Genomic DNA, 57671 nt, shown 5'->3' with positions numbered 1-57671 from the left:
GAACTTTTAAAGGTTCGACGTTTTTACGAGCCAAAGCCAATTTCGTTGCATCATCCTCTTCCGCTTTCAAATCTTGAACCGGAGCAATTCGCAACACATTTCCTTGGCGAGTGTAACCCAATTTTTTTGCTCTCATGATCATCACCAGTGCTTGGTCCCAAGGCACCTGGCGAAGTTTCAAACTGATATTACCGCGCACTTCTTCAGCGATAACCATGTTCACGCCGCTCTCTTCAGTGATGAAGTTCAAAGCATCGCGAATATCCATGTTGTTCGTTTCGATCGAGATTTTTTTACCGTAGAACTTGGTGTTTCCAACAAGGAACTCTGTCAAAGTTGAACTTGGTAAAATACGGTCTGTCACAACATCAGAACCTCCGGCTGCTTCTTCAGGCGCCGCGGCCTCAGCAACCGTCTCTGAAGATGAGCTTCCAGTGCCACCAGCAACGATTAGCAAGCTGTTGCCTTCCTGCTGAACTGCTGGCTCACCGACTCCGTCACGCATTTGAATCACAAAGCGCGCTGTTGTAGAGCCTGGATTTTGGTACGCATCAATAGCGCCGACTGCGCCTTTGATATCGCGTGTGTTCAAAGAACGTTTCAACTTATCTGGCAAGATGGCATTGTCTACTTCGATAATGAATTGATGCAAGTCAGGGTTCGAGCGAGTTGAGTACGTCAAAGGCTGAGTGGCTTGCACGATAATCGTGCCACCGTTGTCGTTCGCTTTAAACTTAAGATCTGTGATACGCACTGGTGCTGCAGCTGGTGCTACAGGTTCCGGTGCTGGTGGAGCTGGCTCTGGCTCTGTTTCAACAGCAACTGGTGGCACAGGCTCTTGCACTTCTGGTGCAGGAACTGGCTCTGGCTCCGGAGCTGGGGCTTCGGCCACTGGCGTTTCTGCAAACGGATCTTCAGTAATTTCTTCAGCCACCGGTGGAGGTGGTGGCGTTGCGGCCTGCTCTTGTTTTGCAGCTGGTGCGCCGTCGTTAGCTTCATTGAATTCGTCTTCCAAAGCTAAATCTTGATCACCATGAACAGCTTCTTGAGCTTGTTGCTGCTGTTGATTTTCACTCTCGAAGTCAGCAAATTCATCTGCAGGAGCTGAATCTTGAGCCGCACCCGCATTGTCGGTTGCCGCTTCTTCAAGCGCGCTTGTATCGGTATAAGTCTCGCCGTTTCCATCCAATGACAAATCGTCATCCACGGGCTGGCTGGTGCAGGAAAGTAAAGAGGCTATCATAGCACTCACGATTGCGTATCTAATGAATCCGTTCATTAGTTCCTCCTCGGAAAGAGAATCTTATTTTTTAAACTCAACTACACGGGGTGTTTTAATCGGTTTTCCATCTTCGTAGATCGTTTCAACGACCACAATCTCACCCTCGCGGATCACCGCTACGTATCCTTCGTTACGGCCGATCTTTGAATTTTTAATTATAGTATGTACCGCCCCGTCTGGATCTTTAATCATCGCTCGTGGTGTTTTGACTTCCCACAAGATACCTACGATTTGCAAACGCTCCAGTTCCCATTTTTGCAGAGGCTCTAGGACGACTTCTTTTTTATCGCTACGAATAACAACAGCACGGAACGGTTTGAAAGGGTCCCGTTTACCCGTTGGATCGTAGAAGTAGTCATCTCCGTTATCATATTGTTGTACAGGTGCAGGCTGTTGCGCTGTCGCCCCGTCGCCTACGGGTTGATCCATCGGAGGCGGTTGCATTTGGGGCTCTGTCGGCGGAGGCGGCACGGCAGTTGGCGGTGGTGGGACTTGTCCCTGCGGAGGTTGTTGTCCTGGTGGAGGCGGAACCTGAGTTGACTCCACTTCTTTCATAAATTCAGGTGGCAAATCTCCGTTGGACGGAGCTCCTTGAGAATGAGCTGGCGTCATGAAACGAACGCTGACCGCAAAGGCCAAGCCCAATCCAACTACTGCCACTAAAATGTAAGACACCATCCATCTTACAGATTTCACTTCTTCTCCAAATTCTCTTTTTCAGGAGCAAGTTTGTAACCTACAACCTGACCTTCGAAACGCAAAATTTTACTTCCAGGTGCGGGTTCTGAAATGACCACGTTTTTCACGCGGGACATTCTTTCCGCAGTCGAAACAACATACACAAACTGAGCGAGCTGCGCATAAGTTCCCTCGAGAGAGACGTCTACCGGAACTTCTTCGACGACTTCTTTTTTAATATTCTCACCAGGCTTTTTTGCCTTCAAATCAACGCCCGCAGTTTTAACGAAACCGTCAATCGCTTTATTGATATCAATTGAAAAAAGGTCCGCGGGAAGACGACGTGAAATCTCTTGATACTTCGCCGTCAGTTGTCCTACTTTTTCTTGCATCTCACGCACTTGCTTAAGCGTTGCATCCGTATCTTTTTTCTTCGTTTCTTCTTCGGTCAGTTGCTGACTGACGGCGATGATTTGTGCGTCTAACGCTGATCCATCGTCGTACAGAGCGTACCAATAAAGGCCTGAGACTGCTGCGGCAATCAGCATGACTTTATTGTAGGGATAACCTGCGAGTGTTTCGAAAAACTTATTCATTCAGGTCTCTCCAAAACGCAGCTAATCTCAAACTTTTTCAAGTTCATTCCATCAATGATGGCTTCACTGGAACTAACGAGATTGACGTCCATCAAGAACACGCTTTTTGTTAAGGATTCCAGGAACGTCGACACTTCAAAATCGCTCAACGCAAAACCTTGAATGGTGACTTTGTCTGGATTGATTTGCAGACGAGTCAACCAAGCTTTTTCTGGAATCAGCTGTTGCACCAAATCCATCACACGAATTTCGCGATGACGATCTTTCGAGATTTTTTCAAGCGCCGTGATTCGAGTTTCGATCAACGCTTCGTCTTCTTTAAATTTCTTAATTTCCGCAACGGAAGCCGCTTGCTTTGAGTTGTAGTTCACAAGCTCTTGCAAGACCTGGTTTTTAGATGCCAGTTCAGCTCTCTTTGTCGGGATGTTTTGCATTTCATATAGATAAAATGCCAATGGCCCCAAACAAATGATCAGAATTCTTTTCAGTGCTTCTTTGCGCGTCTCATCCGGAGCTGTATATCCGTCTCCGGCAAGACCCATTGAAGAGCTGATTGAAGACAACGGACCGATCTTGGAGGTGGCAAGGTTGATACGAATCATTCCGAATCTCCTTGCTCACGAATACCGAGGCCCGTGACCACACCTGCAAAATTGCTGATCTGATCGAGATACTCACGCGAAAACTTCTTCGCATTGGCCTTAATTTTAATAAACGGATTAAACGGCTCCATGCGCAGACCTGTCGCACGTGAGACCGTATCGACAAGGCCTGAAGTTGCGGAACTTCCGCCCGTATAGAAACATCTTGTCAGAACCAATCCATTTGTAGTCGCACTTAGGAAATCCAAACTACTGCGAATCTCTTCGCCGACAGCTTCATTTGTGGCGCTGATAATGCTGTGAACTTCATCGGGAACTTCACGGCGTGAAACTGCGCTTAATTTCAATGCCTCAGCTTCACCAACAGTGATCCCCATGGCTTTGTGGATTTCATTTGTGTAGTTCGCCCCACCCACTGGAATATCACGGCAGAAAATAACTTCGCCATTATGGACCACAACGAAGTTCGTAATCGAAGCTCCGAAATTCAAAATGCCAACCACTTCGCCCGGCATTTTTCCATAGTTGAGCTCAAAGGAGTTTGCCAAAGCAAAACCACTTACATCTAAAACACTGCAACTGTAACCGCTCACTTCAATAACTTGAGTATATTGCGTGACGAGTTCGTTTTGGGCCGCAATCAAAAGGATGTCCATCGTATCTGGAGATGCACTTGTCGAAAGAATATGATGGGCCAAGCTGATATTGTTGATATCAAATGGAATGTATTGCTCAGCTTCGAAGCGAATTTGATCTTTAACGAGCTTTCTATCCATGCGAGGAATCGTAATTTTTTTCACGATAACCGCTGTTCCCCACATGGCTGTGGCGATTTGTTTTCGCTTGGTTTTTACCTCTGAAATCAGAGACTGAATGGCCATTCCCACAGAAGCAATGTCGACAATCTCCCCACCCGAAACTGAATTGGGAGGCGTTGGTGCAAAGCCAAAAGAAAGCAACTGAGCTCCGGATCTTCCGAAGTCCATTTCAGCAAGCTTGATAGAACTCGTACCGATATCGAGTCCGATAACTTTTTTCGATTTAAAAAACATGCTTCTGCTGCTTCCCCAGTTGTACCAACATCGATGTCATTATAAAGACTTACGTCTTTAGACGCAGGTCTAAATACTAAAATTATTTCTGGTCCAAGGGTGAATGTCAAACAAGGGGTCTAGCTTAAGCCTGGAAGAAAAAGGTCCAGGTACCAAAGTGCGATCGTTTCTCCTCCGAAAAGATAGCAAATAGCTCCCAATGCGAGATAAGGTCCAAACGGAATAACAGTCTTTAGTCCAGCTTTTTGTTTTCTTGCGAGAATAAGTCCAACAACACTTCCTACAATGGCAGAGGACATAATCACGAAGGGAATTGCTTTCCATCCAAGAACGGCACCGATCCATGCAAGAAGTTTAATATCTCCCCCACCCATGCCTTCTTGTTTTGTGAAAAGATAATAAATGTAAGCCATCGCCCACAAAAATCCACCGCCCATCAAAACGCCAAAGAAAGCATCCAGGAATTCGCGCTGCGGATTCAAAGCAGCTCCAACCAAACCAATGACAATCCCCGATAAAGTAAATTCATCAGGCAAAATCATGTGATCGATATCAATAAATGTACAGATCACAAGACCAAAACAGAAAAGAAGATATTCAGGAAGTGACCAAGTCCAGCCTGCATAGTGATAGCACAACACAAAAAGGACGCCGGTAATAAACTCAACCAACGGATAACGGAAGGAAAACTTCGCACCACAATGACGACATTTCCCACGCAAGATAAACCAACTGAAAATAGGAATATTGTCGTACCATTTCACAGGCTTTTTGCAGCTATAACAGTGGCTGCCAGGTTTGACGATGCTTTCTTCTTTGGGCAGACGATAGATCACAACATTGGCAAAACTTCCAAAAATGGCGCCAAAGATAAAAAAACAGACATAAAAATAAAGGTCTAAATCAAACAATGTCTTTTCTCCTGAACAAGAAGCTTGTCACCACAAGTGCCAAAAGCACCCAGCCCACCGTATGCCCCAACATCCACAACACGTCTCCACCGGGTATTCCTTTTTCAAGAAAATAAGTGGATTTCCAATTCATACGATAAAGATTTGGAGTGACCCAATGTAAGCCCTCGACAATTTGTACCAAAGATTCTTGCTGACTTTTTTGTGCAAAAAACGCCAAGTCACCGAGCCAATGTCCTAATAAGAAGACCACGGCTCCCGCGGCAAGTGACAAAACAGGACGGACAATTAAACTAAAACAAATCACAAGCGAGAGAATCACCACGCTCTCAAGCCATAGACTCATGCAGATTTCGATAAATGAAAGCCACAGTTTTGAATCTTTCCACAACCCCAACAATAAAAAGAGAACAAATCCCAAGGCAAACATCAAAAGCGTATTCAACGCAATCAAACCGAATGTTTTTCCTAAAATAAACTGATCTCGAGAAATGGGACGTGAAAGAATCAGCAAGCAGGTTTGCTTTTCAATTTCTTTGGCTAAAAGATACGCACCTGAAAAAAGAGATACGCCCAGTGCAGAAATATGGATCGCAAGAAAACCAAAGTCTGTGAGAATCTTTCTTTGCTCTGCAAATGAAAGAGCCCCCATCAAAAAGCTGAGGGCAAAAAGGCCCACCGCCATGACGACAACGACCCAAAAGATTCTTTCGCGCAACATTTCACGCAAGGTTGTATGAGCTAACGTGAGAACCTTAAACATTGGCTCCCCCTTTAGCGCGCACATGGCGGAATGCTTTTTCAAGATTATTGTATTCAGCCACGAAAGATGTCAGGGCTCCTTCGTAGAAAATCTGACCATTATTAATTACAACCAAGTTCGAGCAAAGCTCTTCCATATCCTGAAGAAGATGACTGCTAAAGAAGAGCGTCACTCCTCGTTTTTGCTCTTCACGCAAAATGTCCTTTACCATCAAACGGCCATCCGGATCCAAGCCTGACATCGGCTCATCGAGAATCAACAGGTCAGGTTTGGTGAGAATGGCTTGAGCAATACCCACTCTTTGCAGCATGCCTTTTGAGTATGTGCGCAGACGGCGATCTTTGGCTTCTAATAAATCGACCTTTGCCAACGCCTCACGTGCGCGGTCATAGAAGTCTTTTTGCGTGTGACCATAACAAAGATGCCAGTGAAGTTTTAAAAACTCCATTCCGGTCAAGAATTCATATAGATAAGGACGTTCTGGCAGATATCCAATACGAGTTTTGATGTCATTACTGAGAGGTTGATTAAAGAAACGAATTTCACCACTGTCGGGACGAATAAAATTAAACAGACATTTTATCGTGGTGGTTTTTCCGTGACCGTTTCCACCGACAAAACCTATCGTTTGCCCCATAGGCAAAGAAAAACTAACGTCTTTAAGTACGTGACGGTCTTTCTCAAAAAGACCGCCTTTAAAGCTTTTATTAAGCTTGCGAACTTCTACTGCCGGTGTGGATGTTTCGTTCATTCTTATTCAGGTTTAAGCTCAATATTGAGTTCCTTAACCATCTCCCTCACAGGATCATACTGCTTAGAAGTGGCAGGCATCAAGTCATGAGAACCTAAAATTTCGGAATACTTGCTGCGATCTTTTTCGGATTGCGAAAGTTCGATCAAACTGAACATCAACGTGTGCGTGATCTTAGGATATTTGTCGTAAAATTCCTGGCTCACACAAAACGGATCGTTGGGAATAGGCTGACTGATCCACACAATTTGATATTTCATTTTTTTATCGGTCGCAAACTTGACCCAAGCGCCATGAGTCCCTTTCTCGTCATCACTAAAGACCGCAGCGGCGTCGACTTTTTTATTTTCAAGAAGCTGAATAGAAGCTTGGTGATTTCCAGAGAAAACGACTTCTTTTAAATCTGAATCTTTGATGCCTTTCTTCTTAAAGGCGACTTTTGGATAAAGATAACCGGAAGAAGATTTTTCATCGACAAAAGCGAGTCGTTTGCCTTTCAAATCCTCGATCTTTTTAATTTTTGATCCTTTGGGAGCGATAATCGTCGAATAGTAAAAAGGCTGGTTCCATACATTCTTGAGAAGTACTTTTGCGCCTGCTTGTTTTTCTGCAAATACATATGTCAAAGAAGAGAAAAAGGCGAAATCCACCTTCTTTTGCTTCATGGCCTCAACAAGGCCCGCGTAATTTTTGGAAATATAAACGTTAACTGGGATATTCAATTCGGTTTGCAAAGCCTTGGCTAGATTCAGTGCTTGCTCTCGTAAGTTTTCTGGATTTCCGCCGGGAATCACGCCGATCGTGATTCCTTCAGGGGTTGCCTCTGTTTGGCTTGAATCCGCCGCCCACACCTGGAGCGCTAACAACATACTGAGAGTGAAGAACAAAATCCGTTTCAAAAGGCCTCCATCGATTGCAATGCCTCCACTGATGATGTCCCATTTCTGGTATTTTTCAAAGCAAGAACGAACGCCTCGGCCGCATCACTCTCTGTCAGGCACGGAATATTGTAGTCCGTACAAGCTCGACGAATGTCGAAGCTGGCCTCAATCGCCCTTTTTCCCGAAGTCGTGTTAATAACAAATGCCACCTCGCCCGAACGGATCTTATCCACACAGTGAGGACGCCCCTCATCCACTTTTCTTAAGGACAGGCAGTTAATACCTTTTTCATTAAAGAACGCAGCCGTTCCCGTCGTAGCTGAAACACCATATCCCATGCGTTGAAGTTCACGAGCGAGAGTCAGCATAGACTCTTTGTCTTTATCACGAAGAGAGAAAAACACTTGGCCCATTTTTGGAAGACGCACATTGCTTGAAAGGAACGCTTTTGCCAAAGCTTCGGAATAATCTTTTCCGCGCCCCATGCTTTCACCCGTTGATTTCATTTCGGGTCCAAGGATGGAATCGGCTTCCGGAAATTTCTTAAATGGAAAGACAACGCCTTTAACAGAAACCGAAGGCGTATTTCTCCAATTCAATTTATCTAGTGATAACTCCTGGCGAGTTTTGCCAAGCATCGCCGCCACCCCCAGATCAATCAACGGAATGCCGGTTGCTTTTGCAACAAACGGAACAGAGCGTGAGCTACGTGGGTTGGCTTCAAGCATGTAAACGACGTCTTTAAGAACAGCTAGTTGGAGATTCAGGTGACCAATCACACCAATTCTTTCTGCCAACTTTTTGCTAAGATCTTCAATACGTTCACAGGTTTCCGGTTTCAAACGTTGCGGAGGAAGAACTCCCATCGAATCACCGGAATGAACACCGGCTGCTTCGATATGCTCAACGACTCCACCGATCACAGTCCAATCTTTACCACGCACAAGGTCCACGTCGACCTCGAGAGCACCTGCTAAGAACTGATCCATCAAGCATGGTTTATCGGCAGAGATATAAGCTTTATGTCTTTGGAAGTAAGAAACCAACTCATCGTTATTTTCAATTACTTCCATACGACGTCCACCCAAAACATAGCTTGGGCGACAGATCATTGGATAACCAACTTTGCTTTCAAGACGAAGTGCTTCTTCAAGTGACCCCGCCATTCCAGAATTGGGAATTGCAAAGTTCAACTCACGACAAATTTTTGAGAACAAACCACGGTCTTCCGCAAGATCAATTGTTTCCAGAGAAGAACCAAGAAGATTGAAGCCCGCTTGCACAAGAGCTGGAGCGATGTTGATTGGAGTTTGACCACCTAATTGCGCAACAAAACCGCGTGGCTTCATAAAACGCATAATCTCGATCAAACTTTCAGTGGTCAGAGGTTCAAAGAACAACACATCAGACGTATCGTAATCCGTTGAAACAGTTTCCGGATTTGAATTTACCATGATCACTTTAGCGCCAGCTTTCTGAAAACCCTTAACGCCGCGAACACAGCTATAATCGAACTCAATACCTTGACCAATTCTATTGGGGCCTGAACCAATGACCACAACAGCATTTGGTGCATTTACCGCAGCTGAAACTTGTGGCCAGTAAGAAGAGTAGAAATAAGGTGTTGAAGATTCAAACTCTCCCGCACATGTATCAACTTGTTGATAGCGTGGGAAGATTTGAGATTTTTCACGGACCGCGCGAATATCTTTCTCGGTCTTACCGAGCAGAACAGCAAGGCGCGCGTCTGTGAAGCCTTTACGCTTGGCTTGCAAAAGAGCTTTTTCCGGCTCATCGGCGAATGCAGCTTTGAAGTTCTTTTCAAAACGAATGATTGTCTCAATGTGCTCTAGGAAGTATGGATTAATGCCTGTTAAATCCTGAATTTCGGCAACTGTCTTGCCTTCACGGAAGGCTTGGAAGAGATGATAGATGCGCTGGCTGTTCGGATAAGAGATTTTATCTGTTTGCAATTCCACTTCAGGAATAGCTTCTGGATTTTTCTCAAGACTTGCCATCGCCTTCATTAGCGATTCTTGCAAAGTACGCCCAATCCCCATGACTTCGCCCACACTCTTCATTTGTGTTGTGAGAGAGTCTTTCGAGCCTTGAAATTTTTCAAATGCAAAGCGTGGAATTTTAGTCACGACGTAATCGAGAGCGGGCTCGTAGCAAGACGGTGTTACTTTCGTGATATCATTTTTAAGCTCATCAAGACTGTAACCGATTGCCAACAAAGCTGCGATTTTCGCAATTGGGAAACCGGTTGCTTTACTTGCAAGTGCAGACGAACGAGATACGCGTGGATTCATTTCAATTACGACGCGCTCGCGAGTCGTTGGGTGAACTGCAAACTGAATATTCGCGCCACCTGTTTGAATTCCGACTTCATTAATAATCTTGCACCCCTCATCGCGCATCGCTTGGTATTCACGGTCGCTGAGAGTTTGCTGAGGAGCAATGGTGATACTGTCACCCGTGTGAACGCCGCATGGATCTAGATTTTCAATACTACAAACAACAACGAAGGTTCCTTTGTAGTCGCGCATAACTTCAAGTTCGAACTCTTTCCAACCCAAGATACTTTCTTCGACAAGAACTTCGCTTGTCGGGCTTTCATGCAAAGCTGTGACAAGCATGTTTTGATATTCTTCAGGAGAATACGCGATTCCTCCCCCGCCACCACCAAGAGTGTAGTTCGGACGAAGGATCAATGGATAACCGAGTTCCTCGGCAACTTGCAAACCATGCTCAAAAGTACGAACCAAATGGCTCTTTGGGGCGCGCGCGCCGATTTTATCCAGGATGCCACGGAAGATCTCGCGATCTTCACCGGCTTTGATCACTTGCGGGGTTGCACCCAAGAGTTGAACTTTGTGTTTTTGAAGAATGCCTTTAGCGTGAAGATCAAGAGCGAGATTCAGAGCCGTTTGACCACCGAGAGTCGGAATCACGGCATCTGGCTTTTCTTTTTCGATAATTTTATCAAGATATTCGACCTTTAGAGGTTCGACGTAAACCCGTGTCGCAATCTCGGGGTCCGTCATGATGGTCGCAGGATTGGAGTTCACTAAGATAACTTCCAATCCTTCTTTCATGAGCGCCTTACATGCCTGGGTGCCGGAATAATCAAACTCACAGGCTTGTCCAATAACGATAGGTCCAGATCCAATAATTAAAACCTTCTTGATATTGGACTTACGCGGCACTCATTCCCCCTTTAGATCCCTAATTTGCCCTCATTGGAGTAAATCATCTCGGGACTCACATGTTTATACTGCTCAAACTTGTATCTCATCTTGATCAGTCGAAGCATCATCACGTCTGGATCCAAATCCGGATCCTTGCGATGACGTTTCACCTCACTCAAGATGAATTTCTTAGCGCTTTCTGGATGAAAGCAAAACCCACGAGTGAAAACCCAAGAGTCTCCATTCGGGATCAAGCGCACTTCAAAAATTTCATCTTCATCAAAACCAAAAACAAAGGACGACTGCTTCACGATAAGTTTTTTATTCGCCAAGAGGTCTTTGATATAAATGTCGCTGCCTTTGATTTTGATAAATTCAAAAAGCGAATGACGATTTTGTTTTAAAATATCCAGTGTACGAAGTTCCTCGTCAGAGAAACGCAACTCACGAACTAACAAGCACGCATCAAGTGGTGTTTGGCCGTAGCCTTTAAGTTCGCGGGTAAAGAAATACCAATCATAGAACTGCGCCATGCGCGATTCATAATGTTCAGAGTTCTCGTCCAAAGCTCCTGCTTTTTCGAAGAATTCTTTTTTTGCCATCGCGAGTTCATCTTTAAAAGACTCGCCGACAAAATGGTTCAAAATTTTCTCAATCAGTTTTTCATATTCGTTCATATCATCCGCTCAATAAAGTAGCTAAATAGCCCTTGCGCCTCATGCGGTCCCGGGCAACTTTCAGGATGATATTGTATTCCCAAACATTTTCTTTTTTCACTATAAAAACCTGCCACAGTGCCATCATTAAGGTTGATATGGGTGATTTTCACATCAGCTGGCAAGCTCTGTGCTTCCACACCGTATCCATGGTTCTGGCTGGTCACGTAAATTTGATTCAAAAGGCGGTCATCGATCGGGTGATTGCTGCCGCGATGGCCAAATCGGAGTTTGTAAGTCTTCGCGCCTAAAGCGAGAGCCAAAACCTGATGACCCATGCAAATACCAAAAATTGGTTTTTGACCAAGAAGTTCGCGCACTGTTCCGATAGCCACTTGCACGTCGGCCGGATCGCCGGGCCCGTTGGTCAGCATGATTCCGTCTGGATTATAGGACATAATCTCGCCCACACTCGCTCGGCTATTAAAAATTTTGATTTCAGAGCAACGAGATTGAAGCTCGCGAAGAATGTTTTCTTTGCTACCGAAATCAAGAACTGCGATACGCGGACCAACCATGTTTTGGCCTTTGCGAACTTCAGAATCCTTGCGCGATGCCATGTAAACCCAGTCTTTGTCCATGCTCTTTTTTGGAGCAATCAAAGCTTGAGCTTTTTTCTGAGCTTCAGCTTCCGAATTCGCCTGCACCAATGCTCCCCAAGGAGTACCCCCCTGACGAAGTCTTAACGTCAGTTGGCGAGTGTCGATTTCAGTCAAAAGAGGAATTTTATTTTCTAGAAGACGTTTTTTCCAAGCTTGATCGCGCTCCGTATCTTGGACTTCAAGGCAAATAAAGCCTTCAATCCACATGCGACGCGACTCCCAAACTTCATTTTCAACTCCGTAGTTCCCTTGCATCGGAGCCGTCATCACGACAATTTGTGATAAATAAGACGGATCAGTTGCGATTTCTTCGTAGCCCGAGTGTGAAGTATTAAATACAACTTCGCCGGCACGCTCTTCACCACCGTGCCATTGCCCTTGATAAGTCTCTCCGGACTCTAATACGAGATATGCGTTCATAGGGTCTCCTCGAGACAGTTAAGCTGAATAAGTGCTTGGCGAATTAACACACCACTTGTGACTTGCGGTAAAACTTTGCAACGCGGATCTTGCAAAACTTCAGAGTCCATTTCTGTTCCCTGATTGATCGGACCTGGATGCATGATCAAAGCTTTCGCCGATAGTTTCTTAAGATTCTCAACCGTAAAGCCGTAAGCCGCACGATAATCTTTAAGTGAGTAGGAAGTTTCATGTCTTTCCAACTGCACTCGCAAAGCCATTGCCACTGTCGCCCAAGAAAGTCCTTCCTGCAGAGAAGAAAAAACCGGCACAGATGGCTTTTCAGGCAGGAACTCAGCAGGTCCACACAGAGCCACTTCATATCCTAAAACTTTTGCGAGTTCGAAGTGAGAAGCGGCCACACGACTGTGACGGACATCACCGACAATCAGGATTTTTTGTTTTTCACAAGTTCCCAAGTATTTACGAACAGTGTAAGCATCAAGCAGAGCCTGCGTTGGGTGGCCTTTTTTGCCCCAGCCTGCATTCAAAATCGGCATCGAAACTTGCGAGCTCAAAGCCGCGAGATCCAGATCATCTCCACAACGAATCACGAGAAAATCCGGATTCATTGCTGCCACATTGAGCACAGTGTCTTCGAGTGTTTCGCCCTTTTCAAGACTAGTTCCGGCTTTCCCGTCAAGTCTCAATGGATGCACACCTAATCTCGCACAAGCTGTTTCAAAACTGAGCCGAGTGCGTGTGCTGGCCTCAAAAAACAAAAGGGCTCCGGTTTTACCGCAGCCCTTTGTCGCCAAACGAGAAACATCGCTTCCCGCATATCCATCAGCGATAGAGAAAATTCGCCCAACTTGCTCACGCGTGAGGCTTTGAAGATCTAAAACTGAGTGTGAATTTCTAGAAGACATCTAGAACTAAAGACTAGAAGCCGGAGGAAAACTTGTCAACGGAGCGAAGAAAAAACTCTTTCCCAACGCACCGAAGGATAACGATCCGAGCCCCATTTGTTTTGCCAATCTAAGGACAACCAAACAATAACGACTTTTCCAGCGACTTCTGCCAAAGGAACAGTCCCCCAATAGCGCGAGTCGTCACTTGCGTCGCGATTGTCACCTAAGAGGAAAACCTCCCCAGGAGGGACAACCAAAGGACCGAAGTTTCGACCTTCACTTTGTTTATCCATAATCACGCGCCACTCAAGTCCTTCTGATTTTTCCGAGAAAATATCAAACATCTCGGCATTTGGATTATCCCGAGAAGAGTTTTCTGCTTTCTCATAGGTGAGAGGCTGATCGTTTAAAACAAGTCGCCCATTTTGAATTTGCACGCGATCACCTGGCAAGCCTACAACTCTCTTCACATAGCTCGTCCCTGGCTGATTGGGATACGAAAATACAACGAGATCGCCTCGTTCTGGTAAAGTGATATCAAATTTCGTGCGAGAAAAAGGAAGAGACACTCCATACGACAAGCGAGAGGCGAAAATAAAATCACCTGGCTTGAGCGTGGGCTGCATAGATCCCGTTGGAACCTTGTATGCCGTGGCGACATAGTTGCGCACAAAAAGCGCACACGCCACTGCTAAAACTAAAGTCGTCACATACTCACGCCAACGAGTCATTGAAAAATTCTAGCGAACTTCAGGTAACAAAAAAACCAAAAATGAGAAAAATGAGGCTTCATCCAAGCAGGAAGCTGGACTACGGACTAATTCACCTTATGAAACAAACGATTCCAACGGATTTGAGTCGGGTCACAAACAAACGTCATTGTCGGCAAAGTCGAGTCACAAGAAAGCCAGACCATCCACGCGCGACCTACCAAATAGTCTTCTTTAACAAATCCCCAGTAGCGAGAGTCACTGGATTGATCACGGTTATCACCCATGAAGAAGTAATGACCTGCAGGAACTTTGAAGGTTTCAGGAGTAGAGCCATCCTCTTGCGACAAAAAGCGAACCGTGTGAGCTTCTGATTTATTCTTTTCCTCAAAATAAACAAAACCCGGCTCTTGCTCAGGCTTTTGCTCAGGTGTTAGTTCCCACTTCTCTCCGTTTACAGAAATACGGCCATTCTGAACTTGTACTTCATCACCCGGAAGGCCGATCAAACGCTTGATATAATAGACGTCGGGATTTTCGGGATATTTAAAAACGACGACCTGCCCACGCTCTGGTTGATTCCACTTCACCAACCATTTATCCGAAAAAGGCACATGCAAGCCGTAAGAAAATTTTCGAACCAGGATATGATCATGAACCAGTAAGTTTGGGATCATACTCCCCGAGGGAATGACGAAAGGCTCAATAAGTGCCCAGCGTAAACCCATCACCAGCAAAATGGGAAAAAGGAACGTTAGAATCGCCTGATTCCACGTTCCTTTTAAATTTTCGCTGGGTTGATTTTCTGTCATTTAGTTTACTGGATGGAAGAAGCGTCCCCAACGAAGCGTCAGAGGATTACACAAGAATGGAAGAGCCGGAATCGTCTCTTCACACGAAAGCCATACGAACATCGCACGACCCAAAATGTTTTGTTTTGGTAGGAATCCCCACACACGGCTGTCCGAAGAGTTCATGCGGTTATCTCCCATCACGAACAGCATTCCTTCAGGCACTGTCACCGGACCATAAGTTTCAAAGACTTCGCCTTTTCTTAACAAGATGGCGTGGTCTTTACCTTCGCCGCCTTGATTTGACGGAGGAAGTGCTTCGGTGAACTCTGTGTAGTTATCTTTGCCATCATTGATATTGCCGTCGCGTTGAAAATCCGCGTCGCGCAACCAATTGAAATCGTCCATGTTAGCCGGAACTTTCTTTTCAACCGGTTTATCGTTCACGAACAAAGTTCCGTTTTCGTAGTAAATCTTGTCGCCCGATTCACCAACGATACGTTTGATAAAGAACGTCGACATATCTTTGGGATATTTGAAGACGATCACTTCACCGCGTTTTGGTTCGCTAAATTTCACCATCCAGTTTTCGCTGAAGGGAACACGCAAACCGTAAGTCAATTTATTGACGAAGATATGATCGTAGATCAAGAGCGAAGGAAGCATTGAGCCTGACGGAATCACGTAAGCTTCAACAAAGCCCCAACGGATGAACAAAGCAATAAACACAGCAAGGAAAAGAGATCCCCAACCTTCGCTCCAGAAATGCTTCGTACGGAAGTCCCAACTTTTGATGTTTTTATCTTTGTTGTCTGCCATGTTGTTACCTCTTCTCGTTCTCTAGTCTTCAACTTTCAAGATTGCCAAGAAGGCTTCCTGAGGCACATCGACTGTTCCGATTTGCTTCATGCGCTTCTTACCTTCTTTTTGACGCTCTAGAAGTTTACGCTTACGTGAAATATCACCACCATAACACTTCGCGGTCACGTCTTTTTTCAGAGCGCCTTGAGTCTCACGAGCGATGATCTTAGATCCGATAGCGGCTTGGATCGCGATCTGGAATTGCTGACGAGGAATGAGTTCTTTCATCTTTTCCGTCAAAGCACGGCCGCGCGTTTGCGCTTTCGATCTATGAATAATCAAAGACAAAGCATCCACCGGCTCACCATTGATCAAAATATCTAGTTTTACTAGATCTGACTCTTCAAAATCCAAGAATTCGTATTCCAAAGAAGCATAACCTTTGGAAATCGATTTCAAACGGTCATAGAAATCCATCACCATTTCATTCATCGGAAGTTTGTATTCGATGATGACTTTTTTCTCCGTCACGTAATCCATCTTTTGCTGGATACCGCGCTTGTCTTCACAAAGCTTCAGGATACTGCCGATATATTCAGTCGGCGTATGCACTGTTACTTTTACGAATGGCTCTTCGTATTTTTCAATCTCAGTTTCTTTCGGCATCATGGATGGGTTTTCTAGGAACATCTGAGTGCCGTCAGTTTTTGTAATACGATAAACAACCGTTGGCGCTGTCGTGATCAAATCAAGATTGAACTCACGCTCCAAACGTTCTTGTACGATTTCCATGTGCAAAAGACCCAAGAAACCGCAACGGTAACCAAAGCCCAAGGCCGCTGACTTTTCGATCTCAAAAGTCAAAGAGGAGTCATTCAAACAAAGCTTGTCGAGAGCGTCTTTTAAGTTCTCGTATTCAGAAGCCACAACCGGGAAGATGCCGGCGAAAACCATCGGCTTGATTTTTTGGAAACCTGCAAGAGGTTCGGCCGCTGGCTTTTTCGCCGACGTCACAGTGTCACCCACTTGAACGTCACGGATGTCTTTAATACCGCAGATGATAAAGCCCACTTCTCCCGCTTCAAGAGCGTCGACCATCAATGGGAATGGCTTGTATTTACCCATGCGCAGAACTTCGTATTCACGATCTGTCGCCATGAATTTGATTTTGTCGCCTTTTTTAATCACACCATCAACAGCACGAACCAAAACGACAACACCTTGGTAAGCATCAAACCAAGAGTCGAAAATAAGAGCTCTTGGAGTTAGAGAGCGATCCGCCTTTGGTGGTGGAACTTTTTGAACGATGGCTTCCAGAATATCAGTGATACCGATTTTTTCTTTCGCTGATGCATGGATAATGTCCGTGCAATCAAGGCCCACAGTTTCTTCGATTTGTTTTGCAACACCTTCTGGATCTGCAGAAGGAAGGTCGATTTTATTGAGAACAGGAATGATCTCAAGGTTGTTTTCAAGAGCCAAGTAAACGTTGGCAAGAGTTTGTGCTTCCACCCCTTGAGCCGCATCAACAACCAAGATCGCGCCTTCACAGGCAGCAAGAGAACGAGATACTTCGTAAGAGAAATCCACGTGCCCCGGTGTATCGATCAAATTGATTTGATACATGTTGCCGTCTTTGGATTTGAAATCAAGACACACAGTTTGTGCTTTGATCGTGATCCCACGTTCACGCTCAAGTTCCATGTTATCAAGGAATTGATCTTTCTTTTCACGATCGGAAAGAGCTCCAGTTGCAGTTAGCAATCCATCGGCCAAAGTTGATTTACCGTGGTCGATATGCGCGATGATCGAGAAATTTCTTATAAACTTGGGATCCATGATTTCCTTCCGATAACGGCGTATTTTCCTAAAAAAAACGCCGAGTTGCTAGAGACAACTCGGCGTGTAGTATTGATATGAAATCGCTCTTAAGACAAGGATTTTACAGCGTCTTTGAGTTGTTCCACTTTATTGAGTTTTTCCCATGTGAAAGACTCTTCAGTGCGACCGAAGTGGCCGTATGCCGAAGTTGGGCTGTAGATTGGTCTCAATAGGTCGAAATCCTTCGTAATGCGAGCTGGGCGCAGGTCCCAAACCTTACGAACTGCTTTTTCCATGATTTCAGAGTCTACTTTACCTGTGCCGTAGTCGTTTACAGTGATAGAAACCGGCTCAGCAACACCAATTGCGTATGCAACTTGGATCAAGCACTTGTCAGCAAGGCCTGCACCCACGATGTTCTTCGCAATATGACGAGCTGCGTAAGCTGCAGAACGGTCCACTTTAGAAGGATCTTTACCAGAGAATGCGCCACCGCCGTGAGCACCGTGACCACCATAAGTGTCCACGATAATTTTGCGGCCCGTCAAACCAGCATCACCCATTGGACCACCTGTTACGAAACGGCCTGTTGGATTGATATAGAATTTTGTTTTGCTGTCGATCCATTGAGCTGGGATTGATTTTTTGATCAATTCTTCAGTGATAAAACCAACGATTTCAGAGTTCGATACGTTGTCAGCATGTTGAGTGGAAATAACGATCGCGTCGATACGCTTAGCAACACCATTTTCATACTGAACAGTGACTTGAGATTTAGCATCTGGGCGCAACCAGTTTACTTTGTTTGCTTTGCGAAGAGTTGCGAGGTCTTTCACCAGTTTGTGAGACATAGAGATAGAAAGAGGCATCAACTCTGGAGTTTCGTTAACTGCATAACCGAACATCAAACCTTGGTCACCAGCGCCTTGGTCGTCAGAAAGAGTTTCTTTCACACCTTGAGCGATATCTGGAGATTGTTGACCAACTGCTACCATCACGGCGCAAGTTTTGTAGTCAAAACCCTTGTCAGAGTGGTCGTAACCAATGCGTTTGACAACGTCACGAGCGATTTCAGAGATGTTTACTTTCGCAGAAGTTGTGATCTCGCCACCAACAACAACAAGACCTGTCGTTAGCATAGTTTCACAGGCAACGCGGCCCTTTGGGTCTTGAGCTAAGATAGCATCCAAAACACCGTCAGAGATTTGGTCCGCCATTTTATCCGGATGGCCTTCAGAAACAGACTCACTAGTAAAAAGAAAGTTTTTCACTTCAAGTTCCTTGTATGGAAATGGTTATTTGCAATATGTGCTGAGGGGACCCTATCAAATGTGAAATTGAGGGTCAATGCTGATGCAGAGGGGCAGCGGTAGGCGGACGTTCGGAAAAGCAAAAGGGTGGTCCTCACCACCCTTTTGATCTTAATTAACTCTGGTATGAATACTCCTATGCGGCTTTTCTGAAGCGTGTCGCGTATTCTAGGCGACCTTCTTTGGTGAGCTCTGGCCTCTTGTGGTTCTTAAGCTGCTTGGAAACCTTTAAGAATTGCTTCTCAAGCTTATCCACCACTGAATCCACCGCCGTATAGATGTCGTTGTTATAGGCCGTCGCCTTGAAATACTTTTCTCGGGTGTTCACCGAGATCTCAACGCAGAATTCATTCTTTTGTTTACTGAAGTACACGTTGCCGTACCCTTCCTTTAAAAGAAATTGCCCCACCTCTTGCATACGCTGTTCTGTGTAATCGACAAGCGAGTCTGAGTGGTCAAGATGTTTAAAGGTGCAGTTGAGTTTCATGGGTTTCTCCTTGTTTCAGGACCCCTTTCTCGGGTCCAGTGTTTTTCTTATCGGCCCACCCCGACCAAAGATGAGCTCTATTTTGAGACCCACGGAGAAATAGTTTCGGTTAATATTTGAGTGAAAAAAATTTGGACAGCCGTTCTCAATATAGAACGGCTATTTTACGAGTATCTTGCGGTAGTATTCGATTAGCTTATGGGCACCAGAAATTAAATTTGCTTCCCAATCCTTATGAGCATCGGAATTGGCCCCGTCGGTGATGTATTTCAGAGAGATAAACTGCACTCCTAAACGACGACAGACCTTGGCAATCGCGTACCCTTCCATATCAACAAGGTCACAAGGCACAGCGGTCTTGCCCGTTTCAAAGTTGTCCCCAGTTCCACACACTCCTTTGGGAAGTTCGGGGAAATAAGGGATCAATTCGATGGCGCCCGGAAGTGGATCAAAAGGAGTTTCCCCACGCGCAAAACCCAGTGGCGTTATATCCATATCTCGCTGAACAAAACTTGAAACTTCGACCAACTCATGAGTTTTAAATTTCGAACTGCCAGCAGTTCCCAGGTTCAAGATCACTTTGCATTTAGTTTTATGAATAATATCAGTCGCAACCATCGCCGCATTCACTTTGCCGATCCCAGTATAGTGAACAGTGAAGTTTTCTTTTTCAAAAAGCCCTTGGGACTCGCCCGGTAAGGCCATTAGCAAAGCAAGGTCATTCGTATTAAACATACGCGCAGTCTAATCATGAAATTGAAAGCAGGTAAAATAAAAAAAGCCTCCGAGTGGAGGCTTTTGAGTTTAGAAATACTTCTTACGCTGAGAGCTTGGAAGAATTTTAAGCATATCGCGGTATTTTGCCACTGTACGACGTGCGATTTGGATGCCGTCGACCTTCAACATATCCACGATTTTTTGGTCGGAAAGAGGATTTTTTGGATCTTCTTTTGCAACCAAATCTTTGATTTTTAGCTTCACCGACTCACTCGCCAGTGCATCACCGTCTGACGAACTGATGCCTGAGTTGAAGAAGTATTTAAGCTCGTAAATACCTTGCGGTGTATGCATGTACTTCGCAGTCGTCACACGGCTGACCGTGGATTCATGCATACCGATATCATTCGCCACATCTCTGAGAACCATCGGTTTTAAGTGCTCCGGTCCTTTTTCAAAAAACTCGCGCTGATGTTTCACGATTGATTCAGAAACTTTGTAGATCGTTCTTTGTCTTTGGTGGATGGATTTAATCAACCAAACAGCCGAACGAAGTTTCTCTTGAATATAATCTTGGGTTTTATCGCCAGTGGTTTTGCCACCTTTGAGCATGTTTTTATAGAAATTCGAAATCTTCAAACGCGGAAGACCATCTTCATTCAATGAAACAACATAGTCCTCACCGACTTTGTAGACATAAACGTCTGGAGTCACATAGTGAGTGTCGCTGCTAACAAAAGCACGACCCGGATAGGGGGCCATTGCGTAAATGATTTTACAAATCTCGATGATATCTTCAACGTCACGACCCAAAGCTTTAGCGATTGCTTCGTAGTTTTTCTTTTCAAGATCTTTCAAATGATTGTTAATCAAATTCACAAGGTCATGCGTATCTTCTTCCAAGTGTTTAGCTTGGATCAATAGACATTCTTTGAGATTTCTTGCACCCACACCTGGCGGGTCGAATTCGTGAATCAATGTCAGCGTGTCTTCAAGAAGACCGAGGTCAATTTTTTCTTCTTCGGCGATTTGCTCAAGAGGAACTTTGATATAACCATCGTCATCGATATAACCGATCAATGCATCAGCCGCTTGTTCCTCTTCCCCGGAGAAACCTGTCATTTTCACTTGCCAGTAAAGGTGATCATGCAAAGTTTGAGACGCCGTGATGACGTTCTCATAGTTCATGATCTCTTCAGAACCCGCCATTCCTGATTGAGGAGGCTTTTGATTGGCTTCGATATAGGATTCCCACTCAAACTCATCTTGCTTTTGTGGATCTTGAGAAACTTGGTCTTGGCCGCCTTCGCCACCTTCAACCTCAGATGCAGCTTCTTTGGTACGCTGAAGGTCGTCTTCTTTAAGAACTTCTGCTTCTTCGAGGATAGGATTTTCTTCAAGCTCCGAACGAACCGCAGACTCCAATTCCATACGAGACATTTGCAGCAATTTGATTGCTTGCTGTAGTTGCGGTGTGATGACCAGAGACTGACTCAGGTTCATCGTCTGTCGAAGAGCCATGAAAGTCCTTTCTTAAAGCTTGAAGTGCTCGCCCAAATAAAACTTACGCGCCAACTCGGAATTCGCGATTTCGTCTGAACTTCCGCTGACCTGGATTTTCCCATCCTTCAGAATATAAGCATAATCGCAAATACCTAAAGTCTCACGCACGTTATGATCGGTGATCAGAACTCCTATACCTTTGGCCTTAAGGTCACGGATGATATTTTGAATATCCGCGACCGCAATCGGGTCAATCCCCGCAAAAGGCTCATCCAGAAGAAGAAATTTAGGTTCACCTGCTAAAGCGCGAGCGATTTCAACCCTTCGTCTCTCACCACCCGATAGAGCATATCCATAGCTGTCGCGGATATGGTCCACGTGGAAATCTGCTATCAACTGCTCCAAACGCTCCGCGCGTTGTGCTCCCGAATAACCGTGGGCTTCAAGTGCAACGGTGATATTTTCAGCCACCGTGAGCTTGCGGAAAATACTTGGTTCCTGCGCGAGATAACTTAACCCAACACGTGCTCGACGGTACATCGGCAAGGACGTGATATTTGTTTCATCAATATTGATGACGCCTGCATCGGGCTGGACCAGGCCAACCACCATGTAAAACGAAGTCGTTTTACCAGCTCCGTTGGGACCCAAAAGACCCACAACTTGACCTGATTCCACAGAGAATGAAGCTCCATCAACGACTTTGCGTTTTTTAAAGCTTTTAGAAATGTCTTTGATGGTGAGCATGCTCATTCGTCTTTTTTCTCCATCTTGGCTCGGACTTTTTCTACCTTAACCTTTTTTCCGCCTTCGAGAAAGATGATTTCCTCGCCGCTGAGTTCGTCATTATTTTGAATGACCTTAGGTTTGCCCTTGAAAGTATATTTATCGGCAAGAAGGTCTAGGTTCACACTCTCGGAGGTGGCATATTTATCCATGTCGCTGACTTTTACGCCGCCCCTAACGTTGACCGCCTTTAACATTTCGCCTGCGCCGTAAAGGAAAGAGGCTTCCGGCCCTTCCAATTTCATCCCGTCATAGCTCATACGAACTGCCCCCAGAAATTTAGCTTCGCGATTTTTTCCGCTAAACTCTGCTCCGTCAGATGAAACTTCGACCACTTTGCCTTCTTGCATCGGTTTTTGCGCTGTAACTGTTCCTTCGATCACCATTTTGGATTGATCGACATGAACAACCATGCGGCTGCCTTTAAGGAACATGCCTGCCCCCGCTTTGTCGCGAGGACCCGCCATCACAACTTGTTCGGGACTGCGGATTTGACGATTTTTTGAAGAGTAATAAATCGAAGGCGTTTTAAATGAGTACCCGTTTTCAGAACGAGTCACCACGTTGCCAACGATATTGATGTCTTTTAATTTTTGATCAATCGTGCCCGTATCACCCGTCACCGTGAATTCAACTTTTTCTTTATTGTAGAAAAGCACCTTTACGGTTTTTAGACGCCAAGTGCCCTCAGCCTGACTTCCGGTTGCAGAGTTCGCAAATAGCTCCCAGTCACGCTGTCCTGATTGGCTTTCCACCAAATGCACGCCTTGCATAGACTGACTGCCTTGGGGCGCTTGCTCACCGGTTTGTGCCGCGTTTTGCGCAGCTTCTTTTTCTTGTTCTTCTTGGTGCTCGAGCTTATTGGGGAAAATAATAAGAATCTCTACAAATAGAAATACCAGCAGGCCAATAAATAAAAGATTCTTAAGTTTCGTCATAAATTACAAAGGCTCCTGGGTTAAATACAGGAGCCTTTGTATAGTTGTAATAGATTTTTAGTTTGAAGTCGACTCTTGAGGTGATTTAGTCACTGCAAAATTAATTTCGCCAGCGCCAGCCTCAGTCACGGTGTAAAGAACTTTCTTTACAGTCAGGAAATCCACGTCTTTATCGGACTGGATGGTAACTTTACTCCATGCATTTTGTTCTTCAGTGGACTCACCTTTTGTTGTTTCCACAGCGTCACGGATCTTGTTTTGCAACTTGCTTTCCGCTTCAGCTTTGGATTTCAAAAGAGCTGCAGACAACTCTTCCTTCAACTTCGTGATTTCCCACTCTTCTGTCCCTTTTACGTCCTCAAACGTTGCCACAACGTCTTTATCAAGAAGGATTTCCTTACTTGAGATCGTCACCACGTGAGAAGGTTTTAGCTCCTTAACACTGCTGGCTTTTGGCAAAACGACTTCTTTAGGAATATAAAGAATTTCGCCCGTCGTATTGTAGTTCTGCAAAAGGAAGATCACAAGAACCGTGAACATGTCGACCATCGCCGTCAATGAAAGCAATGCCGTTACGTCACGTTTCCCTTTTCTTTTACTTAAAATATTATGATAACGATGGCGCTCGCCAGGTCTTTGAATAGCCATTATTGCGGTGCTCCTGTTGCGACGGAAATCGCAGAGAATCCCGTCGTCAATAAATTATCCATCGCTTTGATCAATTGCTCGTATGGAATCACGTCTGCAACCGTCACAACTGCATCCACTTTTTCTGGGTACAACTGTTTTACACGTTGAAGTTGTGCAACCAAACCCGCTTCGTCAAAGGCCTCATTCTGACGAGGAAGACTGATAACTTGTCTTCCTACCGTCAAAACATAGCCGGCTTCCTTCACGTCAACCTTCAAAACCACGTCCGCATTCGGAGGAGGAGTCGGACTTGGCTGACTTTCGTTCTTTTTACCGTAAAGGGAACTACCAATCTGGATCATAGAAACCTGTGTCCAGACCGCAGTAATCAAAAGAAACGTAATGAGAACCGACATCAAGTCGATGAACGGAACGAGATTTAACTCGATATTTCTCTTTCGTCCCTTGGATTCGCCTTCTATATGAGCCATTTGAAAACCTCAATGATTCAACAATTACTAGTGATGAAAAAATTAATCTTTAAGTTTATCTCTGTTTGAAACTACAAGATTCAAAAGTGACATGCTTGTCTCAACCATTTCGTTCTCTGTTTTTTGGATACGATGTTGGAACAAACCGTAAGCAACGATTGAAATGATCGCCACCAAAAGACCGAATGCCGTACAGTTCAGGGCATGCGAGATACCTTTTGAAAGTTCCAAAGCTTTTGTTGCAGGGTCAGCTGCAGCAACCGCACGGAAGGAACCGATCATACCGATGATAGTACCAAGAAGACCCGCAAGGACGGCAACGTTACCGAACACTGCTAGGAATGAAGTCCAACCTTCTACTTTTGGCATCTCTCTCATCACAGCTGCATCCATCGCAACTTGGATTTCTTCATCTGGACGTTTATTCATCGCCAACATCAAACCTTCTTTAACAGTGTTTGTGAGTGGCGCTGGGTGATTGTCACAATAAGAGATAGCTTGGCGAAGATCACCACCAACAACCATACGGAAGATTTGGTCAGTGAAGCTTTTCTTATCTACAGAAAGTGATTTCATTTTCACCAGACGGTCTACGATTACCCCTATAGCAAGAATCGCGATAAATGCGATAATGTACATGACGAATCCGCCCTCTGCGAAAGCTCTTTGCAAGAAATTCATGTTGTCTACTGCTGCTACTGCAGCCTCAGGTGCTGTTACTGTTGGGTTCACGGGATCTCCTCCTTAAAAAATTAAATAACTTAAAAACCTTAATTAGATTGATTCAAAACGAACGGATAAGCTTGTACTTCAGCCACGAGCCCTGGTGGAGGCTCTGGGAATGTCCAGCTTGCCAAACGATCACGGATACAGTTTTCAACTTGGCGGTTGCCCAGAGTTGAAGATTTGATCTTCACGTTTCTCGCTTGCCCACGTTCGATAATTTCCCACGACAAAACAATTTTACCTTCAAGCTTGCGTCCCTTTTCCAAGGTATTCAGAGCTCTCTCGTAACAGCTTTGAAGTTCGAATTTTTTTGCACGGATCACACGGCGGATCGCTTCTTTGTCGATAGTTCCGTCGAAAGATTCTTCGAAACCACCACCCTCGATCGCAACCGAGTTCTTAGAACCGTATCCATCGGAAGCACCGTATGCAGATTGTCCTGATCCACGACCTTTGGTTCCGACTCCCGCGATACCTTGAGTAGCAGTTCCTTTACCGCCAGCTCCGGAGTCTTTGAACTTCGATCCTAAATCGTCACCCGCACGGTCTTCATTGAAACCAGATGTTCCGGTCGCTTTATCAGCCATACCCAAAACTTCTCCGGCTCCCGTGTAAGCTTTGTCGATATTTTTACGACTTCCACCGCCACCGAAGGCACTGAACAGTCCCACTTTCGACAAGTCTTTGTTCGAAGACTGAGCATTCGCACCCGCAGTTTGGCCGGTCTTAATCGCGCCACCCTGACGAGTCGAAGTGAATTTCTTCGTACGATCTTTAGCATTTGGTTTCGGCGCCACTTCAGCTGCACGAGCTGCCGTTTCCGCTTTCTGAGAAGGCTGAGGTTTTTGACCTTTCTTCTGAGCATCCTTCGTTTGATCCGACACAACGACCTTTTTAGGAGGTGGTGGTGGCGGAGTCGCAGCGACAGGCGGCGGAGTTGGTTTCGGTGGTTCCGGTTCTGGCGGAGGAGGTGTCGGCTTTTTTGGTTCAGGTGGTTTATTGAAGATCACCTGAGCAATACGCTGAACTTCCTCTTGCTTGTTTTGATCCCAATCTTTTGGAATCGTCGCAGAGATATAAAGAGCAAGGAGTGCCACGATAATGATCGAAGCTACAACACCTGTCATCTCTGAGCTTGAAAGCATCAACGGAATCACTGGAACCACTGGAGCTGCAGGACCGAAACGGATGTAAAGAGTCATGTTTCCCTGCGGAAGAGTGACACACACCATTTCAGCTTGATCAACGCGCACATTGTATCCGGTGCCCGCTTTGACTGCTTTTCCGTTTCTCGCCAAATCATCAACGCTTTGGATACCAACAGAAGACACCATTTCAACGGCCATATCAGAAGTGGTATTGACACGCAAACCACCGCCGAGATCCATCAAGGAGTATCCCTTTGGCAAAAGTCCATCTGGCAATGCGATAGAATTTTCGTCACCCGTGTTTACACGGATGTTTTTATTACCTTTGAAATGATATGTCGTTAGAATGCGTTCTTTCCATGCGACGATCACTTCAACAACAGGTCCGTTGCCCGGCTTCAAATAAGATTTTAAATCTTTGATCTCACTTGCCGGAGCAAAAGTTTTGCTGGATTTCTTTTTCTTTGATTCAGATTTTCCAACTTTGATTTCCGGGCGTGATTTCGCAGCAGGTGCTGCTGGAGTCACGGGACGCTCTTCTACTCTTGGAGCTTCCACAGGAATAACCGGAGCCACTTTAACTTCTTCGCGCGCTTCTTCAACTGGAGGCGGGTTGAAAGTTGCAGGTGGTTCTGGCGGTAAACTTGGAATTGCCGGTGGAGCTTGTGTCACGGTTTCTTCAACAGGTGTCGCAACCATTTCCGCAGCAGGAACTGACGGTGGAGTTGTGATAACTGTTGCTCCTGGAACACCTTTCGCTTTCGGCACACCGACAAAGAACGAAAGTTTGAAAGGGCCAACGCCGATTTCATCTCCCGAACTCAAAGCTTCATCCAAAACAGCTTGGCCGTTTTTGAATGTTCCCGATTGGGAACCGAGATCACAGACATAGTGTCCGCCATCACGCAGCTCAACCATACAGTGAATTGGAGAAACTCCATCACCGCTCAGGTCTAAGTGAACCTCGCCTTCGCGACCAATTACGATCTGATCTTGATCGAATTGCTTCACGCCTACGAGCTGATTATCTTTAAATACTCTGAATATGATCGGCGATCTCAATTACCACCCCGAACTCGCTGAATATCTTCTGTTGATCGTCTCATCTCGGGCAAAAAATTTTCCCTCAACTTAATCAATCTTTTATAATTAAAATTCTTCTTTTGAAAAAGATAGAAGAGCTCTGGCTTCTGCGTACCACCTTCTACCAACTCGTCTTCGAAGTTCAATTGCGCTTTACGCTCTTTCTTCGTCGACGTTGTAGTCGTGGTCGTCGTGGTCTCTGATGACTGAGCAAATGCAGTCCCGCATGCGCTCATCACTACGAGGAGAATTGTGATTTTTCGAAGCAATCTTATCATAGACCGATCCTTTGCTCTATTTTAAACCAGCTTTTGCTTTATTTTCCAAAGCAATTATTCTATTGCGGGTGTCAGCAGGTCCCCCTACAAACTTTAGTCTGTTAATGACTTCCAATCCCTGCTGATACTTCTGACTGTGTTCCACAAGTAGGACTGCATAGTTGAACAGAACTTCTTTGTTGCTGTTCGAAGCTTTCAAAGCATCTTGATAAACTCTCTCTGCTTGGTCGTACTTGCCTGTCGCTGTTAAAGCGACTGCGTAGTTATTCAAAACACGTGGATCGCGAACACCACGACGGTATGCTGTTTCAAGAACCATCGCGCCTTTATTGTAGTCTTTTTCAGAGACATAGATCGCACCTAGGTTCGCTGCGGCTACACCATCAGATGAATTCATCTCAAGTGCCTTGCGGAACGACTTCACCGCTTCACGTCGTTCGTTTTGAGCGAGTTGAACAATACCTAAGTTAGAGTAAATCTCAGAAGTCTTACCTTGGCCGCCTAATGCTTTGGAAAGCAGATAGCGAGACAAATCAAAACGACCTTTTTTATAGTGGTACATTGCCAAAGCATTCAAAGCGCGCGGATCATTCGGCGCCTGGACCAGAATCTGTGTCGCTGCTTTATAGATAGCCTCATCGTTATCCGCCTTAACAGCGTCATTCAACTGTGAATAGTGTGACGAGCTTGGTGGTGGACGTGGAGCTTCAGGCTCTTCTGCAACAGCTTGATTGCTCGCTTTTTCTTCTCCTTCATATGAAGGCGCGTCGCTGTAGGATTGTGAGCTATCACCGCCACCACTGCCACTACCAATATCACCATATTGTGAATCTTGTGACGGCGTCGTCGAGCACGCTGTCAAACCCATCAAAATTGAAATCAGAATAAACTTTTTCATTATTGAATCCAATTCACAAGGCGAACATCAGAACCCACTTCGCCTCCGTCATAATAAGTTTTCGGATCTTGCTGATTCATGAATTCATAAGCAGAGCGGTAGGCGCTGTTATAAACTTCAAGCTCCCAACCACGATCAACAGCTGCCTTGAACGATTCTTTGGCTTTCGTGTTGAATGGTTCAGCAAATTTCGCAACACCTTCTTTGTACTGCTTGGTTTCTTCAGCATTCAAACCAGAAGGAAGCGGAGCATTTGTAATCGCATTTGCCATATTGAGGTTGGCTTCACCCAAGATACTCAAAGCACTTACGATCTCTTCTGCGCTGTCGAATTTGATCACGTCTACAAGCTGAGTCGTGAGCTTCGTCAACAATGCCACTTTTTTATCAGCTGCTTCCTTTTGTCTTTCTGGATTGCGTGGGAAGTTAATGGACTTCATCTCTTTGAAAGTCTCATTAGCTTCTTCAAGCTTGATTTTCGCAGCGTAAGTCGCACCTGGTCCTTTTTTGTTTGGAGCCAGACGTCGTTGAATAGAAACCACTTTTTGCTTCCACTCTTTTGAACGAGTGATCGCACGGACTTTTTCAGAAAGCTCTGCCACCCAATAAGCACTCTCAACAACTTTTTCTGGATCACGACCGCCAGACTCGACGTATTCCATGTAGCGGTTGATCGCAGCACCTGTTTGACCTGCTTTGCGGTGAATCGTCGCCATGCTGTAAACAACCTCGATATTGTCGCGTTGTTTTTTGTTCATTTTCGTAAACTCAGTGTAACAACGAATGGCTTCTTCGTTTCGACCCAAAGCTTCGTAAAGAATCGCCGCATTGAACATCAAGTTCGCAGAAAGAGGATCTTTTGGATTCTCTTGTGCTGTTTGTTTGTACAACTTAGCTGCTTCTTCGAACTGAGCGGAGTCTTGGTAAAGTTTTGCAACCAAACGTTTTACTTTTGGTTTCATTTTCTCGGCTTGCGGATCTTTGGAAGCAAGAACTGCTTGGTAAGAAGCAATGGCTGGTCCATTCATACCTGCGCGCTCATAGTTAACTGCGGCATTGAATGTCGCCGTAATCGCAAGTTCAGAGCGAGGATTTTGTTTCGCAAACGCTTCAAATGACTGCGCACTCTCAAGATACTTCTTCTCACCTTCAAGGTCTTGACCACGTTTGAAGGATGCTTTTTCCATCACGCCACGGATGTCCGCGCCGGCTTTGGAAGATGCGATCGAAGAAACTGCAAGAAGCTCAGCACCGACTTTTTCAAGCCCAGCGTAGTCTTTCTTCAAGTTATAGATATCAAGCAACAAGTTGGCAGAGTATTCTGCCTGTTTAGAGCTTGGGTATTTTTGCACGATATCGCGGAAGATCTTTGCGGCTTCATCAAAGTGATTGCTTTGATAGTACAAGCGACCGACACGGAATTTGATTTCCGATGCACGTTCCGTCTTAGGGAATTTCTCAACATACCATAGACCCACTTTGATAAAGCGGTCTACGCGAGGGTCCAACGGAATTGGATCCAAAGAATCACCCACAGCTTTTTGCATGTCTTTGTCTGTTGGAACGCTTCTCTCAACTGCCAAGATCAAGTTCTGAGCCGATTTATCGTAGAACTTGCTTTGCTGACCATTATCCACAACCCATTTGTATTGAAGGGCTGCATCGTCGTACTTACGCATATCGAAGAGCAACTCACCATAGTAGAAGTGCATGTCTGCTACGTTTGGAGAATTCGGGAACTCTTGCAAGTATAGGTTATAACCATCGTTCGCCAGGCTTTGAGAATGTGGCGCACGAGAATTCTGAGCCGTTTGATGTTGTTGTAAGATATAGTTACGCAATGTTGTTTCACGAAGCTTGAAGGAGTTATCCATCAACTCTTTGTTCGTGTTGTTTTGCGCATACCAAGCACCATTCGTTCCGTAATCACGAATCCAAGTGTAAAGCTCTGCCTTGAAACTGCTGGTGTTCTTGGCATAGTAATAGTTTTGAACGATTTGGTATTGATACTCGAAAGCTTTTGCAGCAGTTGGGTTCTTTTCGATCAAAACTTTAAATACGTCACGTGAAGATTCTTTATTCCCACGCGCCGAGTATTGATAAGCCAATCTTTCAAGATAAGGGCTTGTGTCACCTTCGATCAAAGAATCAAAGTACGACGCCGCTTTCGCTGGATCGCCTGCTTCTGCGTAGAAGATGACGATGTCGCGAAGTGCTTCACTTTCCAGCTTCATACGGTTGACCTTACGGCCCCCCACTGCTTCCTCAGCGGCTTCTGCACGACCTTGCTTAATGATGTACTCAAGATAGTTCATAGCTTGCTGCATTTTTCCTGTACGGAACAAGCACCATGCACCTTTGTAAAGTGCGAAGGTATGCAAACGATGTTTTTTAGTTTTGATCAAGAATGAGTATTCTTTGTAAGCGTCAGCCCACTTCTCGTTTTCGAAGTAGTACTCACCCAGAGCAAAGTGTGCTTCACCCACAAATTGAGAATTCGGGAACTGTTTCGTCAGTTGCTCGTAATACTGAGCACCCTTTTTCACATCTCCCAATTCAAAGTAGTTGTATCCCAAGAAGAAAAGGGCCTGAGCCATTTTCGGGTCACGCGGGAAATCTCTTTGGAACCATTCATACAATTGAACAGCTTTTTTGTTGTACTCACGAGCTTCGGCTACATCGAGTTTTGGTTTTACTTTCGTTTTACCGCTTTGGAAGGCGCGAAGCTTCGCATCGTACTCATCCTGGCGACGAGCATCGACCAATCCCGCTTTTTCCACGTAAACTTCCGCAAGACGGAGCCAAAGCTCGCCGCGGTTCGGGCTTGATTTAAATTGTTGTGTCAGTTTGAAAAGCTCACGGATTTGTTGGTCCAAAACCTTTTCGTATTCGAGCTGTTCTTTCGAACTTCCACCCTTTTGCATAATTTCAGAAGACGGAGGTGGTTTCACGTTATCAAGATTGACGTTCGCCACTTCAGTTTTGAATGAATAAGCTGCCGTCGGAAGACTCGTGTCTGTTTTTGACATTTGCAAACGAGCGCCACCACCACGACTCACATCGTTGGCTTGCGCAAGCAATTCACCCACGGTTTTCTTCTTCGCAGAAGTCGTTGTCGTGGTTGTTGTCGTTTTTGTCGTCTTCGTGGTCGTTTTAGCTTTCTTCGTAGCAGGACGAGCGTGGGCGATAGGACCCACACTGATCAGACTCAAAGCCAAAATACCTGAAATAAAAGGATGGTTTCTTTTCATGATCTACTCGCAGCTCTGTTTGCCAAGGTAGTGATAGTTTCCGATTTCATCGAGCCAATATTCACCTTGGAATGGATAGTATTCATAACCATTTTGGATGTAGAACTTACGGTCAACATTGTCGTCGATTTGTTCTTCACCCAAATCTTTCCCAGCGATCTTTTTCTTCAAGCTTTCTTTACGTCCGTTGATCATCTCGTAACGGATAAATCCGGCTTGTTCGTAAAGATCACGAAGCTCCACACGCATATTCATCAAGTGGGCTTTAACCATGTCGCCCACCGCATATCTTGTATTGCGGCTGCGATTTGCAACGATCTTCAATGAGTACTGACCCAGTGCTGAAGCGCGGAAAGACGCATTCGCTTCCACTCTTTCTTTCTCGCGATTCAACTTCGCAAGATAAGTCATCGAACGACGGACATCACCCTGCTCAAGGATATTACGAAGAACGATATATGGAAGACGAAGGTTCGCCTGTTTGTCGCTCTTTCTCATGTTATATGCTTTTTCAACTTCCGCAAAGTACAGGCCTGAATCGTTCGTCGACTTCATGAAGTCACCGATGTTCGCACGAACTGGACCATAAGTTTTCTCAAACAAGCTGAGGACCTTTTCCATTTCGTCGTACTTACAGATGTAAAGGTAAACGATCGCACGGAGCAAAAGACCTTCTGGCATATAGAAATCTTTGTAGTACTCAGAGTGCAAGGATTGGAAGTTACTCAAAGCGGAACGGAAGCGAGCTGCACGAAGCATCGCCCAAGACTGTTCAAACATCGCATCATGCCACATACGCGTGTCACGAGGGATTTGCGCGTAAGCCTCAATTGCTGGTTCCCACTCTTGTTTTTGATAAAGCGCGCGGGCTAGACCCATTTGTGCTGATACTTTATTGGTATCTGTCACCGGAGCCGTGCTGCGAGCATCAATCATACGTTGGAAAGTCTGGATCGCCATAGCCGGTTGATTGGCTTCAAGTTCAGACAAACCTCTGCTGTATTGAGCTTGGAAATAATAAGAACTGTTCGAACCGACTTTATCAAACAGCGCTGCTGCTTTACTAAAGTCGCGTTGGCGCAGAGTGATCTCTCCCAGACGATAGTAAATCATATCGCGAAGTTTTGGTGGGAACTCCGTTAAGTTCACGCGGGAAACAGCGTAATTCAAGATCGTATCATCGCCCAATGCATCGGCCACAATCGAAAGTCTTTCGATTGCAAGCTTGGAATATTTAGGGTGACGCATACGAATGACATCCACAAATTGAAAGGCCGCTGTTTGATAGAGTTTCAAATCCATCAACATCGTACCCAACACGTATTTAATCTGTGGACGCTCCGACGCCAATTCAGGGCGACGGCTGAGAGTGAACAAAGCATTTGCTGCCGCATCAGTTTGCCCTGCTTGCGCCATTCGAAGTGCTTTACTCAATTGAACTTTAAATGAATTTTGTGGTGGCGCAGCTTTGCGCGTAGGCGCCGCTCTTTTTACTGGCTGCTTACGTTGAGCACCGCCAATCGCCGGAACCATCAAACTTGTTGCAATAAGAAGTAGAAGTGCTTTTTTCATCGGTAAGTTGCCTCCGGGAAGAACCAGCTCATGCCAACTGTAAGGAACAAGTTGTTAAATGTACTGTTAGATCCTTCGATGTCTCGTGCGCTAAAGAAGTTCCAGCTAAAGTCCCAGCGGAATGCTGTGGCTTTCGTGAGGGCAAAGATTTGACCTGTTGCCAAGTGAAGGGTTCCGGCACTCTCGCCTGCTTGCGTTTGTGTGGAGCCGTAACCACCTGAGAAATACAAATCAAACGGGATGATACGTTGGTTGAACCAAGAAATCTTTCCGTAGATCGGGACCCACATCAAATCCAAACCGTAAAACGACTCGGGATAGACAAGGTTTTCTGTCGTGATGTTCAAATCACCGATCTCTTTTGTTGATTGACGTTCGCTTGTCGTCAAAGCGAAGTAGTTAAACTCAACACCCAAAGTTTCACTAAAGAAGTAGCTGGCTTTCAAAGCCGCACCAACTGTCATGAAGAAAGGGTCATTCGTTACTGTCGTCAAACCACCAAAGAACTGAAAGCGCTCTGTTTTTGGTAAGAAACGTTTTTGGATAACTGAGATTTCTTTAAAAGGAGCCAAAGATCCAAGACCCGAGAACTCTGACAAGGCATTGTCACGTTCAGCTGCGTCTTGATAAATCGTAGGTGCTGGTGCTGCCGCCTTAGGTACGGAACGCTCCAGCTCCATCTCGATAACTTGAAGGTCATCGGATCCAGCAGGAGTTTCCACGTCCTCTTGAGCGAACGCCCATGGCGTCGTCATCAAAATTGCGATCAGGGAGATCCATGTTGCTTTGTTCATTCTTTTGCTCCCTCTTAGAACAAGTAAGTCAAACCGACATCAAGTGTTGTTGTGTAAGTCATACGATCATCATATGTGGTAGCAGATGGAGCTACGAATGGGATCGGAGCTTCATTGGCATACAATCTAAGATCGAAACGAAGGGCCCAGTGAGGGTTGAAGTAAAACTTCTGCCCCAAACCGACTGCCAAAGCAGGATAAGTTTTATTATCGTATTGAACAGCTCCGACACCGATCGAACCTAATAGAGTCGTGTTCACAACTAGGGACTTCGACAAACTCATTTTTCCGTAGAAAGCTTTTGCATTGTAATCAACAAGGATCGTGCTCTTAGGCATTGGAGCGTTCGCAAAGCTCTTCACTTGACCAGGGAATTTACTTTCCAATTGGTTCGCATAGCTTGAAAGACCAGTTGAGTTCACGAAAAACAAAACACCCAGTGCATTGTTCTCATCCCAGTTATAATAACCAGAAACACCGAACTTGCTGACGTTTGCAACTGGCTCCGTCAGTGCCAAACCATAAAGAAGATTGATGTCAATCTTCTTAGCTGTCACGACCGTGCGGCTTTTCACGCTCTCCGATTTATCGAAAAGAGGAAGAACCGATTCTTTTGCCAACTCTTCAACAGGGAGTTCCACTGTTTCTTGAGCAAAAGCCGTTCTGTGCAGGAGAAAAGCTGCAAGCAGAATCATCAAAGCTGTAAAACCGTTTTTCATCATGCACTACCCACCCGACGAGGCAAGAGCCCCGTATTTAAAAATATAATCACAAACTTCGCGAACTGCGCCGCAACCACCTGGTCTGCGAGTCACGTAGTCTGCAACTTCTAAAACTTCATCAACGGCTTCAGGGACAGTGGCACCGAAGGCCACGGACTGGATTAAGGGAATGTCAAAAATATCATCGCCGACGTAGGCCATTTCACTTGGCTTCACTCCAGAGTCAGACTGAAGTTTCGCGAAGGCAGGTTCCTTATCAAGAGCGCCTTCATAGAGATATTGAATGCCAAGAGTTTTCACACGGCTGCGAATATCTTCCGCTTTACTGCCGGTGATAATAGCGACTTGATAACCCGATTCGATAAGGCGTTTGATCCCTACGCCATCGCGTATGGAAAAAAATCGTCGCCACTCAGTTCCGTCAAACCACATCTTTGTGTCTGTCAAAACTCCGTCGACATCGAGCACCAACATCTTGATATTTTTCAGTTTTGATATTTCCAATCCCACCGCATCATTCTGAGAAATTATATGCTTTGTAGCAAGAAGACCTTGGTGCGTACCAGACCTTGGTAGGAAGAAAGATGCAGTTGCACGCGGACCTAAACCAGACCGCGGTGGTAATTAACAAGACTCTGAAAACATAATAATGTTTTCAGGTCTAGGAAATCGGATGGTAGATCAACGAGATGTTATCGCTGCGAACGAAGTTGCAAGTGATAGTAATTCGACAAAGGCGAAACAGATTTGAAGAGCTTTTCGTAGTTGACGCTGATCTCTCTGAATCTCTCACCCGCGGATGTCCGTGTTGGGTGGATGTCTGCCGCCTCTTCTGTGATTGTACGAATTCTTTGTTCTAATTCTTTATGATCAGCCGTCATAAATTGATTGATCACGCCTCGTTGCTGACGTTTGAAAGTGTCGTCACAGTAAGATTGCAAAGCACGAAGTCCCTCGACGATTTTGCGTGGGTCTGCACCAATATTCATCGCCATTTCGAGTCCCAACAAATCTGCTTCCTCTTCGTCAGAGCGGGTATGACTTGTTAACAGAGCTTCTGTGCTGAGCTTCAGACTTTCCATTGAAATCGATTGAACACCCAAGTTGCGAGTGAGTTCCGCGATATCCCCGGCAGATCCCCAGGTGGCAACGCTGGAAAGAATAGACATTGTCGTATAGAAACTCGCCATCATGTCTTCGCGTTTCATTTTCTTCGAAGTATGACGAGCGATTACATGAGAGTATTCATGCGCCAAAAAGAACGCCAATGTATCCACATTCGGTATAACACCCAAAAGTCCCGCCGTTACAAAGATGTCGCCGCCAGGGTAAGCAAAAGCATTTGGGGTTAAGCTAGCAAAGACGGAACACTGCGCACTCAAAGCGACGGGGACACCATGCGAACGAGCCAACAAGTCACAAAGACTTTGCACAATCTTTTGTGAAAGAGGCTCTTTCCAAACTGGAGCCAAATCGTTGATGGGTCTAAGGGTCTGAATCCAAATTTGTTCGTCAGCGCCGTTCTTACGCGTGTCTACAATAGTTTTTTCAAGACGACGAGACATGGTAACAGGCACCGGATTTTCTGAAGTTCTTAGAACAAAATTCGAGCGTGGTGTTTCGGCGAGAACCTGAAACTTAGCACGAGGCCAGTCGAGCGAGTTCGCATCGCGGTTTAAAGCTTTTAAACGGAAATTTCCGTAGCGAGCTGTTTGCAAAGCAATGTCTCGTGCAGAATCAGACGTCGCAAGCGAAGTTCCCTCCTGCAAAATTTTTGAAAGAGGATCTGGAATCCAAAAGCCACCTTTTTCGCGCAAATCGTTTGAAGACAAACCCGCGAAATCCATTTTCAATCCATAAGTAATATCTTTACCAACCACAAGCGTGTTGCTATCGCCACTCCCCCAATTGATTGTCAGACCAATTGTCGTGCCTGAGGAATAGACCAGATTCGTATATTGCTTCACAGTCCCCAGAACCCCACCCGCTCCGCGCTCAAGCGTCCCAGAAGTAAAGTTGAGAATTCCGTCTAGCGCGGGATAGGTCGTAAGCCCGAGTGACCGGAGCTGCGTATGTGCCAGCAAAAGATCATCTTGTCCTTTGATCGCTTCATAAGGGATCTTCACTCCCAAAAACTTTTTGCTGAAAGTCGATTCTTTATAGACTGGAATCATCGGCAACACTCGCTGTGCCCACGCGGTACTTACAAAGATCAAACTAAGAACAAAAAGAAGTGTTTTCATAACTAGTCGATCCAAAATCCAGTTGGAAGAATGTAGTCTTCATTACCGAAACCACCACCACGCGTTCCAGTTGAAGAGTCGTATTGCTGATCTCTTTGCTTGAGGTCGGCACCGAGGTGTTCTTGGGCTTTATAGAACTGCAGTTGATTCGTTTTTTTAAGCATCACACCCAAAGAACGATTGGCCTTTTCGATTTTTTGCAATTTGTTCCAGGTTTGCGGTTGGATTTCAGTAACTTGAATCGCCCTATCACTCAGAAGAGTTTGCATTTTAAGAATATCCAAATCAGCTGAGACCTCCGCATTGATTTGCATTTCTTGCATGCGCGCGAGCGTTTTATAGCTAATTTGACAGAAGTCGCTATCAACAGCCGTCGCAGGCTCATTGCAATCAATGCTCTGTGCGTTCGCAACTGAAGCAAAAAGACTTAAAAGCACAATCCACTTTTTCATGACGGACTCCCGTTGGACTTACGTTTCAATGAAAAGAAATTCACCTGCAAATGATAGGGCAACGTCTTGGCCGTTCCTTTGTTTAGAACTCGCACCAGTTGATCCAGGCAGGTATTAATAATAGTTTTTGCTTCAGGTAAAACGCGAGGATCAATCATCAAAGTCTCAGACCCCGTGTAACGATCTTGTGGAGTTTGATCATAAAGAGCACGCTGGGCTTTTTCGAGCATTTGAGAGTGAAATTCTTTAAGAGCCTTGTGATGATTTTCAGATGCAATCATCAAGTGCGTTGATGTCTTAGTAAATCCTGTTTCGGTGGCTTCGATCAGTTTTAAGTCGATAAGAATTTGCAAAGCTTCGGTCAACTGCGCTGGAGAAATTCCCAAATCCATTGCGACATGCTCAACACGACCATCATAATGGGCTTGTGTCGCCATTTCTAAAACGGGAATATAAAACCAAGTCGAAATCATTTTGAATTGCAATAAATCCATCTCATGACGTTCTAATGGGCGTGCATGATTACGAAGCTCTTGAAGAGCGCGTGAACGAACCGCGGGATCTTTTGCAAGTTCACATTCTACAAGCTTCAGAAAATAATCCCGCTCATCAGCACTCAGCCCCAGCTCGGAACAAAGCTGATAGGCCCGCTCGACGCTGATATTTTTTTTGCCGCTTAGAATTTCAGATAAAAACGAGGCAGGAATATGGAGCTTTTGCGCATAAGCACGTAGAGAGAACGCTTTATTACGGCGTTGCGCTTCGCTTAGATAATCACGCAGAAATGCACGGTAAGATTCGTAATCGAAGACGTTGACTGCTGCCATTGGAGCCTCCACAGAAGGATCTAATGCGAGTTCAATGCCATCCTAACCCCTTGAAAAGACGAAGGTTCAGTGTCTAAAATTTAGACGCTGAACCTTCTACGGTAAACACTGTTGAATTAAAAATATTACGTTCCGCGACTGACTTCTACAAAACGCGAGTCAAGACCGATCACATTCAGACCTTGAGAACCTTGCTCGATCTTCACGCGGTACATGAGGTTTGTTTCGCCCATCTCATGGCTGATCATCAAATCACACTTCAAGTTTGTGTCTGTCTCAATCGCGCAAGTGTTCGTGATAGTAAGACCTGAAACCAAAGCTTTCGCCAAAACATCATAAACTTTTTCGCTGCCGTCATCGCGAGTGTCACCAGTCAACTTCACCACGCGTGAGTTTTTGATCAAAATTCCCAACGCTTTCTGACTGACATCTCTGGATGTAGAAACCGCCAAAGCAGTTGTAGACAATGTTAAAGAAATAGACAGTAAGCCCAAAAGTGCGACTACTTTTTTCATGAGTTCTCTCCTCTTGCAGTTAAAGCAATTTAAAATTTCAAGAAGAGAGATCTGCAAAAATGGGACTTAGACTTTAAGAGATTTTCGGACGAAGGTTCACATACTCTTCCATCGCATTGACGATGTGATAGAGCGAACTCGCTTTAGAAGTATTTCCGTTGAATTCATCTTGCGCAGACAACATGTCATGCCAAAGACCCTTCTTCGGAGTTGCAAAGAACTTGAATAAAGTCTCAAGAGCCTCGTCAGCACCTTGTGCGTAAGAAGCACTCTCTGAGCTTGGAACTTCCGTTCCTAAGCGAACCGCCGCTTTAATACGTTCACACTGAGGCCAGAAACGAGAGCTTACAGTTTTAGGTGTGTAGTCGCTCCACATTTCATCATAAACCACTTTGCGAGTTTGGGATGTTCCGTGTTTTTCCGCGAGCAAGAACAACTGATGACGAACAGATTTCAAATCTCTCCCCGTCAGTTCTTCATAAAGAGACAACAACCAAGCCCACTCGTACTGATGGCCCGGTTCATAGATAAACTTTCCATTTTCAAGCAAGTGATTCCAGTTAGAGTCAAAGTACTCACCCAGAACTTGGCTTTTTGGATCAATAAATTTATTAAGAGCAAGTTCGACAAGCTCATGCCCAAGATCTTTCCAATCTTGATCCTGACGATCCACTTGCATCCATGCAACAGCTGATTCGAACATATGCATGTGCGGGTTGGATTTATAGGAAACCGTCCCTTTTTCATCAAGCTCAGTAAAGCCGCCACCTTTTACGGCACGTTCCGTGCGTAAGTACTTCAGCAATTGCTTTGCGCGCGTTTTGAATTCAGGGCGGGACTCTAAAGAATAAGCTTGGGCCAATCCGAACAACGCAAAAGCTTGCGTGTACAAATCAGGATTTGTGCTTTTCGGAGTTCCGTCTGGATTGATGGAATAAATAAATCCACCAGAAGGAGCCGAAAACTTATCGACCATATATTGCGTTCCCTGCAGAACCGCTTTATGCGCGACTTCTTTCGGGCAGCAACCCATGCGTGAACCCGTTAGAAAAGAATAAATCTGACGAGACTGCACCATCGCGCGACGAGGAACATCCATCGGTTGACCGTCAAACGTCAAACTCTCAACGAATCCGCCATTGCGAGGATCAATCCCCTGCTGACTCCAAAGAGGGTACACGTCCTGCGACAACCAGTTCTTAGATTTATCAATATTCATTTGCGCACGAGATGCCATATAAATTCCTTAACGGACCTTGCCGCGAAGTAGATCTTGAATATGCAAGATGCCTACCGGTTTTCTAGGTTGAGCGGCTTCTTTGTCCAAAACAAAGACCATCTGAATTTTAAATTGCTCCATAACGAACAAAGCCTTCTCCGCCAACTCATTGGCATCAATTGTACGAGGATTTGTTGTCATCAAATCTTTTGCAACACCAGTAAGTGGATCATCACTTTTCTCCAGACGACGACGGATATCACCGTCGGTGATAACACCCACCAAATCACCTTTTTCATCCACAATACCAGCAGCACCGCGAACATCTTTATGAGTCATCACAGATAGAACCTGACGAATTGGAGTATCAAGTCCCACCGTCGGCAAAGCATCTCCACCATGCATAACATCGCGAACACGAGTCAACAGGCGGTAGCCAAGGCTTCCACCGGGATGAAATTCGGCAAAGTCAGAAGAGCTAAAACCTTTTTCAGCCATTACAACCATCGCGACAGCGTCGCCCATCGCAAGCGTAGCCGTACTACTTGCTGTCGGCGCAAGACCCAATGGACAAGCCTCTTCAGAAACTTGCACGTCCAATGTCACTTGCGCTGCTTTTGCTAAAGAAGAATTCGCAGAACCCGTTAAAGCAATCAAAGGAATACCTTTACGAGCCACGAATTTTAAAATCGATGAGAACTCCGGAGATTCCCCGCCATAAGAAAGAGCCATGACCACGTCGTCAGGTTCAATCAAACCCATATCGCCGTGAGAACTTTCTGCTGGATGCAAAAACACCGAAGGAGTTCCCGTCGAAGAAAAAGTACTAGCAAGCTTACGCGCAATTTGACCTGATTTCCCCATACCAGTCAGAACCAATTTTCCCTTGCAGGAAGCAATGATCTGAACGGCTTTTTCAAAATCAGCACCAATACGCTCTCGCAAAGCTAAGATAGCTTGCGATTCAACTTCGAGAACACGAACTGCTTGTTGAACAATTTTTGACATAGCTAATTACTTTCTCTTTAAACTCGCCTTAACAAAATGAACAAAAAGAGGATGAGGTGCCAAGGGTTTTGATTTAAATTCCGGATGGAACTGCACTCCGACAAACCACGGATGATCTGGAAGTTCCACGATCTCAACGAGATCGCGCTCTTTACAAATTCCTGATGCCACCATGCCGTTCTTCTCAAACAGCGCTTTGTACTTATTATTAAATTCAAAACGATGACGGTGACGTTCCATGATATTCGAAGCTTTGTAAACATCATGAGCCGTCGTTCCCGACTGCAAATGACATGGGAATGCACCCAAGCGCATTGTGCCGCCCTTATTGACTAAACCACGCTGCTCCACCATGGAGTCGATAACAAAATTGCCTGAACGTTTTGTTTCGCCATGGAATTCGCGGCTGGTTGCATCTTTAATACCGCAAACATTGCGCGCAAACTCAATTGCTGAAAGCTGCATACCAAAACAAATTCCAAAGAATGGAACACGTTTTTCACGGGCATACTTGATCGCCGTGATCTTACCTTCAACACCGCGGGTACCGAAGCCACCTGGGACAAGAATGCCGTCAACTTTACCCAAAAGGCTGTGCACAGTTTTATCTGTAACCTTTTCGGAATCGACATAAATGATTTCAACACGTGCGTGGTTCGCAATACCGCCGTGAACCAAAGCTTCATGCAAAGACTTGTAAGATTCTTTCAAATCGACATACTTACCAACCACACCGATTTTCACCGTGTGATCTGGATTGCTCAAAACCTTTACGAGATTTTGCCAGCCTTTCAAATCAACTTTACCAGCTGCAAGTCCCAAGCGAGCCAAAAGCAACTCATCGAGTTTTTCACGATGAAGTGCCAACGGAACTTCATAAATAAAGCGGCTGTCTTGAGCAGCAACGACATTTTCGGTCTTCACCGAACAGAACAAACCGATTTTTGCCTTCAAATTTTCATCAATGACTTTTTCACTACGGCAAACCAAGAAGTCGGGCTGCAAACCGATTTCACGAAGTTCCTTCACCGAGTGCTGAGTTGGTTTCGATTTCAACTCTCCTGCCGCCGCTATATACGGAACATAAGTGACGTGCACTAAAACAGAATTGTCATAACCGACATCAATACGCATTTGGCGAATCGCCTCAAGGAACGGCTGGCTTTCGATATCACCAACGGTGCCGCCGATTTCGACCAAGATAATTTCACTGCCTTGAGCCGCTTCATAAATACGCGCTTTGATTTCTTCCGTGATATGCGGAATGACCTGCACAGTTCCGCCGAGGTAATCGCCACGTCTTTCACGCGCGATCACCGTGTCGTAAATCTGACCCGTCGAAACCGAATTCGCACGATTCATCAGTGCATTTGTAAAACGCTCATAATGTCCCAAGTCCAAATCTGTTTCCGCACCGTCTTCAGTGACATAAACTTCACCGTGCTGAAACGGCGACATCGTACCTGGGTCCACGTTCAAATAAGGATCAAACTTCATGATAGTCACGCGATGTCCGCGAGCTTCTAAAAGAGCTCCCAAACTCGCCGCCGTCAGTCCCTTCCCGATGGAAGAAACGACTCCGCCTGTAACAAAAATAAATTTTTGCTTCAGAGCTTTTGTTGTCGATTTAGCAGTCGACACTTTGACCGATTTTGCGGTCGTGGTTTTTTTGGTTGTTGTCTTTGCCGTTGTTGCGGTCTTGCTCTTTGCCATTATTTCCCCTGACTTAAGAGTTTTTCGAGTTTGGCCAAATCTTCGGGAGTATCCACCCCTAAACTTGCTTCCTTCACTCGGACTACTTTGATTTTTGCACCTAAATACAAAGCTCGGAGTTGCTCCAGACTTTCTGCTTTTTCAATGAAAGACGGAGGCGCCTCACAGAACTTTTTTAAAAACTTTTTGGTATAAGCATACATTCCGATATGTTTTAAACATCCCTCATAGGAACCCATCTCTTGAGCTTTCATACGAGAATACGGAATCGCATAGCGACTGAAATACAAAGCTTCATCTTTGTGATTCAAAACCACCTTCACCGCATTTGGTGATTGCAGTTCCTCTTCACTGATCGGATGCGCCAGGGTCGCCATATCTAAATTGGGATCCTCAATAAAAACTTGCGCCAAGCGATCAATCAACTCGCCTGTCACCAAAGGTTCATCACCTTGGATATTGACGACGATATCGCAATCCAGATCTTTGATTGCGGCATGAATGCGATCACTTCCCGTGGGCAAATCACTCGCTGTCATGGCAACTTTAACGCCAACAGCTTCAGCAGCCTTTTTGATTCTCTCGTCATCTGTCGCGACGATAAGATCACTGAGTAATTTTGATTTCTTCGAACCTTCAATCGTCCACTGAATCAGAGGACGGCCGAGAAGGTCGACGAGAGGCTTTCCAGGAAAACGAGTTGAACCATAGCGAGCTGGAATAACCCCCACTATCTTCATGATTTGATCCAATTCTCAAAAACATGGGTTTCAACTTCGTCGTAACCTGTTTTTTGCAAAGTTGATGAAGCAAACACAGCACTCAGACCCGTTTGCTTTTTAATTTTTGCCACCGCTTGCAACATTTGGCTGCGAGACATTTTGTCAGCTTTCGTTAAGACCACAGCAATCGGTAAACCGTTACGCTCTGTGAACTCTTTTAAAAGCTCTTCTTCATCTGTCCAAGCACGACGGATGTCCATCACCAATATCAAACCTTTTAAGCACTCACGAGATGACAAAAAGGTTTCCACCATTTTTTCCCATTCGTTCATCTCTTTACCCGAACGAGCCGCAAAGCCATAACCTGGCATATCGACAAGGACGTAAGAGTTTTCCATATTAAAGAAGTTTAAAAGACGCGTCTTACCTGGCGTCGAACTCACTTTGGCAATTTTATTACTGGCAAGACCATTGATGAATGAAGACTTCCCGGCATTAGAGCGACCTGCGATCGCCACTTCATACATTTTATGTTCAGGATAGTCGGTTGGGAACACCGCGCTTTTGATAAATTGAATCTTCTTTGGCATGACTTAGGCTATCAAAGGTTGTCCTAATTCTCAAATCTCAGAAGTAAGTCCTGCCCTCAATAATCTGCCGAGTCGAAGCTTACCAAACCCCGTTTTATTTGAGCTGACCGCGGCGTAGAGCTTGAATAAGCCGATTTCGACTTTAAACCGGAGGAATTATTATGAAGTCGGCTTTCTTAAAAATACTGGGGGAAAATATGAGAATCGTTTCCCTTGAAGACATGATGACAATCGGAAAAGACGACCATTGTCAGCTACAACTCAACGGCGAGGATATCGCTGATCGTCATGCCCGCTTAGAACTACGCGATCAGAACTTTTTAGTACGTGATCTGCGAACATCCCAAGGCACTTACCTGAACGAGGCCCGCGTCATGGAGGCCTTCCTGCAAGAGGGCGACACCCTCCGTATTGGAAGCTATGAAATGATTTTTACAAAGGAGCTTCCGTCCACCAGTGAGTTTCCACTTAAAAGCCGTAACGGCGTGTGGAACTCGGAACTTCAAGCACTCAGCAATGTCGCTCAAACAGATTTCCCTGTTTTGATCCTCGGTCCTTCGGGTACGGGTAAAGACGTTATTGCCGAAGCCATTCACCAAAGCAGCTTGCGTAAAGATGGTCCTTTTGTCAGCGTGAACTGCAGCGCACTGAGCGAAACATTGATTGAAAGTGAGTTGTTTGGCCACATCAAAGGCAGCTTTACCGGCGCGATTTCGGATCGTAAGGGCGCATTTGAGGCCGCTCGCGGAGGAACCTTGTTTCTGGATGAAATCGGCGACCTTTCTTATTCACTGCAGGCCAAACTTTTGCGTGCCATTGAAAATGGTGAAGTTCGCCCTGTCGGAGCAGATCGCAATGTGCGCACCGATGTTCGCATTCTGGCGGCCACTCATCAAAATCTGACTTATAAAATTCAAGAGGGCAGTTTCCGTTCGGACTTGTACTTCCGTCTGAATGTCGTCTCAATCACGCCGCCAGCACTTAATTTGCGGATGGAAGACTTCGACGATTTGGTTTATACGTTTGCTAAAAAAATGCGCGTGCGCTTTTCATATACCGCCATTGCTCGTCTTAAAAAGCATCCATGGCCGGGAAATATTCGTGAGCTGAAAAACCTCGTCAGCCGTGCAGCAGCTCTGTATCCACGCCAACAGATCGAAGAAGATCATGTAGAAAAACTGCTGGATAAAACCTTGCTCGATCCATCCGAACAAAAAATCCAAGCGCAAACAGCACCCGTGATTCGAGAAATCGAAAAGCAGATGATCATCAAAAGACTGATTGCAAATAAAGGAAATCAAAGACGTACGGCTCATGATTTGGGAATGCCAAAGAGCACTTTGCATGACCGACTCAAGTACTACGACATTGATGTAAAGGAGTTTAAGGTTTAACGATCGCTGTTTTGATAAAGACGCGACGGACTTTGCCCTTCGTTAGAACTCCATTGATATTCTTACGAAGGCGATCACAAAGAAGTTGCTTACCTTCCCCTGAGGATAGCTGATCATAAGTCATTTCACTGATCGTCCTTAGGAATAAATCCATCATCTCAGGTTCGCGGTCCTTGATTTCAACAAGGACTTCCGCGACTGTGCCTTCCAAATAAAACTCAAACGCTCCCATCGGGTTCGCGCCTGAATTCTCGGAGCGTTTGATGTTTGCCACCATTTTTTTAAGCTGCATGATGTTTTGAGAAACGCGCGTTGAATCGTAAAAAGGTTCAAGCTCAGTCTTAGGATCGTATTGTCCCGTCGCTTGCGACCACTCTTCCAGAGAACCCATGAAAAGTTCTTGTGCCGGCGGGATAAGATGATGGGTTGAAGCTTTGTAGATAACAAAACCACCCACTCCAGTCGCCACCAGAAGTCCCACAAAGCCGAGCTTTTGCGCTAACGTCCATGACTTAAAAGCAGCCAATCCAGATTTAACATGGCCGCCGATACCTTTGATAAATTGCAAAGTTGTCGGACCAATATTGATCAATCCGTGAATGAACTGCTCTTTCCAGCGCGTGATATTCAGGCGCAGAGCTGCACGTTTAACTTTGAGTTTGAAAGACAGCTTTGGTAAAAACGGCAACCACTTCATCAAACGTGGGCGTGATGCCGTCCAAAGTTTGATTTCAGTTTCGAGAGTGTATTCAAGCTCGAGTTCTTCGCTGTAGATTTCGGCATTCGCTGCAGGATCATCCGGACCGATGCTCGATAACGACTGAGCAAACTCGGGATCTTCATCGGCGATGATATTGTCGAGATCTTCAAGCGAGAGCGAACCTTCGGCAGCTTCTTCGGCGCCGTTGGCTTTCTCTGCTTCTTCTTTTGAAGGCTCGACTTTAGTCGTGGTTTCGTTTTCTGCCAAGAATGTCTCCCAAGACGATTGTAAGAAAAGAAGTAAATTTGTCGCAAGATATTTTATAAACAAGAAGGGCTCGGCTAGTATAAATCTTATGAGATATTTAAAAGCTTTAGCCGTTTTGCCTCTTTTATCCCTCACAAGTTGCGCCCAAATGATGAGTCGATCCTCCGGAAGCGGATACGGATCAGCTCCGGGCACGGTTCGTTACACAGAGGACCGTGCCGCCGACAGAGGTGATTTAGATCGCACGACAAGGCAAACCGCCTATGAACTCGGGAAAGATCCCACATCATTAGACGCCAACGACATGGACGAAATCCAAGCACGCAAACGAGTTCGTGAGCTTGAGCGCACCCTTGATTCTAAAAAAGCCCGGGAACAGTATTCCAAAGTATTGCCCTGGCTTGGTGGCGACAGCGAAAAAATTGAATTCCTATCCATTCCAACAATCGAAGGCCGCCAACAATGGATGAACAAAAAAAATATTTGGTCTCGGGCCCAAGCTCCTCAGGCCGAGATGAAAGAGCTCATTGAATCCCAAGATATCGCTGTCGGCATGCCACAAGAGTATGTCCGCCGTTCTTGGGGCGAACCTATGAATGTTGACGTCTCTGGAAATCCGATCTACAAAAATGAGCGTTGGAAATACCAACGTTTCGTTTCATCATCGGCAGGTTATCGCAAAGAAACACGTTATGTGTATTTTGAAGGCGGCCGTGTTGTAGGTTGGGAGACTGAATAATTGAATCTGCGCAGTTGGCTTCAAAAGAATGAATTTTCCTTAGCCCTTTCTTCGGGCTTTTTCGGTTTTTATGCCCACTGCGGATTCGTCAAAGCTCTTTACGATTCTAAATGTTATCCCAAAGAAGTTTCTGGCTCCAGCGCCGGAGCCATCATCGCTGGCGCCTTGGCAAGCGGCCTTTCTCCTCAAGAAATTGAAGAGATTGTCATTGGCTTTCGCAAGCAGGATTTTTGGGATCCTTCTTTAGGGTGGGGATTTATTCGGGGACAGCTCTTTGAAGACATTCTTCACCACCACTTTATTCAAGACTTCTCTCAAGCAAAGTTGCCTCTGCATATCTCTATTTTCGATATTTTTAAAATGAAAACAGTGGTGGCACGTACGGGATCGACGGCCAGGGCCATTCGCGCATCTTGTGCTGTACCCTTGATGTTTCATCCCACGATGATTGAAAATCGTCCTTACTGGGATGGAGGACTTTTGGATAAAGCCGGAATGGAAGGACTCAACGCCGATGCTCCGATTCTATGTCATTATCTTAAGTCACCGGGGTTGATCACGGATTTAGAATACAAGTTCTTTAAAAAGAAGATGCATTCAAATTTGAAATTGGTTCTGCTTGAGGATCTTTCTCAATGTGGACCAAACCTCATGCACGAAGGAAAAGCCATCATCGATGAGGCTTATCAAAAGACTCAAAAGAAGCTCGATGAGGCTGTGAGTCTCTGAACAAGACAAAGAAACTGCCCAACGACTTTACAATATTCTGAAAACTTAGGCTCGATCTAACTTTGACCGAAGATTTGGTGGATTACCAACCATCGTGCAAAGGATCTTGTCTTGAAAAATCTGGTTCTCACTTCCTTTTTATTTTTCTTCACTCTTCAATCTAAGGCTGAAACAATTTCCGGCGTGACCATCGATAGTATTGCGGGCGTTAAGGCGACCGTTGATGCTCTGGCTTATCACAGCGTGAAGCCAACAGCTCGTATTGTGTTTGATGAGTTTGTTCCAGCATCTCAATATACGACATTTCTGACTAAAATCAGCCCCTATAGCTTTATTATGGGGGAACTGCTGGATTCATATTATATGAGTCAATATTCAAATGCTCAATTCGCAACCCGAGTTGATGAGTATCTCAATACGCTGGGAACAAAAGTGAATATTTGGGAAATCGGCAATGAGATCAACGGTGAATGGTTAGGCCCGACGGCTGACACTGTGACTAAAATGTACACGGCATACTCGAAAGTTAAAGCACGCAACGGTAAAGCCGCACTGACTCTATATTACAATCCGAACTGCTGGGCGAAAAAAGAAAATGAAATGTTCACTTGGGCCGCTGCGAATGTGCCAACTGAAATGAAGCAGAATCTCGACTATGTTTGGATCAGCTACTATGAAGATGACTGCGAAGGCTATCGCCCGACTCAAGCACAGTGGCAGCAAGTTTTCGATAAGCTGGGACAAATGTTTCCCAATTCGAAGATTGGATTCGGTGAAATCGGAACCACTCGCGTTGCCAAAAAAGCAGATATGGTGAACCGTTATTATCGCATGAAGATCACCCATCCACGTTTTGTTGGTGGCTATTTCTGGTGGTACTATAAACAGGACGCAGTTCCGCGTACCACAAAACCGCTTTGGAAGGTTTTAGATGACGCCTTCATTGCGCAACCAAAACAATAGATTTCTACTCGACTATTTTTAGATTCCCAGAGCCGTCAGAACAAGAGAGTATTGAAGCATGAAACCTGAACTTCAGATCTCAAGAGGCGGCTCGGTATTTCGTAAAATCGCAATGGGTTCGTGGCGAACGGCTGCTGACCCTGCCGTGTACGGACTTTTAGAAATTGATATGACCAAGGCGTTGGCCTATATCAAAAAAAAGAATCCGAAACTCAAGTCCGCATCTCTCTCTCTCATCTCGTTGGGAAAGCAGCTGCAGTGGCGATGAAAGAGCGTCCCGAGATTAACGGAATGATTCGTTTCAATCGCATCTACTTGCGTAAACACGTCGATCTGTTTTATCAGGTGAATATCCCTGGAAGCGAAAATGATCCCGTCGGCAAAGCCAATCTAACAGGCGCCACCGTACGTGCGGCTGAAAATTTGACTGTGGTTCAAATTGCTGAAGCTCTCAACGCAAAATCACAAGCCATAAAAAAAGGACACGAAAGCGAACTCACAAAATCAGTCGGTGCCCTCTCGTGGGTTCCGTGGTTGTTGATTCGCACAGTACTAAATGTCAGTTCATTTATAAATTATGATATGGGAATAAGTCTAACTTGGGCAGGAATGCCTCGCGATGCTTTTGGCTCTATCATGATCACTAACATCGGTAGCATGGGTGGAGATACAGCTTGGGCTCCCCTCGTTCCTTATACAAAAGTTCCCATCTTGCTGACATTGGGCCAAGTAAAGCCTCGCCCCTGGGTCACAGAGTCCGGAGCTGTTGAAGCGCGCCCCGTCGCTCGCATCGGAGTGACCTTTGATCATCGTTTTATGGATGGATCACATGCCGCCGCGATGGGAAAAATTTTTGAACGCTGCTTTGCCGATCCTGAAACTTATTTTGGCTAGAAACGAAGCTCTTAGTGAGCTTCGTCCCAGTTGTTACCAATTGCAAAGTTCACTTTAAGTGGCACTTTGAATTGCGCGACGTTTTCCATAATGCGAACCAACTCCGCAGAATGCTGCTTCAAATTGTCTTCGAAATCTTCGAAAATCAATTCGTCATGCACCTGCAAAAGCATGCGCACAGGAACTTTTTGAGAAACTTCGATCATGGCCTTTTTTACGAGGTCACTGGCTGTCCCTTGAATCGGAGCATTGATCGCGGCACGTTCACCGAATTTTTTCAGAGCCATGTTTTTAGACTGAAGCTCTTCGATATAACGGCGGCGTCCAAACAAAGTTTCCACGTAACCTTTTTCGTGGGCCGTTTTTACAGTGCCTTCGATATAGTCACGAACGTTTTTAAAACGATTGAAGTAACGATCGATGATTTCTTTGGCTTCCCCACGAGGGATACCAAGGTTTTCCGCCAATCCAAACGCGCCTTGCCCGTACGCAATACCGAAATTCACTGCCTTGGCTGCGCGACGAAGATCCGATGTGACATCTTTCAACGGAACGTTATAAATCTCAGCAGCGGTAGCCGCATGAATATCTAAGTCCTCAGCAAAAGCTCGGCAAAGATTTGGATCTTCTGAAATATGCGCCAAAATCCGCAGTTCAATTTGCGAGTAATCGGCCGACAAAAGCTTCATGCGTGGAGCCGCGATAAACGCTTTTCGCACTTCTTGACCACGGGCTGTTCTGATCGGGATATTTTGCAAGTTCGGAGCGGTACTTGAAAGACGTCCTGTCGTTGTTAGAGCCTGATTAAAGCTGGTGTGAACGCGGTCATCCTTAGGATCAATCATCTCTGGCAATGCATCCACATAAGTCGATTTTAACTTCGCAAGTTCACGCCATTGCAAAACAAGTTTTGCAATCGGATGCTCAAGCCCTGCTAAAACATCTGTATCGGTTGAATAACCGGTTTTTGTTTTTTTACCTGCAGGGAGACCCAGTTTTTCGAAAAGAATCACGCCCAGCTGTTTGGGACTTCCCACATTGAATGCTTCGCCCGCCTCTGTATGAATGGCCTTTTCAAGACCTTGCAGATCTGTTGCTAAAGCATCACTTTGTTTTTTCAAAAGTTCACGATCGATACGAATGCCGGTTTTTTCCATCTGCAAAAGAACTGGCGCCAGAGGCAAATCTAATTCTTTAAAGACTTTATCACCATCATGGCTGTTCAATTCATGCTCTAAAATACGAGACAAGTGAACATGCGCATTTAACAACTGCGACGGTGTTGCAAACTCAGGCAAAGCTTCGCCGACAAAGCGATTGTATATTTTCGCAAAGTCCGAACTGTCACCTGCTCTGATAACATAGGCCGCGAGCATTGAATCCCAAAGTGTTTTTGGATCTTTTGCGCCTATACGATGCCAGAATCCTTTCAGATCAAATCCCTTCCATGCCACTTTGTAAGTGTCGGTGATTTTACCCAAAAGTTCAGGATCCGTGACATTGTAAACATGGCTGTCTGTCGCAATGAAAACGCCACGCGAGTCTTGGAAGCCCCATAACTCTTGGCCTTCTTGCAACCAATTCATCACATCACGAGTCGTGCCTGTCACTTCTTGATATTCGCTTGGTGCAAATACCACGGTATCGCCGTGTTTAACTGGAGACGGCTTGGGATGAATAACGGCAATGGCTGGAGCCGTTTCTTTCGCTTTCACCAAAGGTGGTGGTTCGGCCGAAGTGTCCAATGCAAAACCAAGTTGCCCGTTGCCGAGAAGATTTTTTTCAAAAGTTTTAAAATTCAGTTCTTGTAGCAACTGACGCAGCTCTTCGACATGCCACGGACGTAGAGCATAGTCTTCGTAGTTTTCAGATACAGGAATATCGCAAGCAATTGTGACAAGCTTTTTGGACAACAAGCAGTTGTCTTTCGAAGCAATCAATTTTTCGCGAACACTTTTGCTTTCAACTTTATCGATATTTTCGTAGATATCTTCGACGTGCTTAAATTGCTCCAACAACTTGATTGCACCTTTTTCGCCGACACCTTTAACGCCAGGGATGTTATCAGACGTATCGCCCACGATAGCCAAGTAATCGATGAATTGATCAGGACGAATTCCCCATTTTTCAAAAACACCTTTGGCATCGTATTTATGATCTTTCATGGTGTCGTACAAGATGACGTTATCAGTGATAAGCTGACCGAAGTCTTTATCACCGCTCACGATCACAACTTGCATTTTTTGACGGCGGCCCCAATGAGTCAGGGTTCCGATGATATCGTCAGCCTCGTAATTTGGTACTTCTAAAGAAGGAATCCCCAAAAGGTCCGCGAGCTTTTTGATATAAGGAATTTGCACTGATAGATCATCGGGCATTTCGGTCCGATGAGCTTTGTAGTCTTCGTACATTTCTTTACGGAATGAAGGCTCTTTACGATCGTAACAAAAAACCATGTGATCTGGTTTCTCGTCTTTAAAGAGTTTGATGATCATCGACAAAAAGCCGTAAACGGCATTTACTGGAACACCAGCAGGAGATGTCAGAGGTCTTACCGCATAAAAGGCGCGGAAAAACATAGAGCTGACGTCGACTAGATAAATACGTTTCATATAGCACTCCCAGGGATTTAATTTTCTACACTGAGAGCGTATGAATGTCGATTATTCTAGGTCTTCTTTGACGCGTGAAAATTCGACTTGCTCTAGTGCCGAACGATCAAGTTCGTTTTCACAAGCAGGTGTGTACTTCACTTCATCGCAACAAGCTTCCGCTTGGCGCAAGATGATTTCCAATTCGCCACGGAAAGTGACTTCAAGGTGTTGACCATCTTCCCACATTTCAACCTGTTCTATCGAGCATTTTAATCGGCGAGCTAGATCGGAGCGACTCCATCCCAAACGCAGGCGCAGGGAGCGAATAGATTCTTTCGTCCATTCCGTCGTGTTATTTTCAAGCATAAGTATAAACCTCTAGTTTTACTCTCTAAATGCTAAGCAAATAGAGTTAGAATACTAGATGTATTATAGCGGACTGGCACGTGATAACACACAGCCCTAACGGCCTATAAAATATGAGCTGAAATCTATTGGTCTGGGAAGACAAAAACCAGATCATGCTCCCCGGCTAGATCCAGTTTGTCGCGAGCTTGGCGCTCAATAAAAGCTGGATCTTTGGCTTGTTTCAATTGCACAGCCAAGTCACCGATGCCTTTTTTAGTTTCAGAAATTTCAAGAGAAATACGGTCGTAATCGCGATGAAGTCCCCAAAGTCTCCAGAGATTGCCATTCAGAACAATCGAAACTCCAAAGATAAACAGACAGAGCACGCCCACTTTAGCAGGCTGATTCAAAAAACGACGAACTCCAACGGCAAACTGAAGATAAGACATAACTCATCATAAAAGTCCGCACGATGATTGTGGAGTCCAGGAAAAAGAAAACAGATCAAGGCTGTTCAGAAAGGTTCAGCCGCAAGGCGGAAGGTTCCGCGAAGCGCGGAGGCGTACTCAAAGTACGTCGCAGCGATTCGCGGTGCCCGAACACAAAAATAGCAGGATGCTATTTTTGCGCGTTAGCCCAGAGGGTTGAGGACAGGGGCCCTCAACAACGCAGTCGGATGGGCCTTTATGGGCAGCCGCCTAGCGGAAAGCGGCTTTATCCCAGTATACGCCCATTCCACCCAAGTCTTCTTCGATGCGTAGAAGTTGGTTGTATTTCGCCGTTCTTTCTCCACGGCACAAGCTGCCTGTTTTGATTTGGTGGCAGTTCAATGCAACCGCAAGGTCTGCAATCGTCACGTCCTCTGTTTCGCCAGAGCGATGAGACATCACAGTTTTGTATTTGTGTCGTTGCGCCAAGTTCACAGCTTCAAATGTCTCTGTCAAAGTACCGATTTGGTTTACTTTCACCAGCAAGGCATTTGCTGCTTTTTTCTCTAGACCCATACGAAGACGTTTTGGATTTGTTACGAACAAATCGTCTCCCACAAGTTGAGTCGATGGCATGTCAGCAGTCGCTTTCACCCATGAATCCCAGTCGTCTTCAGAGAAACCATCTTCAATCGAGATCAATGGATATTTCTCTGTCCATGATTTGTAGATACCAGAAAGTTCGGAAGGCGCGATTTTAGAACCTTGCCATTCGTACTTACCGTCTTTGAAAAGTTCTGTTGCAGCAACGTCCAACGCCAAGAACACGTTTTGACCTGGATCATAACCAGCATCAACAATCGCATTCATCAAAAGGTCCATTGCATCTTGGTTGGAACCCAACTTCGGAGCAAAGCCACCTTCGTCGCCAACTGCAGTTGAAAGACCTTTTTTCGCTAAGATTTTTTTCAACGTGTGGAAGATTTCCGCACCCGCACGAAGAGATTCGGCGTAAGAGTTATTGACAGTTGGAACGATCATGAATTCTTGAACGTCCAAACCGTTATTCGCATGCGCACCACCGTTCAATACGTTCATCAATGGAACTGGCAAACGGCAAGCTTGTGAACCACCCACGTAACGGTAAAGCGGCAATTTCACATCAAGTGCTGCGGCTTTCGCGGCTGCTAGTGAAACACCCAAGATCGCGTTGGCACCCAAGTTAGATTTATTTTCTGTGCCATCGATTTCGCGCAGAACTTTGTCCAAGTAAACTTGATCTGTGACTTGAAAACCTAAGATTTCTGGAGCGATTTTTTCACGAACGTGATCAACGGCTTTAAAAACACCTTTACCCAAATAGCGGTTTTTATCACCATCACGAAGTTCACAAGCTTCGTGTGCCCCTGTGGATGCGCCTGAAGGAACTGCCGCGCGACCGATATTGCCTTCAGCTGTTGTCACTTCGACTTCAACTGTTGGGTTTCCACGGCTATCAAGAATTTCACGTGCGATGACGCTGATGATTTCAGACATGATGAGTTCCTTCCTTATCCTTGTTTTTATTGTATGCTTTTTTGATAACTTCCATGCTCTCAAGCACTGTGCGCGGGTATTGCGCTTTTACGAATTCCCAATCCACTCGGCGCATCGCCTCTTTCACCGCAGGAGTCATCTTACCTTGAGCCGCAAGCATGGTGATGAGCTGTTGAGCGCGCACCATATAGTCATGCAGTCGAGCCAAGTTTTGACTGAGAACGTATGAAGGAGTTTCGCTATCGAAATCCAAGTGCGATAGCGGACTTTCATGAGCCCAGAGAGTTGCTTTTTCAGTTGTCGCAGCTTCGGTATTTTGTGCAGCTTTAACCAAAGATTGCTTTTCGTAACCACGAATTTTTTCTTCTAAGTCAGTGACGTATTTTTGCAAATCCTCGCGCTCGCGCTGAGTTCTTTGCAAGTCATCGATCAAGCTTTGGAAAAGTTCCGGGCTGACCTGGTGACCGACGCTCTCACTGATCATCGTGCTCTGCTGAGTCGACCAGTTGAGATTCAAAGTGATTCCTTCCCACTCACACTGTGCAGGAGGTTGTCCGACATACACTGGCAACGACTCAAAGGCCGCTTTCAAGTATGTCGTGACGAGTGGGTATTGTTCCGCCGGAAGAGGAAGATCAAAAGAAATTCCCATGTCGGTGCGACGAAGATTTTCAATCGGCGGTTTTGGAGAAATGAAATACGAAAGAAATTGCTCAGGCTGATTAAAAATTTCCTGAGGTCGCGGCATCATGCGAAGCACGCTATCAAGAACTCCCCACGCACGAAGTTCGGGACCTTCATGTCCTGCTTTTTGCAAAACATTTCCGCTGTCACTTTTCAGTGGCAAACGAAGTGCGGCTTCCAAAAGATTTTCCATGTCAGGAGCACTGATCCAATAGGAAGAGTCACGCAACAATTCGACCGAAATTGGCGTTTGCTCGTAGAGCGTTGTGAGGTCCTCACCTTGCTCTTCAAGCAGGGTCAGAACGGAGTTGGAAATCTTACAGCTAAAGTGCACGAATGTGTCTTAGCCTAAGTTTTTGTCCTTATAAATAGACTTTCTATTAACGCTACGCAGCTTTTTGGAATTTTGCCCGTGGAAACGGCAAATTATTATCCACAATCTCGTCCATGAAGGAAGGGATGTGACCTGTGGGCTGAAGTTTACCTTCAAGCGTTCCATCGGGACGGCGTGTTAGGCGTGACATCTCAAAGATCGGCATAACGTTGTAGTTGCCGTCTTTATCAAAACCGACGACTTCGCTGATCGCACCGATTTTACGAGAACCATCCGAATAACGAGACACTTGTACGATGATATCAATCGCTGAAGCCACTTGTGAGCGCAAAGCTTTCTCACTGATCTTCGCATCGCCACCTTGAGCAAGAGCTTCAAGACGCACAATCGCATCTTCCGGAGTGTTCGCATGGACCGTACCCATACAACCTTTATGACCCGTGTTCATCGCGTTTAAAAGTTCCATCGCCTCACTTGAACGAACCTCACCGACGATGATGCGGTCTGGACGAAGACGAAGAGCACTTTTCAAAAGATCTTTGATTGAGACTTCGCCTTTGCCTTGAGCATTAGCTTGACGAGTTTCAAACATCACCACGTGTTCGTACTCAACTTGCAACTCGGATGAATCCTCGATCACTAGGACGCGTTGGCCTTTCGGAATACGCGAGCACAAGAGTGACAACAACGTTGTTTTACCGGAACCGGTACCACCCGACACGATGATGTTTTTTCCAAGGAACATACAGATATCTAAGAATCTCGCGCCATCTTCAGTGATCGCGCCGAATTTGATATAATCTGCAAATGTGATTTTATTATTTGTAAATTTACGAATCGAAAGAGTCGTACCTTTGCGTGACATCGGTGGAATCACCGCTGCGATACGCGAGCCATCTGGCAAACGCGCATCCAAGCGAGGCGACTCGTCATCAATACGACGACCGACACTTTGAGCGATGCTGTTCACAGCTGCGCGCAAATCATCTTCGCTGGGGAAAGATTCTGGTACGCGCTCAAGCTTACCTTTGCGCTCAACGAAAATTTCTTTGTGACCATTGACGAGAATTTCGGAGACGCCCTTGTCTTCGAGGTATTTCAAAACAGGTCCCAGATTTTGACTGATGGTCTGTTTAAAAACGTCCGACGAGTTTGACATGGGCCTTAAGCTCCCCTAGTTAGTGAGATGCCGGTTTACGACCTGAACTTGCGCCATCAGAGTAAATAATGAATTTACCTTGAACTGCTGTTTCAGGACATTGATAAGAGAAAATACCGTCTGTCTTTGGACTGACGTTAAATGTTTTTTGCTCTCCAAAAACCGTATTGTGGTGTTCAGAAAAAGCGTCCAGGATGAAACTGACATTTTTCTCTTTGTTATTTACGTTGACGATATGAACACGGTAGTTGTTCCCTTTTTTCAGACGAACTGTATCTGGGACAAAACCTTTTTCTGTATTCATGATCACGATATCTTGAGTCGGCTCAACGGAATCAAAAACTTTATCCAAGATAGAAACCGATTGGTCTTCTTGAATGCTTGCCGGCAAACGATCTTCGTTTTTTACTTTATTAAAGTCGACTTGACGACGCGAAAAGTCCACTTCAAAGGCTTGCGCCTGAGTCGCTATCAACAGAAACGCAAAAATCTTAGTGAAGTTCTTTGCGGTCTTGGAATTCACAAAACTCACGAGCCACCTCCATAGCGATAAAGTTCACGGATCTTTGATCCATCATATGGAACTTCTGCACTAGTTGGTCTTTGTCTCCACCACATGCGTTGATTGATTGAAACGCATCGCTGAGGATTTGCGGATTGGCCATCATCTCTTTTGTTACTTCATTCCAGTCTAATTTCAAAACTGGATCGATAGCACCAATTGCGTAAAGAGCGTCGAACACGATTTGCAAATCACCTTGTAGAAACATCGAATCCTCCTAATTGCACCAACGGGCATCCAGCCCTTCTTTCCATAGAAC

58 protein-coding genes (1 of these 58 running past the window's edge) are annotated in these 57671 nt (G+C 45.4%); 6 read left to right on the top strand and 52 right to left on the bottom strand.

Annotated elements, in window-relative coordinates; genetic code table 11:
• The 43 genes from pilQ to yihA all read right to left on the bottom strand — a co-directional run.
• On the bottom strand, positions 1–1279 hold the 5' portion of the coding sequence (pilQ, locus tag ACLWOR_RS10905; protein WP_413940738.1) for a type IV pilus secretin PilQ. The gene continues 953 nt to the left of window position 1, outside the view; 1279 of the gene's 2232 nt are visible here — the first part of the coding sequence; its start codon is at positions 1277–1279; its stop codon lies off the left edge, out of view.
• Between the two features lie 24 nt (positions 1280–1303).
• Positions 1304–1978 (bottom strand): pilus assembly protein PilP, encoded by a 675-nt coding sequence (locus ACLWOR_RS10900; RefSeq protein ID WP_413940737.1) that lies wholly within the window; start codon positions 1976–1978, stop codon positions 1304–1306.
• Positions 1975–2556 carry a type 4a pilus biogenesis protein PilO gene (gene pilO, locus ACLWOR_RS10895; RefSeq protein WP_413940736.1) on the bottom strand — a complete coding sequence of 194 codons (582 nt, stop codon included), beginning with the start codon at positions 2554–2556 and terminating at the stop codon, positions 1975–1977. Before pilO ends, ACLWOR_RS10900 begins: the two co-directional genes overlap by 4 nt.
• Positions 2553–3158: a PilN domain-containing protein gene (locus ACLWOR_RS10890; protein WP_413940735.1), complete on the bottom strand. Its 606-nt coding sequence runs from the start codon at positions 3156–3158 to the stop codon at positions 2553–2555. The genes pilO and ACLWOR_RS10890 overlap by 4 nt, the downstream gene beginning before the upstream one ends.
• A complete protein-coding gene (pilM, locus tag ACLWOR_RS10885; RefSeq protein ID WP_413940734.1) occupies positions 3155–4210 on the bottom strand; it encodes a type IV pilus assembly protein PilM in 1056 nt (351 codons plus the stop codon). Before pilM ends, ACLWOR_RS10890 begins: the two co-directional genes overlap by 4 nt.
• Before the next feature lie 119 nt (positions 4211–4329).
• Entirely contained in the window at positions 4330–5121 is a 792-nt protein-coding gene (locus ACLWOR_RS10880) for a prepilin peptidase (protein WP_413940733.1), read from the bottom strand.
• Positions 5114–5884: an ABC transporter permease gene (locus ACLWOR_RS10875; RefSeq protein ID WP_413940732.1), complete on the bottom strand. Its 771-nt coding sequence runs from the start codon at positions 5882–5884 to the stop codon at positions 5114–5116. Before ACLWOR_RS10875 ends, ACLWOR_RS10880 begins: the two co-directional genes overlap by 8 nt.
• Positions 5877–6635: an ABC transporter ATP-binding protein gene (locus ACLWOR_RS10870; RefSeq protein ID WP_413940731.1), complete on the bottom strand. Its 759-nt coding sequence runs from the start codon at positions 6633–6635 to the stop codon at positions 5877–5879. The genes ACLWOR_RS10875 and ACLWOR_RS10870 overlap by 8 nt, the downstream gene beginning before the upstream one ends.
• Positions 6636–6637: 2 nt before the next feature.
• A complete protein-coding gene (phnD, locus tag ACLWOR_RS10865) occupies positions 6638–7534 on the bottom strand; it encodes a phosphate/phosphite/phosphonate ABC transporter substrate-binding protein (RefSeq protein ID WP_413940730.1) in 897 nt (298 codons plus the stop codon).
• Positions 7531–10725 (bottom strand): carbamoyl-phosphate synthase large subunit, encoded by a 3195-nt coding sequence (gene carB, locus ACLWOR_RS10860; protein ID WP_413940729.1) that lies wholly within the window; start codon positions 10723–10725, stop codon positions 7531–7533. Before carB ends, phnD begins: the two co-directional genes overlap by 4 nt.
• A gap of 11 nt (positions 10726–10736) precedes the next feature.
• On the bottom strand, positions 10737–11384 hold the full coding sequence (locus tag ACLWOR_RS10855; RefSeq protein WP_413940728.1) for a hypothetical protein: 648 nt from the start codon (positions 11382–11384) through the stop codon (positions 10737–10739).
• On the bottom strand, positions 11381–12445 hold the full coding sequence (carA, locus tag ACLWOR_RS10850) for a glutamine-hydrolyzing carbamoyl-phosphate synthase small subunit (RefSeq protein ID WP_413940727.1): 1065 nt from the start codon (positions 12443–12445) through the stop codon (positions 11381–11383). Before carA ends, ACLWOR_RS10855 begins: the two co-directional genes overlap by 4 nt.
• Positions 12442–13353: an aspartate carbamoyltransferase catalytic subunit gene (locus tag ACLWOR_RS10845; protein ID WP_413940726.1), complete on the bottom strand. Its 912-nt coding sequence runs from the start codon at positions 13351–13353 to the stop codon at positions 12442–12444. Before ACLWOR_RS10845 ends, carA begins: the two co-directional genes overlap by 4 nt.
• 35 nt (positions 13354–13388) lie before the next feature.
• Positions 13389–14066: a signal peptidase I gene (gene lepB, locus ACLWOR_RS10840; RefSeq protein ID WP_413940725.1), complete on the bottom strand. Its 678-nt coding sequence runs from the start codon at positions 14064–14066 to the stop codon at positions 13389–13391.
• A gap of 86 nt (positions 14067–14152) precedes the next feature.
• Entirely contained in the window at positions 14153–14857 is a 705-nt protein-coding gene (gene lepB, locus ACLWOR_RS10835; RefSeq protein ID WP_413940724.1) for a signal peptidase I, read from the bottom strand.
• Positions 14858–15655, bottom strand: coding sequence for a signal peptidase I (lepB, locus tag ACLWOR_RS10830; RefSeq protein ID WP_413940723.1), 798 nt, complete (start codon positions 15653–15655; stop codon positions 14858–14860).
• A 21-nt stretch (positions 15656–15676) separates the two neighbouring features.
• On the bottom strand, positions 15677–17476 hold the full coding sequence (gene lepA / locus ACLWOR_RS10825) for a translation elongation factor 4 (RefSeq protein WP_413940722.1): 1800 nt from the start codon (positions 17474–17476) through the stop codon (positions 15677–15679).
• 89 nt (positions 17477–17565) lie between these two features.
• Positions 17566–18729, bottom strand: a complete 1164-nt coding sequence (gene metK, locus ACLWOR_RS10820; RefSeq protein ID WP_413940721.1) for a methionine adenosyltransferase — start codon at positions 18727–18729, stop codon at positions 17566–17568.
• Between the two features lie 175 nt (positions 18730–18904).
• Positions 18905–19255, bottom strand: coding sequence for a ribosome hibernation-promoting factor, HPF/YfiA family (gene hpf / locus ACLWOR_RS10815; RefSeq protein ID WP_413940720.1), 351 nt, complete (start codon positions 19253–19255; stop codon positions 18905–18907).
• 159 nt (positions 19256–19414) lie between these two features.
• Positions 19415–19990, bottom strand: a complete 576-nt coding sequence (locus ACLWOR_RS10810) for a 5'-nucleosidase (protein WP_413940719.1) — start codon at positions 19988–19990, stop codon at positions 19415–19417.
• 69 nt (positions 19991–20059) lie between these two features.
• Positions 20060–21493 carry an RNA polymerase factor sigma-54 gene (gene rpoN, locus ACLWOR_RS10805; RefSeq protein WP_413940718.1) on the bottom strand — a complete coding sequence of 478 codons (1434 nt, stop codon included), beginning with the start codon at positions 21491–21493 and terminating at the stop codon, positions 20060–20062.
• A 12-nt stretch (positions 21494–21505) separates the two neighbouring features.
• A complete protein-coding gene (lptB, locus tag ACLWOR_RS10800) occupies positions 21506–22228 on the bottom strand; it encodes an LPS export ABC transporter ATP-binding protein (protein ID WP_413940717.1) in 723 nt (240 codons plus the stop codon).
• Positions 22225–23199, bottom strand: a complete 975-nt coding sequence (gene lptC / locus ACLWOR_RS10795) for an LPS export ABC transporter periplasmic protein LptC (protein WP_413940716.1) — start codon at positions 23197–23199, stop codon at positions 22225–22227. Before lptC ends, lptB begins: the two co-directional genes overlap by 4 nt.
• 57 nt (positions 23200–23256) lie before the next feature.
• Positions 23257–23847 (bottom strand): ExbD/TolR family protein, encoded by a 591-nt coding sequence (locus ACLWOR_RS10790; RefSeq protein WP_413940715.1) that lies wholly within the window; start codon positions 23845–23847, stop codon positions 23257–23259.
• Positions 23847–24320, bottom strand: coding sequence for an ExbD/TolR family protein (locus tag ACLWOR_RS10785; protein ID WP_413940714.1), 474 nt, complete (start codon positions 24318–24320; stop codon positions 23847–23849). Before ACLWOR_RS10785 ends, ACLWOR_RS10790 begins: the two co-directional genes overlap by 1 nt.
• Before the next feature lie 42 nt (positions 24321–24362).
• Entirely contained in the window at positions 24363–25052 is a 690-nt protein-coding gene (locus ACLWOR_RS10780) for a MotA/TolQ/ExbB proton channel family protein (protein WP_413940713.1), read from the bottom strand.
• Positions 25053–25090: 38 nt separating this feature from the next.
• Positions 25091–27205: an AgmX/PglI C-terminal domain-containing protein gene (locus ACLWOR_RS10775; protein ID WP_413940712.1), complete on the bottom strand. Its 2115-nt coding sequence runs from the start codon at positions 27203–27205 to the stop codon at positions 25091–25093.
• Positions 27206–27252: 47 nt separating this feature from the next.
• Positions 27253–27555, bottom strand: a complete 303-nt coding sequence (locus tag ACLWOR_RS10770; protein ID WP_413940711.1) for a hypothetical protein — start codon at positions 27553–27555, stop codon at positions 27253–27255.
• 16 nt (positions 27556–27571) lie between these two features.
• Positions 27572–28453, bottom strand: a complete 882-nt coding sequence (locus tag ACLWOR_RS10765) for a tetratricopeptide repeat protein (protein WP_413940710.1) — start codon at positions 28451–28453, stop codon at positions 27572–27574.
• Positions 28453–31704 (bottom strand): tetratricopeptide repeat protein, encoded by a 3252-nt coding sequence (locus tag ACLWOR_RS10760; protein WP_413940709.1) that lies wholly within the window; start codon positions 31702–31704, stop codon positions 28453–28455. The genes ACLWOR_RS10765 and ACLWOR_RS10760 overlap by 1 nt, the downstream gene beginning before the upstream one ends.
• A 3-nt stretch (positions 31705–31707) precedes the next feature.
• Positions 31708–33276: a tetratricopeptide repeat protein gene (locus ACLWOR_RS10755; protein WP_413940708.1), complete on the bottom strand. Its 1569-nt coding sequence runs from the start codon at positions 33274–33276 to the stop codon at positions 31708–31710.
• Complete coding sequence (locus ACLWOR_RS10750) at positions 33273–34070, bottom strand: outer membrane beta-barrel domain-containing protein (protein WP_413940707.1); 798 nt, start codon at positions 34068–34070, stop codon at positions 33273–33275. Before ACLWOR_RS10750 ends, ACLWOR_RS10755 begins: the two co-directional genes overlap by 4 nt.
• Positions 34071–34084: 14 nt before the next feature.
• On the bottom strand, positions 34085–34792 hold the full coding sequence (locus ACLWOR_RS10745; RefSeq protein WP_413940706.1) for an outer membrane beta-barrel domain-containing protein: 708 nt from the start codon (positions 34790–34792) through the stop codon (positions 34085–34087).
• 3 nt (positions 34793–34795) lie between these two features.
• On the bottom strand, positions 34796–35266 hold the full coding sequence (locus ACLWOR_RS10740) for a KdsC family phosphatase (protein ID WP_413940705.1): 471 nt from the start codon (positions 35264–35266) through the stop codon (positions 34796–34798).
• A gap of 218 nt (positions 35267–35484) precedes the next feature.
• Positions 35485–37035, bottom strand: coding sequence for a M48 family metalloprotease (locus ACLWOR_RS10735; RefSeq protein ID WP_413940704.1), 1551 nt, complete (start codon positions 37033–37035; stop codon positions 35485–35487).
• A 2-nt stretch (positions 37036–37037) separates the two neighbouring features.
• Positions 37038–37487, bottom strand: coding sequence for a hypothetical protein (locus ACLWOR_RS10730; RefSeq protein ID WP_413940703.1), 450 nt, complete (start codon positions 37485–37487; stop codon positions 37038–37040).
• Positions 37484–38314 carry a TIGR02147 family protein gene (locus tag ACLWOR_RS10725; protein WP_413940702.1) on the bottom strand — a complete coding sequence of 277 codons (831 nt, stop codon included), beginning with the start codon at positions 38312–38314 and terminating at the stop codon, positions 37484–37486. Before ACLWOR_RS10725 ends, ACLWOR_RS10730 begins: the two co-directional genes overlap by 4 nt.
• A 125-nt stretch (positions 38315–38439) precedes the next feature.
• Positions 38440–38829, bottom strand: coding sequence for a hypothetical protein (locus ACLWOR_RS10720; RefSeq protein ID WP_413940701.1), 390 nt, complete (start codon positions 38827–38829; stop codon positions 38440–38442).
• A 73-nt stretch (positions 38830–38902) separates the two neighbouring features.
• The gene (locus tag ACLWOR_RS10715; protein WP_413940700.1) at positions 38903–40066 is read right to left on the bottom strand and encodes an AGE family epimerase/isomerase; all 1164 of its coding nucleotides are present in this window, start codon (positions 40064–40066) and stop codon (positions 38903–38905) included.
• 9 nt (positions 40067–40075) lie between these two features.
• On the bottom strand, positions 40076–41056 hold the full coding sequence (locus tag ACLWOR_RS10710) for a KpsF/GutQ family sugar-phosphate isomerase (protein ID WP_413940699.1): 981 nt from the start codon (positions 41054–41056) through the stop codon (positions 40076–40078).
• Between the two features lie 6 nt (positions 41057–41062).
• On the bottom strand, positions 41063–42667 hold the full coding sequence (locus ACLWOR_RS10705) for a CTP synthase (protein ID WP_413940765.1): 1605 nt from the start codon (positions 42665–42667) through the stop codon (positions 41063–41065).
• Between the two features lie 101 nt (positions 42668–42768).
• The gene (gene kdsB / locus ACLWOR_RS10700) at positions 42769–43509 is read right to left on the bottom strand and encodes a 3-deoxy-manno-octulosonate cytidylyltransferase (protein ID WP_413940698.1); all 741 of its coding nucleotides are present in this window, start codon (positions 43507–43509) and stop codon (positions 42769–42771) included.
• Complete coding sequence (gene yihA / locus ACLWOR_RS10695) at positions 43506–44081, bottom strand: ribosome biogenesis GTP-binding protein YihA/YsxC (RefSeq protein WP_413940697.1); 576 nt, start codon at positions 44079–44081, stop codon at positions 43506–43508. The genes kdsB and yihA overlap by 4 nt, the downstream gene beginning before the upstream one ends.
• Positions 44082–44278: 197 nt before the next feature.
• Between yihA and ACLWOR_RS10690 the strand changes: the two genes are divergently transcribed.
• Complete coding sequence (locus ACLWOR_RS10690) at positions 44279–45475, top strand: sigma 54-interacting transcriptional regulator (protein ID WP_413940696.1); 1197 nt, start codon at positions 44279–44281, stop codon at positions 45473–45475.
• Here ACLWOR_RS10690 and ACLWOR_RS10685 read toward each other — a convergent pair.
• The gene (locus ACLWOR_RS10685) at positions 45465–46442 is read right to left on the bottom strand and encodes a flagellar basal body-associated FliL family protein (protein ID WP_413940695.1); all 978 of its coding nucleotides are present in this window, start codon (positions 46440–46442) and stop codon (positions 45465–45467) included. The two genes, ACLWOR_RS10690 and ACLWOR_RS10685, sit on opposite strands and share 11 nt — an antisense overlap.
• A gap of 88 nt (positions 46443–46530) precedes the next feature.
• Between ACLWOR_RS10685 and ACLWOR_RS10680 the strand changes: the two genes are divergently transcribed.
• The 5 genes from ACLWOR_RS10680 to ACLWOR_RS10660 all read left to right on the top strand — a co-directional run bounded on the left by ACLWOR_RS10680 (position 46531) and on the right by ACLWOR_RS10660 (position 49767).
• Entirely contained in the window at positions 46531–47181 is a 651-nt protein-coding gene (locus tag ACLWOR_RS10680) for a hypothetical protein (RefSeq protein WP_413940694.1), read from the top strand.
• Entirely contained in the window at positions 47182–47910 is a 729-nt protein-coding gene (locus ACLWOR_RS10675; protein ID WP_413940693.1) for a patatin-like phospholipase family protein, read from the top strand.
• Between the two features lie 111 nt (positions 47911–48021).
• Entirely contained in the window at positions 48022–48873 is an 852-nt protein-coding gene (locus ACLWOR_RS10670; protein ID WP_413940692.1) for a hypothetical protein, read from the top strand.
• Positions 48874–48931: 58 nt separating this feature from the next.
• Positions 48932–49141, top strand: coding sequence for a hypothetical protein (locus tag ACLWOR_RS10665; protein ID WP_413940691.1), 210 nt, complete (start codon positions 48932–48934; stop codon positions 49139–49141).
• Complete coding sequence (locus ACLWOR_RS10660; protein ID WP_413940764.1) at positions 49096–49767, top strand: 2-oxo acid dehydrogenase subunit E2; 672 nt, start codon at positions 49096–49098, stop codon at positions 49765–49767. Before ACLWOR_RS10665 ends, ACLWOR_RS10660 begins: the two co-directional genes overlap by 46 nt.
• A gap of 11 nt (positions 49768–49778) precedes the next feature.
• Here the strand turns inward: ACLWOR_RS10660 and polA are convergent, their stop codons facing one another.
• From polA to ACLWOR_RS10620, 8 genes are all read right to left on the bottom strand, one after another.
• Positions 49779–52379: a DNA polymerase I gene (gene polA / locus ACLWOR_RS10655; protein ID WP_413940690.1), complete on the bottom strand. Its 2601-nt coding sequence runs from the start codon at positions 52377–52379 to the stop codon at positions 49779–49781.
• 51 nt (positions 52380–52430) lie between these two features.
• A complete protein-coding gene (locus ACLWOR_RS10650; RefSeq protein ID WP_413940689.1) occupies positions 52431–52727 on the bottom strand; it encodes a helix-turn-helix domain-containing protein in 297 nt (98 codons plus the stop codon).
• A 125-nt stretch (positions 52728–52852) separates the two neighbouring features.
• Positions 52853–53158, bottom strand: a complete 306-nt coding sequence (locus tag ACLWOR_RS10645; protein ID WP_413940688.1) for a septum formation initiator family protein — start codon at positions 53156–53158, stop codon at positions 52853–52855.
• 249 nt (positions 53159–53407) lie between these two features.
• On the bottom strand, positions 53408–54673 hold the full coding sequence (gene eno, locus ACLWOR_RS10640) for a phosphopyruvate hydratase (RefSeq protein ID WP_413940687.1): 1266 nt from the start codon (positions 54671–54673) through the stop codon (positions 53408–53410).
• Complete coding sequence (locus tag ACLWOR_RS10635) at positions 54666–55691, bottom strand: hypothetical protein (RefSeq protein WP_413940686.1); 1026 nt, start codon at positions 55689–55691, stop codon at positions 54666–54668. Before ACLWOR_RS10635 ends, eno begins: the two co-directional genes overlap by 8 nt.
• Positions 55692–55743: 52 nt before the next feature.
• Entirely contained in the window at positions 55744–56850 is a 1107-nt protein-coding gene (locus ACLWOR_RS10630; RefSeq protein WP_413940685.1) for a CpaF family protein, read from the bottom strand.
• 19 nt (positions 56851–56869) lie between these two features.
• A complete protein-coding gene (locus tag ACLWOR_RS10625; protein ID WP_413940684.1) occupies positions 56870–57382 on the bottom strand; it encodes a cupredoxin domain-containing protein in 513 nt (170 codons plus the stop codon).
• Positions 57342–57620: a cytochrome gene (locus ACLWOR_RS10620; RefSeq protein WP_413940683.1), complete on the bottom strand. Its 279-nt coding sequence runs from the start codon at positions 57618–57620 to the stop codon at positions 57342–57344. Before ACLWOR_RS10620 ends, ACLWOR_RS10625 begins: the two co-directional genes overlap by 41 nt.
• Between the last annotated feature and the right edge of the window lie 51 nt (positions 57621–57671).

It is taken from the genome of Bdellovibrio sp. HCB2-146, from assembly GCF_047345725.1.
Taxonomy (GTDB): Bacteria; Bdellovibrionota; Bdellovibrionia; order Bdellovibrionales; family Bdellovibrionaceae; genus Bdellovibrio.
The sequence above is the reverse complement of the archived record's forward strand: the minus strand, read 5'-3'. Positions and strand labels throughout refer to the sequence as shown.

What these genes read in the sequence shown, in the direction of transcription:
- pilO (WP_413940736.1), bottom strand. Translation starts at nt 2,556, where the DNA reads ATGAATAAGTTTTTCGAAACACTCGCAGGTTATCCCTACAATAAAGTC.
- ACLWOR_RS10890 (WP_413940735.1), bottom strand. Translation starts at nt 3,158, where the DNA reads ATGATTCGTATCAACCTTGCCACCTCCAAGATCGGTCCGTTGTCTTCA.
- pilM (WP_413940734.1), bottom strand. Translation starts at nt 4,210, where the DNA reads ATGTTTTTTAAATCGAAAAAAGTTATCGGACTCGATATCGGTACGAGT.
- ACLWOR_RS10875 (WP_413940732.1), bottom strand. Translation starts at nt 5,884, where the DNA reads ATGTTTAAGGTTCTCACGTTAGCTCATACAACCTTGCGTGAAATGTTG.
- ACLWOR_RS10870 (WP_413940731.1), bottom strand. Translation starts at nt 6,635, where the DNA reads ATGAACGAAACATCCACACCGGCAGTAGAAGTTCGCAAGCTTAATAAA.
- ACLWOR_RS10855 (WP_413940728.1), bottom strand. Translation starts at nt 11,384, where the DNA reads ATGAACGAATATGAAAAACTGATTGAGAAAATTTTGAACCATTTTGTC.
- carA (WP_413940727.1), bottom strand. Translation starts at nt 12,445, where the DNA reads ATGAACGCATATCTCGTATTAGAGTCCGGAGAGACTTATCAAGGGCAA.
- ACLWOR_RS10845 (WP_413940726.1), bottom strand. Translation starts at nt 13,353, where the DNA reads ATGTCTTCTAGAAATTCACACTCAGTTTTAGATCTTCAAAGCCTCACG.
- lepB (WP_413940725.1), bottom strand. Translation starts at nt 14,066, where the DNA reads ATGACTCGTTGGCGTGAGTATGTGACGACTTTAGTTTTAGCAGTGGCG.
- lepB (WP_413940724.1), bottom strand. Translation starts at nt 14,857, where the DNA reads ATGACAGAAAATCAACCCAGCGAAAATTTAAAAGGAACGTGGAATCAG.
- lepB (WP_413940723.1), bottom strand. Translation starts at nt 15,655, where the DNA reads ATGGCAGACAACAAAGATAAAAACATCAAAAGTTGGGACTTCCGTACG.
- lepA (WP_413940722.1), bottom strand. Translation starts at nt 17,476, where the DNA reads ATGGATCCCAAGTTTATAAGAAATTTCTCGATCATCGCGCATATCGAC.
- hpf (WP_413940720.1), bottom strand. Translation starts at nt 19,255, where the DNA reads ATGAAACTCAACTGCACCTTTAAACATCTTGACCACTCAGACTCGCTT.
- ACLWOR_RS10810 (WP_413940719.1), bottom strand. Translation starts at nt 19,990, where the DNA reads ATGTTTAATACGAATGACCTTGCTTTGCTAATGGCCTTACCGGGCGAG.
- rpoN (WP_413940718.1), bottom strand. Translation starts at nt 21,493, where the DNA reads ATGGCTCTTCGACAGACGATGAACCTGAGTCAGTCTCTGGTCATCACA.
- lptB (WP_413940717.1), bottom strand. Translation starts at nt 22,228, where the DNA reads ATGAGCATGCTCACCATCAAAGACATTTCTAAAAGCTTTAAAAAACGC.
- lptC (WP_413940716.1), bottom strand. Translation starts at nt 23,199, where the DNA reads ATGACGAAACTTAAGAATCTTTTATTTATTGGCCTGCTGGTATTTCTA.
- ACLWOR_RS10790 (WP_413940715.1), bottom strand. Translation starts at nt 23,847, where the DNA reads ATGGCTATTCAAAGACCTGGCGAGCGCCATCGTTATCATAATATTTTA.
- ACLWOR_RS10785 (WP_413940714.1), bottom strand. Translation starts at nt 24,320, where the DNA reads ATGGCTCATATAGAAGGCGAATCCAAGGGACGAAAGAGAAATATCGAG.
- ACLWOR_RS10770 (WP_413940711.1), bottom strand. Translation starts at nt 27,555, where the DNA reads ATGATAAGATTGCTTCGAAAAATCACAATTCTCCTCGTAGTGATGAGC.
- ACLWOR_RS10765 (WP_413940710.1), bottom strand. Translation starts at nt 28,453, where the DNA reads ATGAAAAAGTTTATTCTGATTTCAATTTTGATGGGTTTGACAGCGTGC.
- ACLWOR_RS10760 (WP_413940709.1), bottom strand. Translation starts at nt 31,704, where the DNA reads ATGAAAAGAAACCATCCTTTTATTTCAGGTATTTTGGCTTTGAGTCTG.
- ACLWOR_RS10755 (WP_413940708.1), bottom strand. Translation starts at nt 33,276, where the DNA reads ATGAAAAAAGCACTTCTACTTCTTATTGCAACAAGTTTGATGGTTCCG.
- ACLWOR_RS10750 (WP_413940707.1), bottom strand. Translation starts at nt 34,070, where the DNA reads ATGAACAAAGCAACATGGATCTCCCTGATCGCAATTTTGATGACGACG.
- ACLWOR_RS10745 (WP_413940706.1), bottom strand. Translation starts at nt 34,792, where the DNA reads ATGATGAAAAACGGTTTTACAGCTTTGATGATTCTGCTTGCAGCTTTT.
- ACLWOR_RS10740 (WP_413940705.1), bottom strand. Translation starts at nt 35,266, where the DNA reads ATGTTGGTGCTCGATGTCGACGGAGTTTTGACAGACACAAAGATGTGG.
- ACLWOR_RS10735 (WP_413940704.1), bottom strand. Translation starts at nt 37,035, where the DNA reads ATGAAAACACTTCTTTTTGTTCTTAGTTTGATCTTTGTAAGTACCGCG.
- ACLWOR_RS10730 (WP_413940703.1), bottom strand. Translation starts at nt 37,487, where the DNA reads ATGAAAAAGTGGATTGTGCTTTTAAGTCTTTTTGCTTCAGTTGCGAAC.
- ACLWOR_RS10725 (WP_413940702.1), bottom strand. Translation starts at nt 38,314, where the DNA reads ATGGCAGCAGTCAACGTCTTCGATTACGAATCTTACCGTGCATTTCTG.
- ACLWOR_RS10720 (WP_413940701.1), bottom strand. Translation starts at nt 38,829, where the DNA reads ATGAAAAAAGTAGTCGCACTTTTGGGCTTACTGTCTATTTCTTTAACA.
- ACLWOR_RS10715 (WP_413940700.1), bottom strand. Translation starts at nt 40,066, where the DNA reads ATGGCATCTCGTGCGCAAATGAATATTGATAAATCTAAGAACTGGTTG.
- ACLWOR_RS10710 (WP_413940699.1), bottom strand. Translation starts at nt 41,056, where the DNA reads ATGTCAAAAATTGTTCAACAAGCAGTTCGTGTTCTCGAAGTTGAATCG.
- kdsB (WP_413940698.1), bottom strand. Translation starts at nt 43,509, where the DNA reads ATGAAGATAGTGGGGGTTATTCCAGCTCGCTATGGTTCAACTCGTTTT.
- yihA (WP_413940697.1), bottom strand. Translation starts at nt 44,081, where the DNA reads ATGCCAAAGAAGATTCAATTTATCAAAAGCGCGGTGTTCCCAACCGAC.
- ACLWOR_RS10690 (WP_413940696.1), top strand. Translation starts at nt 44,279, where the DNA reads ATGAGAATCGTTTCCCTTGAAGACATGATGACAATCGGAAAAGACGAC.
- ACLWOR_RS10680 (WP_413940694.1), top strand. Translation starts at nt 46,531, where the DNA reads ATGAGATATTTAAAAGCTTTAGCCGTTTTGCCTCTTTTATCCCTCACA.
- ACLWOR_RS10665 (WP_413940691.1), top strand. Translation starts at nt 48,932, where the DNA reads ATGAAACCTGAACTTCAGATCTCAAGAGGCGGCTCGGTATTTCGTAAA.
- polA (WP_413940690.1), bottom strand. Translation starts at nt 52,379, where the DNA reads ATGAAACGTATTTATCTAGTCGACGTCAGCTCTATGTTTTTCCGCGCC.
- ACLWOR_RS10650 (WP_413940689.1), bottom strand. Translation starts at nt 52,727, where the DNA reads ATGCTTGAAAATAACACGACGGAATGGACGAAAGAATCTATTCGCTCC.
- ACLWOR_RS10645 (WP_413940688.1), bottom strand. Translation starts at nt 53,158, where the DNA reads ATGTCTTATCTTCAGTTTGCCGTTGGAGTTCGTCGTTTTTTGAATCAG.
- eno (WP_413940687.1), bottom strand. Translation starts at nt 54,673, where the DNA reads ATGTCTGAAATCATCAGCGTCATCGCACGTGAAATTCTTGATAGCCGT.
- ACLWOR_RS10630 (WP_413940685.1), bottom strand. Translation starts at nt 56,850, where the DNA reads ATGTCAAACTCGTCGGACGTTTTTAAACAGACCATCAGTCAAAATCTG.
- ACLWOR_RS10620 (WP_413940683.1), bottom strand. Translation starts at nt 57,620, where the DNA reads ATGTTTCTACAAGGTGATTTGCAAATCGTGTTCGACGCTCTTTACGCA.